The sequence below is a fragment of the Pseudomonas sp. B392_1p genome (genome assembly GCF_052245235.1).
Classification (GTDB): domain Bacteria; phylum Pseudomonadota; class Gammaproteobacteria; order Pseudomonadales; family Pseudomonadaceae; genus Serpens; species Serpens gallinarum.
In genome coordinates this window covers 168,699-225,317 of record NZ_JBQPXM010000001.1, presented here as the reverse complement: position 1 = coordinate 225,317, position 56,619 = coordinate 168,699, and the positions used below count along the sequence as shown (strand labels likewise).

Annotated in this window: 47 protein-coding genes and 1 pseudogene (2 of these 48 running past the window's edge); 29 read left to right on the top strand and 19 right to left on the bottom strand. The window is 63.7% G+C overall.

What is annotated here, in order from left to right; genetic code table 11:
* On the top strand, positions 1-2,311 hold the 3' portion of the coding sequence (locus tag ACTV8E_RS01035) for a sarcosine oxidase subunit alpha (protein WP_443198186.1). The gene continues 707 nt to the left of window position 1, outside the view; the window shows 2,311 of its 3,018 coding nt (coding positions 708-3,018); the start codon falls outside the window, past its left edge; it ends in the stop codon at positions 2,309-2,311.
* Positions 2,312-2,368: 57 nt separating this feature from the next.
* Positions 2,369-3,001: a sarcosine oxidase subunit gamma gene (locus ACTV8E_RS01030; protein ID WP_443198185.1), complete on the top strand. Its 633-nt coding sequence runs from the start codon at positions 2,369-2,371 to the stop codon at positions 2,999-3,001.
* A gap of 83 nt (positions 3,002-3,084) precedes the next feature.
* Here the strand turns inward: ACTV8E_RS01030 and ACTV8E_RS01025 are convergent, their stop codons facing one another.
* Positions 3,085-3,306, bottom strand: a complete 222-nt coding sequence (locus ACTV8E_RS01025; protein ID WP_443198184.1) for a hypothetical protein — start codon at positions 3,304-3,306, stop codon at positions 3,085-3,087.
* Between the two features lie 47 nt (positions 3,307-3,353).
* Between ACTV8E_RS01025 and ACTV8E_RS01020 the strand changes: the two genes are divergently transcribed.
* Complete coding sequence (locus tag ACTV8E_RS01020; RefSeq protein ID WP_443198183.1) at positions 3,354-3,578, top strand: DUF2798 domain-containing protein; 225 nt, start codon at positions 3,354-3,356, stop codon at positions 3,576-3,578.
* 16 nt (positions 3,579-3,594) lie between these two features.
* Here ACTV8E_RS01020 and ACTV8E_RS01015 read toward each other — a convergent pair whose 3' ends face one another.
* Positions 3,595-4,242, bottom strand: a complete 648-nt coding sequence (locus ACTV8E_RS01015; RefSeq protein WP_443198182.1) for an HAD family hydrolase — start codon at positions 4,240-4,242, stop codon at positions 3,595-3,597.
* Positions 4,242-4,784 carry a gamma carbonic anhydrase family protein gene (locus ACTV8E_RS01010; protein WP_443198181.1) on the bottom strand — a complete coding sequence of 181 codons (543 nt, stop codon included), beginning with the start codon at positions 4,782-4,784 and terminating at the stop codon, positions 4,242-4,244. The genes ACTV8E_RS01015 and ACTV8E_RS01010 overlap by 1 nt, the downstream gene beginning before the upstream one ends.
* A gap of 108 nt (positions 4,785-4,892) precedes the next feature.
* Between ACTV8E_RS01010 and prlC the strand changes: the two genes are divergently transcribed.
* Genes prlC through ACTV8E_RS00995 form a run of 3 tightly spaced genes read left to right on the top strand, consistent with a single transcriptional unit; the run spans position 4,893 to position 7,997 of the window.
* Complete coding sequence (prlC, locus tag ACTV8E_RS01005) at positions 4,893-6,941, top strand: oligopeptidase A (protein WP_443198180.1); 2,049 nt, start codon at positions 4,893-4,895, stop codon at positions 6,939-6,941.
* Entirely contained in the window at positions 6,938-7,201 is a 264-nt protein-coding gene (locus tag ACTV8E_RS01000; RefSeq protein ID WP_251835556.1) for a YheV family putative zinc ribbon protein, read from the top strand. The genes prlC and ACTV8E_RS01000 overlap by 4 nt, the downstream gene beginning before the upstream one ends.
* Before the next feature lie 22 nt (positions 7,202-7,223).
* Positions 7,224-7,997, top strand: coding sequence for a DUF3658 domain-containing protein (locus ACTV8E_RS00995; protein ID WP_443198179.1), 774 nt, complete (start codon positions 7,224-7,226; stop codon positions 7,995-7,997).
* Positions 7,998-8,005: 8 nt separating this feature from the next.
* On the opposite strand, the gene ACTV8E_RS00990 is transcribed toward ACTV8E_RS00995, so the two are convergent.
* The gene (locus tag ACTV8E_RS00990) at positions 8,006-8,800 is read right to left on the bottom strand and encodes an AraC family transcriptional regulator (protein ID WP_443198178.1); all 795 of its coding nucleotides are present in this window, start codon (positions 8,798-8,800) and stop codon (positions 8,006-8,008) included.
* Between the two features lie 81 nt (positions 8,801-8,881).
* On the opposite strand from ACTV8E_RS00990, the gene ACTV8E_RS00985 reads away from it, so the two are divergent.
* From ACTV8E_RS00985 to ACTV8E_RS00970, 4 genes are all read left to right on the top strand, one after another.
* Positions 8,882-9,874 (top strand): bile acid:sodium symporter family protein, encoded by a 993-nt coding sequence (locus ACTV8E_RS00985; RefSeq protein ID WP_273538402.1) that lies wholly within the window; start codon positions 8,882-8,884, stop codon positions 9,872-9,874.
* 456 nt (positions 9,875-10,330) lie between these two features.
* Positions 10,331-12,067, top strand: coding sequence for a YbaL family putative K(+) efflux transporter (ybaL, locus tag ACTV8E_RS00980; protein ID WP_273538404.1), 1,737 nt, complete (start codon positions 10,331-10,333; stop codon positions 12,065-12,067).
* 375 nt (positions 12,068-12,442) lie between these two features.
* Positions 12,443-15,232, top strand: a complete 2,790-nt coding sequence (locus ACTV8E_RS00975; protein WP_443198177.1) for an autotransporter domain-containing protein — start codon at positions 12,443-12,445, stop codon at positions 15,230-15,232.
* Positions 15,232-16,098 (top strand): alpha/beta hydrolase, encoded by an 867-nt coding sequence (locus ACTV8E_RS00970; protein ID WP_273538408.1) that lies wholly within the window; start codon positions 15,232-15,234, stop codon positions 16,096-16,098. The genes ACTV8E_RS00975 and ACTV8E_RS00970 overlap by 1 nt, the downstream gene beginning before the upstream one ends.
* A 35-nt stretch (positions 16,099-16,133) precedes the next feature.
* On the opposite strand, the gene ACTV8E_RS00965 is transcribed toward ACTV8E_RS00970, so the two are convergent.
* Entirely contained in the window at positions 16,134-17,036 is a 903-nt protein-coding gene (locus tag ACTV8E_RS00965; RefSeq protein WP_273538409.1) for a LysR family transcriptional regulator, read from the bottom strand.
* A 101-nt stretch (positions 17,037-17,137) separates the two neighbouring features.
* On the opposite strand from ACTV8E_RS00965, the gene ACTV8E_RS00960 reads away from it, so the two are divergent.
* On the top strand, positions 17,138-18,352 hold the full coding sequence (locus ACTV8E_RS00960; protein WP_443198176.1) for an MFS transporter: 1,215 nt from the start codon (positions 17,138-17,140) through the stop codon (positions 18,350-18,352).
* A gap of 76 nt (positions 18,353-18,428) precedes the next feature.
* Here ACTV8E_RS00960 and trpA read toward each other — a convergent pair whose 3' ends face one another.
* Together trpA and trpB are read right to left on the bottom strand one after the other, a co-directional pair.
* Positions 18,429-19,238, bottom strand: a complete 810-nt coding sequence (trpA, locus tag ACTV8E_RS00955) for a tryptophan synthase subunit alpha (protein ID WP_273538411.1) — start codon at positions 19,236-19,238, stop codon at positions 18,429-18,431.
* Positions 19,235-20,461, bottom strand: coding sequence for a tryptophan synthase subunit beta (trpB, locus tag ACTV8E_RS00950; RefSeq protein WP_251835548.1), 1,227 nt, complete (start codon positions 20,459-20,461; stop codon positions 19,235-19,237). The genes trpA and trpB overlap by 4 nt, the downstream gene beginning before the upstream one ends.
* A 107-nt stretch (positions 20,462-20,568) precedes the next feature.
* Between trpB and ACTV8E_RS00945 the strand changes: the two genes are divergently transcribed.
* Complete coding sequence (locus ACTV8E_RS00945) at positions 20,569-21,453, top strand: LysR family transcriptional regulator (RefSeq protein ID WP_443198175.1); 885 nt, start codon at positions 20,569-20,571, stop codon at positions 21,451-21,453.
* Positions 21,454-21,459: 6 nt separating this feature from the next.
* Here the strand turns inward: ACTV8E_RS00945 and galE are convergent, their stop codons facing one another.
* The gene (gene galE, locus ACTV8E_RS00940; protein WP_443198174.1) at positions 21,460-22,605 is read right to left on the bottom strand and encodes a UDP-glucose 4-epimerase GalE; all 1,146 of its coding nucleotides are present in this window, start codon (positions 22,603-22,605) and stop codon (positions 21,460-21,462) included.
* Between the two features lie 329 nt (positions 22,606-22,934).
* Here galE and ACTV8E_RS00935 point away from each other — a divergent pair, with 329 nt between their 5' ends.
* The 7 genes and pseudogenes from ACTV8E_RS00935 to ACTV8E_RS00905 all read left to right on the top strand — a co-directional run bounded on the left by ACTV8E_RS00935 (position 22,935) and on the right by ACTV8E_RS00905 (position 30,546).
* Positions 22,935-24,116 carry a glycosyltransferase family 1 protein gene (locus ACTV8E_RS00935; protein WP_443198173.1) on the top strand — a complete coding sequence of 394 codons (1,182 nt, stop codon included), beginning with the start codon at positions 22,935-22,937 and terminating at the stop codon, positions 24,114-24,116.
* Positions 24,104-25,324 (top strand): UDP-galactopyranose mutase, encoded by a 1,221-nt coding sequence (glf, locus tag ACTV8E_RS00930; RefSeq protein WP_443198172.1) that lies wholly within the window; start codon positions 24,104-24,106, stop codon positions 25,322-25,324. The genes ACTV8E_RS00935 and glf overlap by 13 nt, the downstream gene beginning before the upstream one ends.
* Positions 25,325-25,335: 11 nt before the next feature.
* The gene (locus tag ACTV8E_RS00925) at positions 25,336-26,484 is read left to right on the top strand and encodes a family 1 glycosylhydrolase (protein WP_251835543.1); all 1,149 of its coding nucleotides are present in this window, start codon (positions 25,336-25,338) and stop codon (positions 26,482-26,484) included.
* Positions 26,481-28,274, top strand: a complete 1,794-nt coding sequence (locus tag ACTV8E_RS00920) for an ABC transporter ATP-binding protein (RefSeq protein WP_443198171.1) — start codon at positions 26,481-26,483, stop codon at positions 28,272-28,274. The genes ACTV8E_RS00925 and ACTV8E_RS00920 overlap by 4 nt, the downstream gene beginning before the upstream one ends.
* Positions 28,275-28,434: 160 nt before the next feature.
* Complete coding sequence (locus ACTV8E_RS00915; RefSeq protein WP_251835541.1) at positions 28,435-28,650, top strand: dodecin; 216 nt, start codon at positions 28,435-28,437, stop codon at positions 28,648-28,650.
* 30 nt (positions 28,651-28,680) lie between these two features.
* Positions 28,681-28,905 (top strand): annotated as a pseudogene (locus tag ACTV8E_RS00910) (DUF1161 domain-containing protein); the annotation flags it as partial.
* 348 nt (positions 28,906-29,253) lie between these two features.
* Entirely contained in the window at positions 29,254-30,546 is a 1,293-nt protein-coding gene (locus ACTV8E_RS00905; RefSeq protein ID WP_443198170.1) for an acyltransferase family protein, read from the top strand.
* Positions 30,547-30,586: 40 nt separating this feature from the next.
* Here the strand turns inward: ACTV8E_RS00905 and ACTV8E_RS00900 are convergent, their stop codons facing one another.
* The 3 genes from ACTV8E_RS00900 to ACTV8E_RS00890 all read right to left on the bottom strand — a co-directional run bounded on the left by ACTV8E_RS00900 (position 30,587) and on the right by ACTV8E_RS00890 (position 32,573).
* Entirely contained in the window at positions 30,587-31,582 is a 996-nt protein-coding gene (locus tag ACTV8E_RS00900; protein ID WP_251835539.1) for an LLM class flavin-dependent oxidoreductase, read from the bottom strand.
* Between the two features lie 127 nt (positions 31,583-31,709).
* Positions 31,710-32,120 carry a PA0061/PA0062 family lipoprotein gene (locus ACTV8E_RS00895; RefSeq protein WP_251835538.1) on the bottom strand — a complete coding sequence of 137 codons (411 nt, stop codon included), beginning with the start codon at positions 32,118-32,120 and terminating at the stop codon, positions 31,710-31,712.
* 33 nt (positions 32,121-32,153) lie between these two features.
* Positions 32,154-32,573, bottom strand: coding sequence for a PA0061/PA0062 family lipoprotein (locus tag ACTV8E_RS00890; protein WP_251835537.1), 420 nt, complete (start codon positions 32,571-32,573; stop codon positions 32,154-32,156).
* Positions 32,574-32,640: 67 nt separating this feature from the next.
* On the opposite strand from ACTV8E_RS00890, the gene ACTV8E_RS00885 reads away from it, so the two are divergent.
* Positions 32,641-33,720, top strand: a complete 1,080-nt coding sequence (locus tag ACTV8E_RS00885; RefSeq protein ID WP_443198169.1) for an aminopeptidase — start codon at positions 32,641-32,643, stop codon at positions 33,718-33,720.
* A gap of 100 nt (positions 33,721-33,820) precedes the next feature.
* On the opposite strand, the gene recD is transcribed toward ACTV8E_RS00885, so the two are convergent.
* The 7 genes from recD to purE form a co-directional block, all read right to left on the bottom strand.
* Complete coding sequence (gene recD, locus ACTV8E_RS00880) at positions 33,821-35,896, bottom strand: exodeoxyribonuclease V subunit alpha (protein WP_443198168.1); 2,076 nt, start codon at positions 35,894-35,896, stop codon at positions 33,821-33,823.
* Positions 35,893-39,525 (bottom strand): exodeoxyribonuclease V subunit beta, encoded by a 3,633-nt coding sequence (gene recB / locus ACTV8E_RS00875; protein ID WP_443198167.1) that lies wholly within the window; start codon positions 39,523-39,525, stop codon positions 35,893-35,895. Before recB ends, recD begins: the two co-directional genes overlap by 4 nt.
* Complete coding sequence (gene recC / locus ACTV8E_RS00870; protein WP_443198166.1) at positions 39,522-42,983, bottom strand: exodeoxyribonuclease V subunit gamma; 3,462 nt, start codon at positions 42,981-42,983, stop codon at positions 39,522-39,524. Before recC ends, recB begins: the two co-directional genes overlap by 4 nt.
* Positions 42,984-43,123: 140 nt before the next feature.
* Positions 43,124-43,654, bottom strand: a complete 531-nt coding sequence (locus tag ACTV8E_RS00865) for a DUF3299 domain-containing protein (RefSeq protein WP_443198165.1) — start codon at positions 43,652-43,654, stop codon at positions 43,124-43,126.
* A gap of 90 nt (positions 43,655-43,744) precedes the next feature.
* Positions 43,745-43,993 (bottom strand): GlsB/YeaQ/YmgE family stress response membrane protein, encoded by a 249-nt coding sequence (locus ACTV8E_RS00860; protein WP_251835531.1) that lies wholly within the window; start codon positions 43,991-43,993, stop codon positions 43,745-43,747.
* A gap of 165 nt (positions 43,994-44,158) precedes the next feature.
* Entirely contained in the window at positions 44,159-45,244 is a 1,086-nt protein-coding gene (locus tag ACTV8E_RS00855) for a 5-(carboxyamino)imidazole ribonucleotide synthase (protein WP_443198164.1), read from the bottom strand.
* 32 nt (positions 45,245-45,276) lie between these two features.
* Entirely contained in the window at positions 45,277-45,768 is a 492-nt protein-coding gene (purE, locus tag ACTV8E_RS00850; protein ID WP_251835529.1) for a 5-(carboxyamino)imidazole ribonucleotide mutase, read from the bottom strand.
* Positions 45,769-46,313: 545 nt separating this feature from the next.
* On the opposite strand from purE, the gene ACTV8E_RS00845 reads away from it, so the two are divergent.
* From ACTV8E_RS00845 to ACTV8E_RS00820, 6 genes are all read left to right on the top strand, one after another.
* Entirely contained in the window at positions 46,314-47,222 is a 909-nt protein-coding gene (locus ACTV8E_RS00845; RefSeq protein WP_251835528.1) for a glutamate/aspartate ABC transporter substrate-binding protein, read from the top strand.
* 103 nt (positions 47,223-47,325) lie between these two features.
* Positions 47,326-48,072, top strand: a complete 747-nt coding sequence (locus ACTV8E_RS00840; protein ID WP_443198163.1) for an amino acid ABC transporter permease — start codon at positions 47,326-47,328, stop codon at positions 48,070-48,072.
* Positions 48,072-48,737 (top strand): amino acid ABC transporter permease, encoded by a 666-nt coding sequence (locus tag ACTV8E_RS00835; RefSeq protein ID WP_443198162.1) that lies wholly within the window; start codon positions 48,072-48,074, stop codon positions 48,735-48,737. Before ACTV8E_RS00840 ends, ACTV8E_RS00835 begins: the two co-directional genes overlap by 1 nt.
* Positions 48,734-49,468, top strand: a complete 735-nt coding sequence (locus tag ACTV8E_RS00830; protein WP_443198161.1) for an amino acid ABC transporter ATP-binding protein — start codon at positions 48,734-48,736, stop codon at positions 49,466-49,468. Before ACTV8E_RS00835 ends, ACTV8E_RS00830 begins: the two co-directional genes overlap by 4 nt.
* Positions 49,468-51,417, top strand: a complete 1,950-nt coding sequence (locus ACTV8E_RS00825) for a sensor histidine kinase (RefSeq protein ID WP_443198160.1) — start codon at positions 49,468-49,470, stop codon at positions 51,415-51,417. The genes ACTV8E_RS00830 and ACTV8E_RS00825 overlap by 1 nt, the downstream gene beginning before the upstream one ends.
* A complete protein-coding gene (locus ACTV8E_RS00820) occupies positions 51,410-52,732 on the top strand; it encodes a sigma-54-dependent transcriptional regulator (protein ID WP_443198159.1) in 1,323 nt (440 codons plus the stop codon). The genes ACTV8E_RS00825 and ACTV8E_RS00820 overlap by 8 nt, the downstream gene beginning before the upstream one ends.
* 355 nt (positions 52,733-53,087) lie before the next feature.
* Here ACTV8E_RS00820 and ACTV8E_RS00815 read toward each other — a convergent pair whose 3' ends face one another.
* Complete coding sequence (locus tag ACTV8E_RS00815) at positions 53,088-53,990, bottom strand: LysR substrate-binding domain-containing protein (protein ID WP_443198158.1); 903 nt, start codon at positions 53,988-53,990, stop codon at positions 53,088-53,090.
* 194 nt (positions 53,991-54,184) lie between these two features.
* Between ACTV8E_RS00815 and ACTV8E_RS00810 the strand changes: the two genes are divergently transcribed.
* The 3 genes from ACTV8E_RS00810 to ACTV8E_RS00800 form a co-directional block, all read left to right on the top strand.
* Positions 54,185-55,606 (top strand): aspartate ammonia-lyase, encoded by a 1,422-nt coding sequence (locus ACTV8E_RS00810; RefSeq protein ID WP_443198157.1) that lies wholly within the window; start codon positions 54,185-54,187, stop codon positions 55,604-55,606.
* A gap of 17 nt (positions 55,607-55,623) precedes the next feature.
* Positions 55,624-55,764 carry a hypothetical protein gene (locus tag ACTV8E_RS00805; RefSeq protein WP_251835521.1) on the top strand — a complete coding sequence of 47 codons (141 nt, stop codon included), beginning with the start codon at positions 55,624-55,626 and terminating at the stop codon, positions 55,762-55,764.
* A gap of 116 nt (positions 55,765-55,880) precedes the next feature.
* On the top strand, positions 55,881-56,619 hold the 5' portion of the coding sequence (locus tag ACTV8E_RS00800) for an asparaginase (protein ID WP_443198156.1). It continues 257 nt past the right edge of the window; only the first 739 of its 996 coding nucleotides appear in the window; its start codon is at positions 55,881-55,883; the stop codon falls past the right edge of the window.

The window sequence follows — 56,619 nt, the reverse complement described above, 5'->3', positions numbered from 1 at the left end:
TGACGTGCTGCTGTTGCCGCGCGCCACGGTCAACGGTTACCACGACCATAACTTCCTGACCATTCACGAGCGCCGCACCGACCACCTCGGCGACCGCGCACCGATCGGCCAGGTGCGTCAGCGCATGAACCGGGTTCGCGCCAAGCACGTGGTACTGGCGACCGGCGCGCACGAGCGTCCACTGGTGTACGGCAACAACGACGTGCCGGGCAACATGCTGGCCGGCGCGGTGTCGACGTACCTTCGTCGTTACGCCGTGGCACCGGGCAGGAAGCTTGTCCTGAGCACCAATAACGATCACGCCTACCGCGCCGCACTGGACTGGCTCGATGCCGGCCTGCACGTGGTGGCCATCGCCGACGCCCGCAGCAACCCTCGCGGTGCGCAGGTGGAAGAAGCTCGCGCCAAAGGTATCCGCATCCTCACCGGCGCTGCCGTGATCGAGGCCCGTGGCAGCAAACGCGTGACCGCCGCGTGCGTGGCCGCGATCGACGTCAAGGCTCACGCCGTCACCAGCCCTGGCGAGTGGCTCGAGTGCGACCTGATCGCCAGTTCCGGCGGTTACAGCCCGGTGGTTCACCTGGCGTCGCACCTGGGCGGCAAGCCGATCTGGCGTGAAGACATCCTCGGTTTCGTACCGGGCGAAGCACCGCAGAAACGCATCTGCGTCGGCGGCATCAACGGCGTGTATGGCCTCGGCGACACCCTGGCCGATGGTGTTGAAGGCGGTGCCCGCGCCGCCAGCGAGGCCGGTTTCGGTGCGGTCGAAGCAAAATTGCCCACAGCTCTGAGCCATCCGCAAGAGCCGACCCTGGCGCTGTTCCAGGTGCCCCATGAAAAGAACGCTGCGCGTGCGCCCAAGCAATTCGTCGACTTCCAGAACGATGTCACCGCCGGCGGCATCGAACTGGCGACCCGCGAGGGCTTCGAGTCAGTGGAGCACGTCAAGCGCTACACCGCGCTGGGCTTCGGCACCGATCAGGGCAAGCTCGGCAACGTCAACGGCCTGGCTATCGCGGCCCGGGCGCTGAACGTGACCATCGCGCAGATGGGCACCACCATGTTCCGTCCGAACTACACGCCGGTGCCGTTCGGCGCCGTGGCCGGCCGCCATTGCGGGCACCTCTTCGAACCTGTGCGTATCACCGCGCTGCACCACTGGCACGTGAAGAATGGCGCCGAGTTTGAAGATGTCGGCCAGTGGAAGCGCCCGCGGTACTTCCCGAAAAACGGTGAAGACCTGCACACCGCGGTCAAGCGCGAATGCAACGCCGTGCGCGACAGCGTCGGCCTGCTGGACGCGTCGACCCTGGGCAAGATCGACATCCAGGGCCCGGACGCGCGCGAATTCCTCAACCGCGTCTACACCAATGCCTGGACCAGGCTCGACGTGGGCAAGGCCCGCTACGGCCTGATGTGCAAGGAAGACGGTATGGTGTTCGACGACGGTGTGACGGCCTGCCTGGCCGACAACCATTTCCTGATGACCACCACCACCGGCGGCGCTGCACGCGTGCTGCAATGGCTGGATATGTACCTCCAGACCGAATGGCCGGACCTGAAGGTGTACCTCACGTCCGTGACGGACCACTGGGCAACCCTGACGCTGTCAGGGCCGAACAGCCGCGCACTGCTCGGTCGGATCACCGACATCGATCTGAGCAACGAAGCCTTTTCGTTCATGACCTGGAAAGAAGGCCGGGTGGGTGGCGTGCCGGCGCGAGTGTTCCGCATTTCGTATACCGGCGAACTGTCCTACGAGATAAACGTGCAGGCCGACTACGCCATGGGCGTGCTGGAAAAAATCGTCGAGGCCGGCGAACCGTACAACCTTACCCCCTACGGCACTGAGACCATGCATGTGCTGCGGGCCGAGAAGGGCTTCATCATCGTCGGCCAGGACACCGACGGCTCGATGACCCCGGACGACCTGAACATGGGCTGGTGCGTGGGTCGTAGCAAACCGTTCCCGTGGATCGGCTGGCGGGGCATGAACCGCAAGAACTGCCTGAGTGATCAGCGCAAACAGCTGGTCGGCCTCAAGCCGATCGACCCGACCCAATGGCTGCCGGAGGGCGCGCAATTAGTGTTCGACGCCCAGCAAGCGATCCCGATGAGCATGGTGGGGCACGTGACCTCCAGCTATCTGCACAACTCCCTCGGCTATTCGTTTGCCCTGGGTGTGGTGACGGGTGGCTTGAAGCGTATCGGTGAGCGGGTGTTCGCACCGCTGGCTGACGGCAGCGTGATCGAGGCGGAAATCGTTTCGTCGGTGTTCTTCGATCCGCAGGGGGATCGCCAGAACGTGTAACTCGATCCCCCACGCTCCGCGTAGGCATGATCAATCAAATCAGCAACAGGTGCCTGTATGACCGCAGCCAATGTCTACCCGCAACGCCCAACCACCGGGGCCAAAGCCGAATCGGCGCTGCACCATGCCGACCTCGCCAGCCGGGTGGGCCAGGGTCGTCAAAACGCCGGCGTGACCGTGCGTGAGAAAAAACTCCTCGGCCACCTGATCCTGCGTGGCAATGGCTACGATGCCGCCTTCGCCGCTGGCGTGCGTGAGGCAACCGGCATGGAGTTGCCGGGCGCGCTGAGCGTCGTTGTCGACGGCGAAACCAGCCTGCAATGGCTGGGGCCGGATGAGTGGCTGCTGATTGTCCCGAGCGGCGAAGAATTCGCCGCCGAGAAAAAACTTCGTGACGCGCTGGGCGCCCTGCACATCGCAGTCGTCAATGTCAGCGGTGGTCAGCAGCTCCTCGAACTCAGCGGCCCGAACGTGCGCCAGGTGCTGATGAAATCCACCAGCTACGACGTGCACCCCCATAACTTCCCGGTGGGCAAAGCGGTCGGCACCGTATTCGCCAAGTCGCAACTGGTGATTCGCCACACGGCCGAAGACACCTGGGAACTGCTGATTCGGCGCAGCTTCGCGGATTACTGGTGGCTGTGGTTGCAGGATGCGTCCGCCGAGTACGGGCTGAGCGTTCAGGCCTGATGGTGATCATTCTCACGCTTGCGTGGGAACGATCACGGAAAACACGCTATTGGCCGGCCGCTCTGAGCGACGAGCGATTCGACTCACGGCTCTGCCGCGTCACTCAAACGGCTCAGCTCGCGACGCACCATGTTGGCATAGGTCGGTGGGCTCAAGCCGTACAGCTCGCTGGCCACCCAGGCCAACCAGCGGCCCTGCCACTGTTCCCGCGCCGCCAACAGGCGCTGTGCCTCGGCTTTGGCCCGCGCCTGGTGCTCGCGGTGGAAGTCGGCGCGGCCACTGCCGCCCTGATCCTGTTTCGCCATCTGTGATCCACCCCTCTACAATGGCCGCCCTTTCCAGGAGGCCATTTATGTTTCTGCCCACTCGTTTCGCCCCCGTGCTGTTCGGCGCCCTGCTGTCGGCAATCATGACCTGCGTGGTATCCGCCGTCGTGCTGGTGCTCAATCAAGGCTGGAGCATCGACGTCCTGCGCGCCTGGCCCAAATCGGCGCTCACCACCTGGCTGGTGGCCTTCCCCACCGTTCTGCTGGTCGCTCCACTGGTGCGCCGCCTGGTGATGAAAGTCACTAAATAAGCGCCGTTTGCTGGTTTTAACGCTCGAACGCCCGGTGCAGCTCAGACAGGGTCGGGTAATGCCAGTTCGGCGTTTCGGCCGCCAGCTCTTGCGCACTACCAAAGCCATAGCCCACCGCCACGCAATCCAGGCCGTTGCGCTTGGCGCCAATCAGGTCGTGCTTGCGGTCGCCGATCATCAGCGCCTGGCTCGGATCGAGTTGTTCGCGGTCGATCAGGTGGGCGATCAGCTCGACCTTGTCGGTGCGCGTCCCGTCCAGCTCGCTGCCATAGATCACCTTGAAATGGCGGTCGAAGCCGAAGTGGCGGGCGATCTCGACGGCGAACACCGTCGGCTTGCTGGTGGCGATGTACAGCGTGCGGCCTTGATCGCGGAGCATGCCGAGCAAGGCCTCGATGCCGTCGAACGGGCGGTTTTCATACAGCCCGGTGACCTTGAAGCGCTCGCGGTAATGGTTGACCGCCTGCCAGGCGGTGGCCTCGTCCAGGCCATAACTGCTCATGAAGCACTGCAGCAGCGGCGGGCCGATGAAATGTTCCAGCGCGGCCAGGTCCGGCTCGTGGATATCCAACTGAGCGAGGGCGTACTGCACCGAACGGGTGATGCCTTCACGCGGGTCGGTGAGGGTGCCGTCGAGGTCAAAAAGAATCGTATCGTGATGCATCAGCGGTCGTACCCTTCGGCGATGTGCTGATCCTTGAGCTTCACGTAGTTGCCTGCGGTGTAGCTGAAATAAGCCTTTTCCTGCTCGGTCAGCGCGCGCACCTGTTTTACCGGGCTGCCGACGTACAGATGGCCACGCTCCAGACGCTTGCCCGGCGGCACCAGGCTGCCGGCGCCGATCATCACCTGGTCTTCCACCACGGCGCCGTCCATGATGATACTGCCCATGCCGACCAGGATGCGGTTGCCCAGCGTACAGCCATGCAGGCAGACCTTGTGGCCGACGGTCACCTCGTCACCGACGATCAGCGGGAAACCCTCGGGGTTGTACGGCCCGGGATGGGTGATGTGCAGCACGCAGCCGTCCTGAATGCTCGAGCGCGCGCCGATGCGGATCCGGTGCATGTCGGCGCGAATTACCGCCTGAGCCCACACCGAGCTGTCGGCACCCAACTGGATATCGCCAATCAGCACGGCGGTGTTATCGACAAACACACGCTCGCCGAGCTGCGGCGTGGTGTTCTGGTAGGTACGAATCGCCACGATAGAGTCCTCTTGGGCTGCGGTCGGCGCGGATTGTAATTAAGATGGAAGGCATGTGGACAATGCCTACCATGGTCCCACGCCCTTTTTGCCTACAGGTGATGCCCCGTGACTGCCAGCAATCCTCTTCTTCAAGAATTCGACCTGCCGCCCTATTCGCTGATTCGCCCCGAACACGTCGCACCGGCCATCGACCAGATCCTCGCCGACAGCCGTGCGGCGGTGGCCGAGCTGCTCAAGACCCAAAAGACTGCGCCGAGCTGGGACGGTCTGGTGCTGACCCTCGATGAACTGGGCGCGCGCCTGGGCCGGGCCTGGAGCCCGGTCAGCCACCTCAACGCCGTGTGCAACAGCCCCGAGCTGCGCGCCGCCTATGAGGCCTGCCTGCCCAAGCTGTCCGAGTACTCCACCGAGCTGGGGCAGAATCCCGAGTTGTTCGCCGCCTACCAGGCGCTGGCCGCAAGCCCCGCTGCGGCGGGCTTCGACGTGGCGCAAAAAACCATCCTCGAACACAGCCTGCGGGACTTCCGCCTGTCTGGCATCGATCTGCCGCCGGCCGAGCAGCAGCGCTACGGCGAGATCCAGATGCGCCTTTCCGAGCTGACCAGCCGTTTTTCCAACCAGTTGCTGGATGCCACCCAAGCCTGGACCAAGCACGTTACCGCCGACGCGCAACTGGCCGGCCTGCCCGACTCGGCCAAGGCGCAGATGGCTCAGGCCGCCCAGGCGAAGAACCTCGACGGCTGGCTGATCACCCTGGAATTCCCCAGCTATTACGCGGTAATGACCTACGCCGATGACCGCGCACTGCGCGAGAAGGTGTACACCGCCTACGCAACCCGCGCCTCGGATCAGGGCCCGAATGCCGGCCAGCACGACAACGGCCCGCTGATGGCCGAGATTCTCGACCTGCGCCAGGAGCTGGCCAAGCTGCTCGGCTTCGCCAATTTCGCCGACCTGTCGCTGGCCACCAAGATGGCCGACACCAGCGAACAGGTACTGAGCTTCCTGCGTGACCTGGCCGTGCGCAGCAAGCCGTTTGCCCAGCGCGACCTCAACGAACTCAAGGCCTTCGCCGCCGAACAGGGCGTAAGCGATCTGCAGAGCTGGGACGCCGGCTACTTCGCCGAAAAACTGCGCCAGGCGCGTTACGACCTGTCCCAGGAAGCGGTGCGTGCCTGGTTCCCAATCGACAAGGTGCTGTCCGGGCTGTTCGCCATCGTGCAACAGCTGTACGGCATCGAAATCCGCGAATTGACCGAATTCGACCGCTGGCACCCCGACGTGCGCCTGTTCGAGATTCGCGAGAACGGCGAGCACGTCGGGCGCTTCTTCTTCGACCTCTATGCTCGCGCCAACAAGCGCGGCGGTGCCTGGATGGACGGCGCCCGTGACAAGCGCCGCAGCGCCGACGGCACGCTGATCAGTCCGGTGGCCAACCTGGTGTGCAACTTCACGCCTGCCGAAGCCGGCAAGCCGGCGCTGCTCACCCATGACGAGGTGACCACGCTGTTCCACGAATTCGGCCATGGCCTGCATCACCTGCTGACCCGGGTCGAGCATGCCGGCGCCTCGGGCATCAACGGCGTGGCCTGGGACGCCGTCGAGCTGCCCAGCCAGTTCATGGAAAACTGGTGCTGGGAGCCGGACGGTCTGGCGCTGATCTCCGGCCACTACCAGACCGGCGAGCCGCTGCCTCAGGAACTGCTCGACAAAATGCTGGCCGCGAAGAATTTCCAGTCCGGCATGATGATGGTGCGTCAGCTGGAGTTCTCGATCTTCGACTTCGAACTGCACGCCACCCACGGCGACGGTCGCAGCGTGCTCGACGTGCTGAACGCGGTGCGCGAGGAAGTGTCGGTGATGCGCCCGCCACTATGGAACCGCTTCGCCAACAGCTTCGCGCACATCTTCGCCGGTGGTTACGCGGCCGGTTACTACAGCTACAAATGGGCCGAGGTGCTGTCCGCCGACGCCTTCTCGCTGTTCGAGGAGCAGGGCGTGCTCAACCCGGAGACCGGCCGCGCGTTCCGCGAGGCGATTCTGGCTCAGGGCGGCGCCCAGGAGCCGATGGACCTGTTCGTTGCTTTCCGCGGCCGCGAGCCGAGCATTGACGCGCTGTTGCGTCACAGCGGTCTGACCGAGGAAATCGCATGAACGATGTGAAGAAACGCTTCATTGCTGGCGCGGTATGCCCGGCCTGCGAAGCCCAGGACACCATCAAGATGTGGGACGTCGAGGGCGTCCCGCACCGCGAATGCGTGGCCTGCGGTTTTGCCGATACGCTCAACGCCCAGGGCATTTCCGTGCCCAAAGAGCTCGGCACGAGGGTGACCCCGCATGCTCCTAAACCGGCGGCGGCCAAGAGCCACACGGTGCAGTTCTTCCCCAACCCGAAGCTGAAGAAGCCTGACTGACCCGGGTTTAGACAGGCCTGTCATGTGGCATCTGGTATGCGGAGATCTGGCGGTCGAGGGCGTGACCCACGCGCTCGGCGCGGACATCGCGGCGCAGTCGCTACGGGTGCTGCACGATGATCTCGCCGTCGGGCCGCTGAGCGATATCGACCAACCGCCCTGTGCCCAGCGGATTGCCTACTGGCAGGCGCTCTGGCCGGTATCGCTCCAACCGATGCCGGATTTTGCCGGTGAGCTGGTCTGCGAAGCGCACTGGCTAAGCGGGTTGGCGCACGGCAGCCGAGCCGTGACGGTCTGGCACGGTGACAGCTGCTCCGAGCAGTTGCTGCTGGCGCGGCTGGCCCAGGCCCTGGCGGGTTCGCCGGTCGAATTGTGGGAGGTGGCCTGTGGCAATCCACAGTTGCCGCCGCGTCGGACGGTCTCCCTGCGCCGCCCGGACCAACTGGTCGACCTCTATCAACACCACCACCGGCTCGACGCGTCCCGCCGCCAGCAATTGGCCGCGCAGTGGCAAGTCCTCGTGAACGACAACGCACCGATCCGCCTGTGGCGCGCCGGGCGTTTTCAATCGGTTGCCCCTGCCTATATCGACGAGCCGCTGCTGGCCGCCTGTTCCGCTGAGTGGCAGCCGTTGGCGCGCGCCATGGCCGAGGTCATGGCCCGCTGCGACGGCTTTTTTCCTACTGATGTGTTTCTTTACTGGCGTGCCCGGGCACTGGCAGCCCAGGGTCGGCTGATGCTGGACGGCAGCGATCAGGACGGTTATGCCGAGCGGCTGGTGCGTTTGCCTCACTGACGGTAGGCTCAGGTTTCGCGAAAAAACTCCCCTGGCGTGCAGTCGAACAGCTGGCGAAACGCGGCGATGAATGCCGAGGTTGAGTCGTAACCGCAGGCCAGTGCCACGTCGGTGACCCGTTCACCGCGTTCCAGCGGCGCCAACGCACCGAGCAAGCGCAGACGCTGGCGCCAGGCGCGAAAACTCAGCCCGGTCTCGCGCAAGAACAGACGGCTCAGGGTCTTTTCCGACACCCCTAGCTGCAGGCCCCAGTCGCCCAGGGTGGTCTGCTGTTCCGGGTGGGCCTGCAGATTGCGACAGATCTGTCGCAGGCGCTTGTCCTGGGGCAGCGGCAGAGCCAGGTCGACTTCCGCGGCGCTGGTCAATTGGTCGAGCAGCACCTGCGCCAGCCGCCCCGCTGCACCCTCTTCGTCATAATCCTCCGGCAGCAGACTGAAGGTACGAATCAGTTCCCGCAGTAGCGGGCTGACCTCTAGTACCCGGCATCTCGGCGGTGCCCATGTGGTCACATTGCATTCCAGATACAGGCTGCGCATTTCCGTTTGCGGCGTGCTGAACACCCGGTGCGGCATGCCCGCGGGCACCCATACCGCCCGCTGCGGCGGCGCTATGAAGCGTCCCGCGCGGGTCTGCACTTCCAGCACACCCTGAGTCGCGTAGGAGAGCTGCACCCACGGATGGCTGTGCTGGTAGGTGAGCGCCCGGTTGGGTAGCGATTCCACTTGGCCGTACAGCGGACGCGGCAGTCTGCGCAATTCGGAAAGGCTGCGGCGCACGGCGTGGTCGTGTCCTTTAGTCGACATTAGCGGGCTCATTGGCGTTAGTCGGTAACGGACGAACAGGGTAGTGTCCGCCGTCACTCGCCCGCAACTACGAGAACAATCATGGCGCTGTCCCGTTTCATTCCCGATGCCTACACCCAGATTCTGATTGGCGTAGTGCTACTCGCCACCTTTCTGCCCGCCAGCGGCCAGGGCGCCGTGGCCTTCGAGTGGATCACCAACCTGGCCATTGCCCTGCTGTTTTTCCTGCACGGTGCCAAGCTATCGCGAGAGGCGATCATTTCCGGCGCCACCCACTGGCGCCTGCACCTGCTGATCTTCGGGTGCACCTTCATACTGTTCCCCATGCTGGGCCTCGCGCTCAAACCGCTGCTGTTCCCCCTGCTGGGCAACGAGCTGTATCTGGGCATGCTTTATCTGTGCGCACTGCCGGCTACCGTGCAGTCGGCCATTGCCTTCACGTCGCTGGCACGGGGCAATATTCCCGCGGCAATCTGCAGCGCCGCCGCGTCCAGCCTTCTGGGCATCTTCCTCACGCCCTTGCTGGTCATGCTGTTGATGGATGTGGAAGGTCAGGGCGGCTCAACGCTGGATGCCATTGGCAAGATCGTCCTGCAACTGCTGGTGCCATTCATCGCCGGGCAACTCATGCGCCCGCTAATTGGCAACTGGGTCAACCGCAACAAGGACTGGCTGCGCTTCGTCGATCAGGGCTCGATCCTGTTGGTGGTCTACACCGCCTTCAGCGCGGCGGTCATCGGCGGCATCTGGGAGCTGATCCCAATGCCGCGTCTACTGATTCTCTGCGTGGTTTGCACACTGTTCCTGGCACTGGTGCTGGTGATCGTCGAGTTCATCGGTCGCCGAATGGGCTTGAATCAGGAAGACCGCATTACCTTACTGTTCGGTGCCTCGAAAAAAAGCATGGCCACCGGCGTACCCATGGCACAGGTGCTGTTTGCCGGCGGCGCCATTGGCACGCTGATCCTGCCGCTGATGATCTTTCACCAGATTCAGTTGATGGTGTGCGCAGTTCTTGCCCAGCACTATGCCAAGCGCCCGGATACCGCAGCCGATACGGCCGAGGTGACCTAAGAGAAACACCCCCGATCAGAAGCGGGCCCTTCACTGGGCACCGCGCTGATGCGGGGCTTCTTGCTGGGGCTGTGAGCTCACAGCGAAGATCTCCCGCCGCAGTCACGTCTAGCGCTCCATCTTTGGACGCGACATAACGATCGAAGGTTGTCTTAAAGCGCCATAAAATTTCGCCTTTACGACACTTGTGCCCTTGAATACCCTAGACAGCCGTTACCTCGGGAATTCTTTTTTTGCGGTGACCTGCATCCGCATTTTTTTGTCCAATGTGCTGACCCTGTCGTAGGTCTTTCCTTCGCGCCTGGGCAACTGCCTAGGACATTGGGTGCGCTGTCTGTCTGTTTGTGCGCCTCAATAATGCCTGCTCCGGCCTACTCGGAGTCTTTACTTTTCTTCAGTTAGTCACGTCATGTTGACCGGCTTTCGGCCGCCCGTGGCCCTCACACAGGAACCTTGATGGAACATAACATCTCGCTTATCACCACCCTGGCCGGGGGCTTCGGCCTGGCCCTGATCTTCGGCTTCATCGCCGAGAAGCTGAAGCTCCCGGCACTGATTGGTTACCTGTTCGCCGGTATTTTGCTCGGTCCGTCCACGCCGGGTTTTGTCGCCGACATCGAGCTGGCCTCACAGCTTTCCGAAATAGGCGTCATGCTGCTGATGTTCGGCGTCGGCCTGCATTTCTCCCTCGATGACTTGCTGGCGGTGAAGAAAATCGCCTTGCCTGGCGCGGTGGTGCAGATGAGTCTGGCCACGCTGCTTGGCATGGCTGTCGCCCACTGGTGGGGCTGGAGCATAGGTGCGGGGCTGATCTTCGGCCTGTCGCTGTCGTGCGCCAGTACCGTGGTGCTGCTCAAGGCACTGGAGTCCCGCGGCATCCTCGATTCGATGAACGGACGGATTGCCGTGGGCTGGCTAGTCGTCGAGGACCTGGCCACCGTTCTGGTGTTAGTCATGCTGCCTCCCCTGGCCGGCGTGCTGGGCGGCACCGTGGTGGACAATGGCGGTGAATCGATCTGGTACAGCCTGGGCAAAACCCTGCTGCTGGTGTCCGGCTTTGTCGCCGTGATGCTGATTGCCGGTCGGCGCATCCTGCCGTGGATGCTGCTGCAAGTCGCCAAGACCGGCTCGCGCGAACTGTTCACCCTGGCGGTGATTGCCGCTGCTATCGGCATCGCCTATGGCGCCGCCGCGCTGTTTTCGGTGTCCTTCGCCCTTGGCGCCTTCTTTGCCGGCATGGTGATGCGCGAGTCTGACCTCAGCCACCGTGCTGCCAGCGAATCCCTGCCGCTGCGCGATGCTTTCGCCGTACTGTTCTTCGTCTCGGTCGGCATGCTCTTCGATCCTCAGGTGCTGCTCGACGAACCGCTGCATGTACTGGCCGTGGTCGCCATTATTGTCTTCGGCAAGACCCTGGCAGCCGCCGCGCTGGTGCTGGCTTTCCGTTATCCGCTCAATACGGCGCTGACCGTCGCCGCCAGCCTGGCGCAAATTGGCGAGTTCTCCTTCATCCTGGCCGGTCTCGGCCTGTCGCTGGGCCTGATGCCAGCAGAAGGCGTGAGCCTGGTACTGGCCGGAGCACTGATTTCCATTGCCCTGAACCCGGTGATGTTCGGCTTGGTCAAGCCGCTCAAGGCCTGGGCGCTGCGTCGTTCGTCCTTCGCTCGCAAGCTGGAACACCGCGAAGACCCACTGGCAGTGTTGCCGATGAGTACCGAGCGCAAATACCTGGAAGGTCAGGTGGTCGTCGTCGGCCACGGCCGCGTCGGCCGGCGCATCTGTGGCTCTTTGGCGCGCCGGCACATCCCCTTCGTGGTGGTCGAGCAGAACCGCGAATACGTGGAGAAAATCCGCAGCGAAGGCGTGCCTGCGGTGAGCGGCGACTCCACGGACCCGGCCACCCTGATCCAGGCCCATATCAGCACAGCGGCGATGCTGGTGATCGCCACTCCGGACCCGATGAATGTGCAACGCATGGTGGAAATCGCCCGCACGCTCAACCCGGACATCGAGGTGGTGATCCGCACCCACAGCCCGGACGCGGCGGAGATCTTCCGCAAGGACAACCTGGGCATGGTGTTCTTCGATGAGGAGGAGCTGGCGCGCAGCATGAAGGCGCACATCCTGTCCAAATTCGCGCCAGAGGAAGAAACAGCACCGGTCGCCCATGGGCATGGGTCGACTGCGGCCTGACGAGTCACCTAAGGCGGTTTCAGCCTAGCCGCCCTGAGGTATGCGAAACCGGGACTTGTCCGGGTTTTGTTGTTTTAGAACCCGGGATTTAGCGAAGCAGGTTGGCTAAGGAACGGATGCATAAGCCATCTTCCTCTTTGGCTGCCTTATGAAGAATCACCCATCGGACGCGAAAGGTGATGTGTTAGAGCCACCTTTCCTTACCCCAAGGGCTAGGCGCAGCTAGTCCAGACTCATCGCAGCCGCATGCGTGAGCACATCTTGTGATAAGAAATATGGCTGTTAAACTGCAAAAAATATAATGGCATATCGACACCATGCACAGACGCCGCATGGTCATCAATGTTCTTTTTCACATGGACCAAGGAAGTAAACGTGACTCCCTCCAGCTTTCGCAAAACTCTGCTCGCCATTGCTGTAACCAGCACTACCCTATCCGCACATGCTGGGTTGGCTCTGAATGGCAGCACTGCAGATTATAAAGACGGTTATATCGCCCACGACTACCGGGACTTTTCCGGTACCACCACGATCACAGGTTCCTTTCAGAGCACTGAAGCAGATCGCGACGGTATTGAATTCGAGGGCGTTGAATTCCATGGCGATCTGATTCTTGACGCTACCGTTGATGTGGTCGACGAAGCGTTCGAATTGGGAGCGTATCACCCGGATGCAGATGCGCTAGCCGCTGGAGAAGTCTATAGACGCAGCAGCGTTAATGGCGGTGTGATCAACAAGGGCAGCCTGTCAGTAAAAGGCGATGCGGTTGTCATGATGATTGAAGACACCACCATTACGGGTGATGTAATCAATGAAGGCGTCCTAAAAGCGATAAGCGGTGGAAATATTCGTTACATTGGGACTGATGTGGATGGCGATGGCATCGATGAATACACAAGCCCTGTCTATGACGATGCACATGGCTTGGATATAATCTCAAGCACTATTGGCAAAGAATTAAAGAATACAGGAACCATAATCGCGGACGGCACCACTGCAGGGGGAATTCGGGTACAGCATTCTGATTTGGGTGATAAGCTCACCAACACCAGCACTGGCCAAATAACGATATCCGGCGACATGGCTGGAGGGATTGAAATTATACGGAGCCAGATTCCGAGAGGCTTGGAAAACTTTGGCGAGATAAGCGTCTCTGGTGAAGACGCTGTGGGGATATATGTTCACGACTCGAACATTGGCGGCGTGCTCAATGACGGTAAAATTCACGTCAATGGTGAATATGCCACAGGAGTGGATTTCGATATGGGCTCATTGCTATCTGAGCTCGATAATGATGGAGAAATCATCGCTACTGGTGAACAATCGACCGCTGTATTAATTGACGGCGTCAACTTCTTTGCTGGTTATAACGATAATCGCCAGATACGAAATGGCGGCATTATTCAAGGCGATAAGACCGCCATTGAAATAGAGGAATTCGCTATCGCCGGTGATCAGGCAGGCACACTGACTATTGATAACCGCGGAGATATATTAGGTGGTAGTGAAGCCATCGATGCCGAAACTGCTATGGGCAAGGTCAATTTGCAGTGGGACGGTCGCAATGGCAGCAGCACCATTTCCGGTGACCTCATTGATCTGAGCCAGATCAATATTGTCGGTAATGTCGTGTACAACGGCACCTCTGATTGGACTGAAGATGCCGATATCCGCATGCGCGACAATGGCACCGTATTTGTCGGCAATGCCGGCACTGTTGGCCAACTGGCGCTGGGCCAAGCCCATACAGATATTGAAGGTAACCTGAGCGTAGCCACCGGCTCCTCTCTGGGCATGACCCTGACGACCGTTACCGACCCGAACAAACCGGTGCTGTTCGTGACAGGAAGTGCTGAGTTTGGCAAAGGTTCGCAGATCAAGCTGGCTTCTAAAGGCAGCGATTTCAGCGCCGAAGGCAGTCAGTACACCTTGGTCGAAGCTGGGGAGCTGATTGATAACGGCCTCAGCGTGACCAGTAGTTCCACACTGCTCAACGTCGATACCTTCGCTACCGAAGGCAACCAGGTCATCGCCACCGTGACTGGCAAGGGCGCGTCTGAAATCGAGGACGTCATTACTGCTCCAGGCAACAGCTCGGACAAGGGAACGGCCAACGCCGCTCAGGCAGCTGCGGCCTTCGCCCCAGCCCTGAGCGTACTGCCCGCAAACGATCCGATTTGGCAAGTGCTCACTGGCGGCACCCCCGCCCAGCAAGCCCAGGTCATCCAGCAACTGGCCCCGGAAATCAGCGGCGGCGCCACCCAGGCGGCCGTGTCCGGCCAATCCCTGATCAGCAACGTCGCGGCCGGTCGTACCGGCGGCGCGCGCGGCATGTCCTCGGGCGATGCCTTCCAGCAAACCGGTGTCTGGGTGCAGGCGCTGCACAGCGATGCCACTCAGGATCTGCGTGACGGCGTGGCCGGTTATGACGCCCGCACCAACGGCATCGCCGTGGGTGCCGATGGCAAGCTAAACGACCAGCTAACCCTGGGTCTGGCCTACAGCTTCCTGAACACCGATGTCGATGCCGACAGCGGCAACAAGACCAAGGTGGACGGCCATGCCTTCACCCTGTACGGCGGCTTCACCGAAGGCAACATCTTCGTCGACGGCAGCCTGACCTACGGCTTGAACGACAACGAAGGCAAGCGCCGCATCGCCGGCACCATGGCCAAGGCCGACTACGACAGCACCCTGCTGGGTGTGAACACAGTGGTGGGCTACAGCTATAACCTGCAGGGCACCGTCGTGGTCGAGCCGCAACTGACTGCACGCTACAGCCTGGTGGACATTGACAGCATCAACGAGAGCGGTTCGTCCGCGGCGCTGAACACCGACTCGCAGCGTTATGAAGTGGGTGAAGTAGGTGCGGGTGTGCGTCTGGCCGGCAACCTGCCGATGGGCCAAGGCAGCCTGTCGCCGCAGATCAAGTTGATGGCCTATCACGACCTGATCGCCGACCAAGCCGAAAGTACCTCCAGCTTCGTGCTGGGCGGTACGCCGTTCGTTACCACCGGCGCCAAGCCGGAGCGCAACAGCTATGAGATCGGCCTGGCCGCCGACTACCGTCTGGGCGCGTTGACCCTGGGCGTTGGTTACGACTACTTCGGCAAGTCCGATTACAGCTCCGACACCTTCACCGCGAAAGTGCGTTACGACTTCTGATGAAGCCACAGAACCTCGGCCCGCACGTGCGGGCCGGCGTTCGCCGGTTCGGCATGGCGCTGGTGTTGGGCGCCTTGCTGGCCGGTTGTCAGTCGCCGCACGTGGCCTTGCAAGAGCTGGCCAATACTCATCAGCAGCGTCTTGAAATCCTCGATACCTCCCCTTTTTCCCTCTTGCTTGGCGTGCCCCTTGTAGCACCGACGAGCACGCGCCTGCGTATTTATCTGGAAGGCGACGGTCGTGCCTGGGCCACGCCGAGCCAGCCGAGCCTGGACCCCAGTCCGCGAAATTTATTGGTGGCGCGCCTGGCCTTTGCGGACCCGCAACCGAGCCTGTATCTGGCACGTCCCTGCCAGTTCGTCAGCGCGCCGGGTTGCCAACCGTTGCTGTGGACCGACCGGCGTTTTTCCGCTGAAGTGCTCGACAGCCTCGATGCGGCCCTCACGCGTATCAAATCCATCTATGGCAATCAGACGTTCGAGCTGATCGGCTATTCCGGTGGCGGCGCGCTGGCCCTGCTGCTAGCGGAGCGGCGCGACGACGTGGCCCAGGTACAAACCCTGGCCGGAAATCTGACACCGCGCCATTGGGTGAAGCTGCAAAAGCTCAGTGAACTGAAGGGCTCCTTGGAGCCTTTGGATTACCGACAGCGGCTGGTGAAACTGCCGCAGCGCCATTTCACCGGCAGCGCTGATCGCATCGTTCCTACTAGCCTGCTGCGGTTTTATCAGGCTGAGCTGGGTCCGGCCCAGTGCCTGGACAGTATTGAGCTGCCGGGTGTGAGTCATAACGAAGGCTGGGAACGCGCCTGGGAAACCTGGCGTGCGCAAGCGCTCAAGTGTGTTGAGCAGCCGCAGGTCAAATAACACTCGTTTCACCCCCGCTATAAAACGTTCCTTTCCTATGGATACACCATCTCACGCGGCAGATGCTCGCTGAGGTAATCCAGGAAACACGTGATGCGCGAGGCCAGCGCGGTGTTGCGGTAATACACGGCATGCACGGGCTGGCTGACCTGCACCGTTTGCTCGGTCAGCACCTGGACCAATCGACCCTGTTCACGGTCGGCACTGCTCATGAAATCCGACAGACACACCAGGCCTTCGCCCGTCAGCGCCAACTGGCGCAGCGTCTCGCCGCTGGAGGCGCGCACGCTGGGGGTAATCGGCCAGTCCTCGCCGAGGGCATGGCGCAGAGGCCAGCGGTTCAACGCTTCCGGTTGGGTGAAGCCGAGCAGGCTGTGCTCGGCCAGGTCGGCCACCGTATGCGGAGTGCCGCGCCTGTTCAGATAGTCCGGGCTGGCCAGCACGCGCAGACGGCTGCTGCACAGCGGGCGGGCATGCAAGGTGGAGTCGGTCAGTGCGCCGATCCGGATGGCGACATCGGTGCGTTCCTCGAGAAGGTCGATGAACTGCTCGCTACTGTGCAGTTCCAGCGTGATGTCCGGATAGCGCTGGCGAAAACCGGCCACCAGCGGCACCACCACATGCAGCATGAAGGGCGAAGCGGTGTTGACGCGCAGGCGTCCGGACGGCTTCTGCCGGCGCAACGCCATCTGTTCCTCGGCATCCTCGACGCTGTCGAGAATGCGCCGGGCCTGGGCCAGGAACGCCTCGCCCTCTTCGGTGAGCTCCAGACGGCGGGTGGTGCGGCGCAGAAGCGTCACCGCGAGTTTTTCCTCCAGCCGGCTCAGGGCGCGGCTGACGCCCGACGGGGTTTGCTCCAGCCGCTCGGCCGCCGCGCTGATCGAGCCGCTGTCGACCACTTGGGTCAGCGCCAGCATTTCATCCAGGGTGATTTTCATTGTTGACTCACAGGCAAGTATTAATGGCCTGATAGTAGCTTTTTCCGCATGAGTACGGCCCGGATACTGCGCGCTTTGCAATCCCATTCCGGAGCTTTTGAATGCCCCTTGCCCTTCTCGCGCTGACTCTCAGTGCATTCGCCATCGGCACCACCGAGTTCGTCATTGTCGGCCTGCTGCCCACCATTGCCCATGATCTGGCCGTTGACCTGCCCTCGGCGGGCTTGCTGGTCAGTCTGTATGCGTTGGGTGTGGCCATCGGCGCGCCGTTGTTGACCGCCCTGACCGGCAAGTTGCCCCGCAAGCAGCTGCTGCTGGGCCTGATGGTGGTGTTCACCCTGGGTAACCTGCTGGCCTGGCAAGCGCCGGGCTATGAGTCGCTGATCGTGGCGCGCATCGTCACCGGTCTGGCCCATGGTGTGTTTTTCTCCATCGGCTCGACGCTGGCCACCGGCCTGGTCGCCAAGGAGAAAGCAGCCAGCGCCATTGCCATCATGTTCAGCGGGCTCACCGTGGCGCTGGTGACCGGCGTGCCCATGGGCACCTGGATCGGTCAGCAGTTCGGCTGGCGCGAAACCTTCCTGGCGGTCTCCGCCCTGGGGATCATCGCCTTCATCGGCAGTCTGCTGTTTGTCCCACGGGCGATCTCGCACACCCCACCTGCGGCTGTGCTGCAACAGCTGACGGTGCTCACGCAGCCGCGGCTGTTGCTGGTCTACGCCATCACCGCGCTGGGCTATGGCGGCACTTTCACCGCCTTCACCTTTCTCGCGCCGCTTCTGCAGGACATCAGTGGCTTCAGTGCCGGTGCGGTCAGCCTGGTGCTGCTGGTGTATGGCGTGTCGGTGGCAGTGGGCAATATCTGGGGCGGCAAGCTGGCTGACCGGCACGGCCCGGTGGTTGCCTTGAAACTGATCTTCCTGATGCTCGCCGCAGTGCTGCTGGCGCTAAGCGTCACGGCCAGCAATCCCTGGCTGACGCTGCTCATTGTACTGCTGTGGGGCGCAGTGGCGTTCGGCAACGTGCCCGGCCTGCAGTTGTATGTGGTGCGCCTGGCGGAACGCTACGTGCCGCAGGCAGTGGACGTGGCGTCGGGCTTGAACATCGCGGCCTTCAATCTGGGTATTGCCGGCGGTGCCTGGGCCGGCGGCCTGATCGTGGCCAACCTTGGCCTGATCCATACCCCCTGGATTGGCGCGCTGATCGTGGTGCTGGCTTTATTGCTGACGGCCTGGAGCGGTCGTCTGGATCGTCGCGATCCCGACGTGGCGCAGGCACGTCCAGCGGGCACGGAGCTGGCTGCCGATCCCTCGTGATAAAGCAGCCGTAAGGACGCCACAAAAAAACCGCTGCCTCTCACGGCAGCGGTTTTTTAACGTCTGCGGCTAAGCGTCAGCCGCGCGCGTTATGCACGCCGTCGGCGATTTCGCGGCACAGCGCCAGCACGTCGTTGACGGCCTGTTCCTTCGACTCCGCCTTGGCAATGCGATCGACCAGTGCCGAGCCCACCACCGCGCCGTCGGCGCGCTTGGCCACTTCGGCGGCGTGCTCGGGGGTGCGGATGCCGAAGCCGATGCACACCGGCAGGTCGGTGTGGCGGCGCAGGCGGGTGACAGCTTCTTCCACCTGATCCATGCTCGCCGAACCGGCGCCGGTGACGCCGGCCACCGAGACGTAGTAGACAAAGCCCGAACTGTTCTCGAGCACCACCGGCAGGCGCGCATCGTCGGTGGTCGGGGTGGTCAGGCGGATGAAGTCGATGCCGGCGGCCTGGGCCGGGTCGCACAGGTCGGCGTTGTGCTCCGGCGGCAGGTCAACGACGATCAGGCCGTCCACGCCGGCTTCTTTGGCATCGGCGACGAAGCGCGCTACGCCATAGTGGTGGATCGGGTTGAAATAACCCATCAGCACGACCGGCGTGGTCTGGTTGCCTTCGCGAAATTCCCGAACCATTTGCAGGGTCCTGGCCAGGTTCTGGCCATTGCCCAGGGCGCGGAGGTTGGCCAGCTGGATCGCCGGGCCGTCCGCCATCGGGTCGGTGAACGGCATGCCCAGCTCAATCACATCCACACCGGCCTCGGGCAGACCCTTGAGGATCTGCAGCCCGGTGGCGTAGTCCGGATCGCCGGCGGTGAGGAAGGTCACCAGAGCGGCGCGGTTCTGTTGCTTGAGTTCGGCAAAACGGGTCTGCAGGCGGCTCATGGGCGAGTCTCCTCGGCGGCTTGTTCATCCAGATTGAGGTAGTGCATGACGGTCTGCATGTCCTTGTCGCCGCGCCCGGAGAGGTTGACCACCATCAGGTGGTCCTTGGGCAGCTGCGGCGCGCGCTTGAACATTTCCGCCAGGGCGTGGGACGACTCCAGGGCCGGGATGATGCCTTCCAGGCGGCAGCACTGGTGGAATGCGCTCAGGGCTTCGTCGTCGCTGATCGGCACGTACTCGACGCGGCCGATGTCATGCAACCAGGCGTGCTCGGGGCCGACGCCGGGATAGTCGAGGCCGGCGGAGATCGAGTGGGCGTCGACGATCTGGCCATCGGCATCCTGCAGCAGGAAGGTGCGGTTGCCGTGCAGCACGCCGGGAGTGCCGCCGTTCATGCTGGCGGCGTGCTTGCCGGTGTCGATGCCGTGGCCGGAGGCCTCGACGCCAATGATCTGCACGCTTTCGTCATCGAGGAACGGGTGGAACAGGCCGATGGCGTTGGAGCCGCCACCGATGCAGGCAATAAGGCTGTCGGGCAGGCGGCCTTCCTTCTCCTGCAGTTGTTCGCGGGTTTCCTTGCCGATCACTGCCTGGAAGTCGCGCACCATGGCCGGATACGGGTGCGGGCCGGCGGCAGTGCCGATCAGGTAGAACGTGTCATGGACGTTGGTCACCCAGTCGCGCAGGGCTTCGTTCATGGCGTCCTTGAGGGTGCCGGTGCCGGCGGTGACCGGAATCACCTCGGCGCCCAGCAGGCGCATGCGAAACACGTTGGCCTGCTGGCGGTCGATGTCGGTGGTACCCATGTACACCACGCACTTCAGGCCGAAGCGCGCCGCCACGGTGGCGGTGGCCACGCCGTGCATGCCGGCGCCGGTCTCGGCGATGATGCGCTGCTTGCCCATGCGCTTGGCCAGCAGGATCTGGCCGATGCAGTTGTTGATCTTGTGCGCGCCGGTGTGGTTCAGCTCTTCACGCTTGAGGAAGATCTTTGCGCCGCCGCAGAACTCGGTCAGCCGCTCGGCGAAGTACAGCGGGCTCGGACGGCCGATGTAGTCGCGCTGAAAATAGGCCAGCTCTTCGATGAAAGCCGGATCGTTCTTGGCCTTTTCATATTCGGCGGCCAGGTCGTGAATCAACGGCATCAGGGTTTCGGCGACGTACTGGCCGCCGAACTGGCCAAACAGCCCCTTGGCGTCGGGACCGCTGCGGTATGAAGTCATGGTGGGCTCCTGCTGGGCAGAGTGATTTCTGAATGGCCAAACCTTAACCAATCCGCGGTGGTTAAAAAAGCGATAAGATCGCTCCAACCTGTCAGGAAAACTCACCAATGAACATCGAGCTTCCACCACTCAATGCGCTGCGAGCATTTGAGGTTGCCGCGCGCAACGGCAGTATTCGCCAGGCTGCTGACGAGCTTAATGTCACCCATGGCGCGGTCAGTCGGCAGATCCGGGTTTTGGAAGAGCATCTGGGCCTGGCGGTGTTCCACAAGGAAGGGCGCGGCGTAAAACTCACGGATGCCGGCAGTCGCCTGAGCGAGGTGGCCAGTGACGCCTTCGCACGCGTGGGAGCTGTGTGCGCGGAACTGCAACGGCAGAACGCCGAGGCGCCCTTTGTGCTGGGGTGTCCCGGCAGCCTGCTGGCGCGTTGGTTTATTCCGCGTCTGGATCGCTTGCAACGCGAGCTGCCCGACCTGCATTTGCAAGTGTCCGCCAGCGAAGGCGAGCTTGATCCGAACAAGCCGGGCCTGGACGCCACCCTGTGGTACCACGAACCACCGTGGCCGGCGGATATGCAGGTGTACGAGCTGAGTGCCGAACGCATCGGGCCGGTGTTCAGTCCGCACTTGCCCCACGCCGAGCGCCTGCTCAGTGCCCCGGCCAGCGCGCTGCTAGACGAGACGCTACTGCATACCGTCTCGCGCCCTCAGGCGTGGCCCAGCTGGGCGGAAAACATGGCGCTGCCGGTCCAGGCGCTCCGTCTGGGGCAGGGTTTTGAGCACCTGTACTTCCTGCTGGAAGCGGCGTTGGCCGGTCTGGGCGTGGCCATTGCCCCGCAGCAACTGGTGGCTGACGATCTCGCCGCCGGGCGTTTACTGGCCCCCTGGGGCTTTGTGAAAACCACGGCCAAGCTGGCACTGTGGGTGCCTCGGCGACGCCTGGATCGGCGCGCCGAACGACTGGCGGAGTGGCTGCAGCGCGAGCTGGTGTAGGCGGCACTAGGACCTAGAGTGCGTGGCTGCGCTGGAAAAGCTTCGACCCGAGGGCGAGCCTCCCACAGAAGGCATGCCGGGCACGGTTTTCACCGGCAACTGCGCACCCATGGCTGCGACCAGGGCCGGCTTTATTGGAGCCACCCCATAGCCCTGCGGGTTGCAGCGCTGCCAGCGCCAGGCATCGGTGAGCATGCAGCGCAAGTCACGGGTGGCCTGCCAGCCCAGCTCTTGCACGGCCTTGCCTGGATCGGCCCAGCATTGCGCAATATCACCCGCCCGGCGCGGCAAGATCGCGTAGGGCAGCGCGATTTCACTGACCTGCTCGAAGGCCTCGAGCATTTCCAGCACTGAATACCCCCGGCCGGTGCCCAGGTTCCAGATATGCGGGCCTTGCCGTTCGGTCAGAGCCTGCAAGGCCTTGAGGTGACCGTCCACCAGATCCAGTACATGGATGTAATCACGCACGCCTGTGCCATCCGGGGTCGGATAGTCGTTGCCATAGATATTCAGGCGCTCGAGCCGGCCAACCGCCACCTGCAGCATGTAAGGCAGCAGGTTGTTGGGTACGCCATGGGGATCTTCGCCAATCAGTGCCGACTCATGGGCGCCGATGGGATTGAAATAGCGTAGCAAGCCGATCGACCAGCGTGGGTCTGACTGGGCCAGCCCCATCAGCACGTTTTCCGTCATCAGCTTGGATTGGCCGTAGGGATTAGTGGGCGTGCCGGTGGGGCATTGCTCGCTGATCGGCAAGCGGTCCGGCTCGCCGTACACCGTGGCGGAGGAGCTGAAGATCAGACGAAAGACCTCCGCCTTGGCCATCGCCTGGCACAAGGCAATGCTGCCGCCAACGTTGGTCTCGAAGTAGCGCAACGGTTCGCGCACGCTTTCGCCGACCGCCTTGAGCCCGGCAAAATGCATCACGGCCTGGATCGGGTAGGACTTGAACAGTTTGTCGAGCAGATTGCGATTGCGAACATCGCCGCGAATGAAGCGTGGCGCGCGCCCGGCCAGGCGCGCGACGCGCTGCAGGGCCACCGGCGAGCTGTTGCACAGATTGTCCAGTACCAACACGTCATGCCCGGCCTGCAGCAATTGCAGCACCGCATGGGACCCGATGTAACCCACTCCACCCGTTACCAGAATCATCGCCAGCCTCCTTTTTGTGGTCACACGAATGGCTCGCCAGGCATGCCGAAGCACGCCAGCGTTACAAACAGGTCAACCGAAAAAGGGCTACATGACTGCTGCCGACGTCCCTGAAGGGGTGCTCGGCCAACGAGCCGCTTCAACAATTCCGACGGTGGGGCAAGCGTTCAAGTTCCGTTACCGGGATAAACGCTCCGGCTCGACATCGGATCGGTGGCGGGGAACCCCGAAGCGCAAAGCTCATTCATAACTTTACTGGGCATTTTGCAAGGCCTTTACGAGCCACCTTCCACTGCACTCGCTCGCACACTCCTAGGAGGCTTTCCATTATGAGTTGGGCCGGACCTTCGCAACCCCACATTCAGCCATCCACAGCGATTTCTCAGTACAGCGTTGAAACCTGTGAGACACGAAAACCGACCCTGTTGTGCCTGTCTCATTTGCGCTGGGGATTTGTCTATCAACGCCCCCAGCACCTCATGTCGCGTTTCGCCCAGGACTATCGCCTGCTGTTCTGGGAGGAGCCGGTTCCCTGCGAAGAAGCCGAGCCCTGGCTCGAAGAACACCCCGGCAACGTGACGGTGCTGGTGCCTCGCCTGCCTCACCGCTTTCAAGGCAATACGCCCATGACTGTTGAAGCGCAGCGGGGCTTGCTGGATGACTACTTGGCCCGGCACGAAGCGAGAGACCTGCTGCTCTGGTACTACACCCCCATGAGCCTGGCGTTCTCCGCGCACCTTCCGGCACGACTGGTGGTCTACGACTGCATGGACGAGCTGTCCGCCTTTCGCGGTGCGCCACCCGAGCTGCTGATATGCGAGCGGGCACTGCTCAAGCGTGCCGATGTGGTGTTCACCGGTGGCTACAGCATCTGGGAGGCCAAGCGGCGCCTGCATGACAACGCGCACCCGATGCCCAGCAGCGTGGACATCGCTCACTTCGCCGCCGCCCGACAGCCGCTGCAGCAGCCTGCCGATCAAGTGCAGCTATCCAGCCCACGGCTAGGTTTTTTTGGCGTGATTGACGAGCGTTTCGACCTCGAGCTGATCGATCAGGTCGCGGTAATGCGCCCCCATTGGCAGATCGTGCTGATTGGGCCCGTGGTAAAAATCGACCCGGCCAGCCTGCCCCGGCGGGACAACCTCCATTATTTGGGTGGCAAGCGCTACGACGAGCTGCCCGCCTATCTGGCCGGCTGGGACGTTGCCCTGATGCCTTTTGCGTTGAACGAGGCGACACGCTTCATCAGTCCGACCAAGACCCCTGAATACCTGGCCGGCGGCTGCCCTGTGGTGTCGACGTCGATCACCGATGTGGTGCGCCATTACGGCAACAGTGAGCTGGTGCTGATCGCCGATGGCGCCGCCGCCTTTGTTGAAGCCATCGAAGAAGCCCTGCTGCTGAGTGCCGACCGGCCCGCCCTGCAGGCCGCCGCCGATCGCATTCTGGGCGATATGTCGTGGGACAAGACCTGGTCTGCCATGCGGGAGAAAATCCAATGCGCGATGTGAAGGTGGACAGCTCGCCGGACACAGGTCTCAACGCAGGCGGAGGTAGTACCAGAAAACAACGGGACGGCTTCGACTACCTGATCGTCGGTGCCGGTTTTGCCGGCAGCGTACTCGCCGAACGCTTGGCCGCGGGGCTGAACAAGCGCGTGCTGGTCGTCGACCGGCGCGCGCATATCGGTGGCAATGCCTACGATGAATACAACGAGGCCGGTGTGTTGATCCACCGTTATGGGCCGCACATTTTCCACACCAATGCGCAGCGCATCGTCGATTACCTGTCGCGCTTCACGCAATGGCGCCCCTACGAGCACCGGGTGCTTGGCCAGGTCGATGGCGCACTGGTGCCGATCCCGATCAACCGCACCACGTTAAACATGCTGTATCACCTGAATCTGACCACCGATGACGAGGCCGCCGAATTGCTGGCCCGGCGCGTCGAACCCGTGGCGGATATTCGCACCAGCGAGGATGTGGTGATCAATCAGATCGGCCGCGAACTCTATGAAAAGTTCTTTCGCGGCTATACCCGCAAGCAATGGGGGCTCGATCCCTCGCAGCTGGACCGCTCGGTGACCGCGCGGGTGCCGACGCGCACCAGTACCGATGACCGGTATTTCACCGACACCTTCCAGATGATGCCCTTGCACGGCTACACACGCATGTTCGAGAAAATGCTCGCGCACCCGAACATTCACCTTCTGCTCAATACCCCGTACCGGGAAATCCATGACGAGGTGCGCTACGACCACCTGATCTTCTGCGGCCCCATCGATGAGTATTTCGACTATCGCTACGGCAAGCTGCCCTATCGCTCGTTGAAGTTCGTCCACGAAACCCTGGACCGTGAATGGTTGCAGCCGGTGGCAGTGGTCAATTACCCGGACGAGAAGGTCCCCTACACGCGAATCACCGAATACAAGCACCTCACCGGGCAGCAACACGCCAAAACCAGCATCACGTATGAATACCCCAGCGCCGAAGGCGATCCGTACTACCCGATTCCCCGTGCGGAAAACGCCGAGTTGTACAAGCGCTATCAGGCATTGGCTGACGCCACGCCGGGGGTGACCTTTCTCGGTCGGCTGGGCACCTACAAGTACTACAACATGGATCAGGTCATCGGCCAGGCCTTGGCGTTGTACAAGCGCATTGAGGAAGCCACCCCCACGCCACTCTCAACCGAACAGCGCCTAGCGAGGGCGCCTTGAGCGGAGTTTCGATGTACGTACCGTGTCTGTTCAAAAGTTTTTTCATGGGCGGTTTCGAATGCTCGACCCATCGGCGCGACGACGGCCGGCGCCTTGATCTGCTGCAGTCCACCGGCCATGACCGCTGGGCCGCGGAGGACTACGCCACGTTGCGCCGTCTGGGCCTGCAAACGGTACGCGACGGCGTGCGCTGGCACCTGGTCGAACAGCAGGCCGGCCACTATGACTGGAGCAGCTTTCTGCCCATGCTGCGCGCCGCCCAGCAACAGGACGTGCAGGTCATCTGGGACCTGGGGCATTACGGTTGGCCGGACGATATCGATATCTGGCAACCCGCCTTCGTCGAGCGTTTCGCCCGCTTTGCCGCCGCAGTGGCCCAACAGGTGCGCGACGAGAGTGATCAGGTGCCTTTTTATGTGCCGATCAACGAGATTTCCTTCTGGTCGTGGGCCGGTGGCGAGGTGGGGTATTTCAATCCCTGCGCACTGGATCGCAGCCTCGAACTCAAGCATCAACTGGTGCGGGCCAGCATCGCTGCCATCGAGGCGATCCGCGCGATTGATGCGCGGGCGCGCTTTGTGCTGGTGGACCCGCTCATTCATGTCGTTCCCCGGGATAAACGCGCGGCCAGTCAGGCGGATGCCGAGGCGTATCGACTTTCCCAGTTCCAGGCCTGGGACATGCTGGCAGGCCGGCAATGGCCCGGACTGGGCGGCAAGCCCGAGTACCTGGACATCATCGGCGTGAACTTTTATTCCAATAACCAGTGGTACATGGGCGGCGGCACGCTCTGGCGCGGCGAGCCAGGCTATCGACCCTTGGTCGGCATGCTCAGCGAGATTTACCAGCGCTATCAGCGACCTCTTTGTATCGCCGAAACAGGCGACGAAATCGGGCGCCGGGCCGCCTGGTTCCGCTACGTCTGCGAACAGGTCGAGTTGGCCCTGCAGCGCACCATTCCCATCGAAGGCATCTGTTACTACCCCATCCTGGATTACCCCGGCTGGGTGGATGATCGCCATTGCTCGGCGGGCTTGCTGGGCTTTGCCGACGCCCAGGGCCAGCGACCGCTTTATGCGCCGCTGGGCGAGGAACTCAAGGCCCAGCAGGCGTACTTCGCCGAGCACCTGCTCGCGAGCCGCCAGGCGTTGACCTCATGAACGCCAACGCCCCAGCGGCCAGGCGGGACTCACCGCTGCCCTCCACACCGCTGGCCTTTCTGTGGCGCTATGTGCAGCAGCGCCCCTGGCATTTCGGCGGCATGTTCGCCCTCATCCTCGGCGCCGCCGGCTGCGCGGTGGCGGTGCAGTACGGCATGAAGCTTTTGGTCGATGCGATGACCGTCAACGACCGCAGCCAGGCACACGTCTGGTTTCCACTGACGCTTTTCATCAGCCTGATTGTCGTGGAAAACCTGCTATGGCGCGTCGGCGGTTGGCTGGGCTGCCGCACGGTGATCGCCAGTTGCGTGGATTTGCGCGTGGACCTGTTTCGCCATCTGACCGGCCACCCCATGCGCTATTTCACCAAACATTTCGCCGGCGCACTGGGCAATCGCATCTCCGCAACCGGCGGTGCGGCCGGCTCCATCTATGCGGGGCTGGCCTGGAAAATCATGCCGCCGTGTGTGGATTTTATTGGCGCGGTCATCGTGCTGCTCACCGTGGATACGGGCATGGCCCTGGCCCTGGTGGTTTTTGTGGCCCTTGTGGCTGCGCTGATCACCGGCTTCGGTATTCGCGGGCGCGCCAAGCATCAGCGTTACGCTGCACAATCGGCGCGGGTCGGCGGTGAGCTGGTGGATGTGGTGTCCAACGTGTGGACCATCAAGGCCTTCTCGGCACGCGATCGGGAAGCGCGACGCATGGCCGAGGAAATCGGTGTGGAAGCCGTTGCCCAGCGGCGCAGCTGGATGTACCTGGAAAAAGCCCGGGTGATTCATGACATCTGCCTGGCCGTGATGGCCGGCGGTATGCTGATTTGGGCGGTCGAGCTGTGGCTGCTCGGCAGCGTCACAGCCGGCGACGTGGTACTGGTCAGCGCACTGACGTTCCGCATCCTGCACGGCTCGCGAGACCTGGCACTGGCCTTGGTGGATGCCACACAACAAATGGCAGCCATTGCCGATACCTTAGCGATCATTGTCCAGCCCCATGGCCAAGACGACCCCAAGCCAGCCCTGAGCCTGGCACAGGGGGACATTGAGTTTCGCAATGTGCGCTTCGCCTACCCAGGCGGACGCATCGTCTTCGAAGATTTCAACCTGCATATACCCGCCGGACAGAAAGTCGGCGTCGTCGGCCGCTCCGGTGCCGGCAAGTCCACCCTGCTCGCGTTGATCCAGCGCCTGGATGATGTGCAGGGCGGCGCCGTGCTGATCGATGGCCAGGATATCAGCGAAGTCAGCCAGGACAGCGTGCGCGACCGCCTGGCCGTCGTACCGCAGGAGGCGGCACTGTTCAATCGCAGCATTCGTGAAAATATCCGCTACGGTCGACCCTCGGCCACCGATGCGGAAGTGGTCGAAGCGGCGCGCAATGCCTTTTGCGATGCCTTTATCCGCGAATTGCCCCAGGGCTACGACACCCTGGTCGGCGAGCGCGGCGTGATGCTCTCCGGCGGGCAACGCCAGCGTCTGGGCATCGCCCGTGCGTTTCTCAAGGACGCACCGATCCTGATTCTGGATGAGGCTACCTCGGCGCTGGATACGCGTTCCGAGGGTGAAATTCAGACCGCATTGGCCAAACTAATGATGGGTCGTACGGTGGTCTCCGTGGCGCATCGGCTGTCCACCCTGTCCAGTTTCGATCGCATTGTGGTGCTCAAGAACGGCCAGATCGTCGAAGACGGCTCGCCCAGCGAGCTGCGCAGCCTGGGCGGGCTGTTCGCTGCCGTGTGGAACATGCAGGTGGGAGGGTTCATCAACGAGGATGCCAAGAACAGCGAGTGAAGGTTTCGAACCGGCGAACCAGGCGCGCTCGGCTAGCCTTCAGATAGCAAAGTCGGACGAGTGACCGTGGCAGTTCGCCGCCTGTTTCCTATGCTCTTCTGGCTCTAAACCTCTGAAGCTGCGCTTGCGCGGCGACGAACCACAGCAAGGAGCCTCGCTCATGTCGGACCATCACACCTACAAACAGATCGAGCTGGTCGGGTCATCCTCAACCAGCATTGAAGACGCAATCAACAACGCGCTGGGCGAAGCGAGCAAAAGCCTGCAATTGATGGAATGGTTTGAGGTGGTCGGCACACGGGGTCACATCGTCAACGGGGCGGTGGGCCATTTTCAGGTCACCCTCAAGGTGGGCTTTCGAATCGCCAACAGTTGATCACTCCACCACCAGACAAGGAATCACATCATGTATCGACTGTTACTAACCGCGGGGTTGTCCCTGCTGGCGTCAGCGGCACCCGGGGCTGTTGGCACACCCTGTGAAGAGGTCAAGGCGCAAATCGCAGCGAAGCTGGAAGCCAAGGGGGTGCGCGAATATCAGCTGGAAATAGCCAACCCAGGCGGTGCGGCAGGCTGGCAGGCGGTTGGCCGTTGCGAAGGCGGTACCAAGGAAATTCTGTATCGCCGGGGCTTGCCGGATGAGCCGCAACCGCTGCCTGAGGAGGACGCCCTGCCCGAGGACGGCCTCATGCCCGAAAACACACCGCCCGACATCCCGGCGTCCCAGCAGTCGCCCCAGCCTATCGTGCCGCTGCCCGAGGGCGATCCGAAAACGGATACCGTACCGCCGGCCGAGGAAACTATGGATTAACGATACCGCAGCGTTGAACACGCCCTGGACCCTCTCTGCGCGCAAGAGTCGTCTCCATCTTTCAGCGTGCCGGTACAGCGTGCCGTCGCCCGTTGCTCCGCGAGTTCCAACTGCGTGTGGCATTCCAACTCGCCTTCGATTTGTCGCTGCATTCAGGAGCTTTGAGGGATGAATGCTTTCCGGCCCTATGCCGAAAATCATTATCGCGAGGATCTACCCGGCCTGCGGGCCTGCGCTGTCATCCTGATTGTTTTCTATCAGATCTGGATCGATAAGGAACCAGGCGGCATCGATGCGATTTTCGTGCTGTCCGGCTTTCTGATGGGCAGCGTGCTGCTGCGTCAGTATGCCCAGGAAGAAAGCCTACGGCCGTTCCATTTCTGGGCGGGCATCATCAAGCGTGTCGCTCCTCCTACCTATCTGGTACTCATGACAACCTTCTTGCTGGGGCCTTTCATCCTGTCCCCGCCGGAGTGGCGAGCCGCTCTTGATGACCTGTTGCTGAGCGCCGTGTATCTGGAAAATGTGCAGCTTATACGCAACGGCATTGAGCCTTGGCACCGTTCTCTCCATAACCCCTTCGAGCACTTCTGGGCAGTTTCCATGCACATGCAGTTTTATCTGCTGCTGCCGCTGCTCATGGGGCCCGTCATGTTCCTGAGCAGAATATTCCATGTGCGCTGGCCGATGATGCTGTGGGTGATCCTGATCATCCTGGGCTCCCTCACTTACTCGATTTCAGCCACCCATAGCCACCCGGCATCGGCCTATTTCCATACGGCGGCCCGCCTGTGGGAATTCTTCACAGGCGTGTTGCTCGCCTTGCTGGTTCCGCTACTTCATCTCGGCCAGCTCGGCGTCAGAATAGCGACAGTCGCTGGACTATCGTTATTGGTGAGCACAGGCCTTGTCATATCGCCTCAGGCGCCGTTTCCTGGCATTGCGGCACTCCTACCCGTCGTGGCCACAGCCCTATTGATCATGGCAGGCGGGCAACGGTGCGCGACAGTGCCCCTCAGCCGGTGGCTGGCCAATCAGCATATGGCGTATCTGGGCAATGCTGCTCTGGCGATTTATCTATGGCATTGGCCACTGCTGATCTGTGCTCAGCGATTCTTCGGCACAGCCTCGCCGAGCCTGGCTCAAGGTTTGCTGGTCATTGTTGCAACACTGGCGCTGGGCATTCTGACTGTGGAAATCGTCGAATCCCCGTTTCGCCGTATTCCCAAGGCCAAGCCCTGGGTAGCCTTCATCGTCGGGATTCTGTGTTTTGCGCCGGTGTTTGCCGCCTGGGTGGGCGGCAAACACCATGTGCTGTCCAATGAACAGGCAGCAAGAGATGACGCCAAGTCATTCGCCGCACCGTACTATTCCGGCCCCTCGCTGCATCCGCAAAACAACGCTCAGTCCAGCCTGTCCGAGCATTCTTATCCAAAAGAAAGCCTGCGCCAGGACAAGTGATCACAGCCACAGTGATGGCGTGTGCGTTCGGCTGACACTGTTAGCGCAAACCAGCCAGGATGCTGAACGCACGCAGGCGGTCGGCGTTGTCGTACAGGTCGCAGGTAAAGATCAGCTCATCGGCCTGAGTCTGCTCCAGCAACACGTCCAGGTTGGCGCGAATCTTTTCGGGCCCACCAATCACCGCCATGCCAAAGAAATTGCCCACGGCTTCCTGCTCATGGGGCAGCCACAGACCCTGCATGCTTTTGACCGGCGGACGCAAGCGCATGCTATGCCCGCGAATCAGCGCCAGCACCCGCTGGTAAGCGCTGGTCGCCAGGTATTCGGCTTCTTCGTCGGTCGGTGCGGTAACCAGGGGCACGCCGAGCATGACATAGGGCTTGTCGAGCACCTTCGAGGGCTGGAAGTTGTCTCGATAGACGCGAATGGCGTCGTGCATGAAACGCGGCGCGAAGTGCGAGGCGAAGGCATAAGGAAGCCCCTTGGCCGCCGCCAGCTGGGCACTGAACAGGCTGGAGCCCAACAGCCAGATCGGTACCTGACTGTCGACCCCCGGCATGGCGATCACTCGCTGGCCGGGCTGGCGCGGACCGAGCAACAGCTCCAGCTCTTCCACGTCGTCGGGGAAGTCGTCGGCGCTGCCCATGCGGTCACGACGTAGGGCGTGGGCGGTGAATTGATCAGCGCCCGGTGCCCGCCCCAGACCCAGATCGATGCGCCCGGGATACAGCGCCTCCAGGGTGCCGAACTGCTCGGCTATCACCAGCGGCGCATGGTTGGGGAGCATGACCCCGCCGGCGCCGAGGCGAATGCGCGTGGTCTGGCCGGCCAGGTGACCGATCAATACCGCCGTTGCGGAGCTGGCGATACCGTCCATGTTGTGGTGCTCGGCCACCCAGAAACGCTCGAAGCCCAGCTCATCCGCATGCCGAGCCAGCGCCACGGCGTTGTGCAGCGCATCAGCCGCGGTGCCATCGTCACGGATCGGTGCCAGGTCGAGGATGGAAAAACGGGCGTCGGCTAATCGACTCATGGACGGACTCCAGACAAAAAAGCGGGAGGGTCACTATGCCGCGCTGAGTGACAAAGGCAAGGGGCGATGCGCAAGCGCCCGGCGGGCTAAAGCCGAAACCGCCGTTGCGCAGGCTGTGCGATGCGCTCTAGATCGGCCCGCAACGCAGCACTTCACCGCGCGCCAACACCTGATTGTGGCCATCGTACAACCAGGCCTGAGCCTTGAGCGCCAGAGGCCGTGCGTGCAGCCGATAACGCTGGCCGGCGGCAAACGCGTCGTAGCGCATGCGCAGCTCGCAGGTGACATAGCGTGGCTCGCCGAAGGCATCGGTGCCCAGCTGGCTTTCGTACTGATAGCGCATCCGCAGTTCATGGGCGCCCGGCGTGAGTTGGAAGTAACGACCGTCGCTGACACGCTGATCATCCAGGCGCTGCGCGCTGAGATGGTGGCCCGGCAAGGCATCCAGCTCGACCCACGCCTGCTGTGGATCAGGGGTGGGCAGGCTGCTGCTGGTGCAACCGGCGATGAGCACGGACAGTGCCAGTAACGCGCGCATGACCTTCTCCCGAGTGGGTTGTTTAAGAATAGGTCAGATGCTCAGACACCCCCGCTCAAGACCCCGGGCGAGCAACTGGTCATACGGGTCGTACAGCCTGATCCAGGGCCGAAAACCGTGCTTGCCGGCTTGCAACCGATAGCGCTGGCCGGGCGCAAAATCGTTGTAGGCGAGGGTCAGGCGGCAATCGCGACGATGGGGTTGTTCCACAGCGCCGATATTGGTCGGCTTGACCTCGAAGTGGTACCGCACCGCCAGCTCATGGGCGCCGGGTTCGATCTGGAAGTAGCGCCGATCACGCAACTGCTCGCCGTCGACCTCAACCGCCAGCAAGCGATTATTGGCTTGGGTCTGCAGGTCGATCCAGGCCCGATCCGGATGGGGGCTGGGCAGCCAGAGCGAGCAACCGCCTAGGCTGCTGCACAGGCACACACACCACAGGGCAATGCGCATAAGCGAACTCCGGTCGGAACGGGGGTGCCAAGGGGCATGATCGGGCGCAATACGCTAGGGTCGCTGCATGACACGCTCCTCACTTCCCTTACTCGACCGTTGGGCCTGGCGCTGGGTTCCGCTGCTGCTGGGCGGCTGGCTGAGCGGCTGCGCTCAGGTCGGCTATTACCTGCACCTGGCCGAAGGACAAATGCAGCTGATGCATCGGCGCGAGCCGGTCACCGCCATCCTGGCCGACTCGAGCCGCGATGCCCGCCTGCGTCAGCGACTGGCCCTCGCCCAACAGGCGCGGGCGTTCGCGACCACACAGCTGCACCTGCCCGATAACCGCAGCTATCTGGATTACGTTCAACTGGATCGACCCTATGTGGTGTGGAACGTCTTCGCCACCGAGGCGTTTTCCGTCGAGCCGCGCCTGCATTGCATGCCCCTGGTGGGCTGCGTGGCCTATCGCGGTTATTACCAGCAGGGCCGGGCACGGGGCGCCGCGGCGTTACTGCAGTTGCAGGGCCTGGACACGCAGATCGCTGGCATCGAAGCCTACTCCACCCTGGGCTGGTTCGCCGACCCGCTGCTCAGCAGCATGCTGCACTGGGATGACCCGCACCTGGTCGGGCTGATTTTTCATGAGCTGGCCCATCAGCAGTTTTACTTGCCGGGCGACACGGCGTTCAACGAATCCTTCGCCAGCTTCGTCGAGCGGGAAGGCCTGCGCCAATGGCGCGCCCGCCTCGGCTGGCCGCCGCCCGACCCCGCACTGCAACGCCAGCGCGAGGCATTCGTCGCCCTGATGCTGCACACCCGCGAACGGCTGCGCGCGCTGTATGCCCAGCCCTGGCCTGACGAGCAGATGCGCCCGCGCAAACAGGCCGAGTTCGACCGCCTGCGCCGCGAGTACCGGCGGCTGCGGGACACGCACTGGAACGGGGACGGCCGCTTCGACGCCTGGATCAACGGCCCGCTGAACAACGCCAGCCTGTTGCCCTTCGGCCTCTACGACCAGTGGCTGCCGGCGTTTGCTGCGTTGTTTCAGCAGGCCGGCGAGAATTGGCCGGTGTTTTATGCGCGGGTGCGGGAACTGGGGAAATTGCCGGCGCCTGAACGGCGGCAGGCGTTGGAAGAGCTGCAGACGTTCGGCAAACCGTAGGCTGGCCGTCTCGTAGGGTGGGTCACGCTCTATCGACCCACCGAGCGGAGTCCGGATGTACCCTCCCGCCCTTGACCGGCATCGTCCCCATCCGTTGTGATTACCCCTGCCCCTGCAACTCCAGCATCAATCCACTGAGGCGTTTGACCTTGCGCTGCACGGCCGCTTCGAACACGCCGCCGCGCGGTTCCACCAAAGTGAAATAATCGCGGGCGCGGGTGATGGCGGTGTACAGCAGCTCCTTGGTCAGTACCGGGTTGAGGGTGTCGGGCAAGACCAGCGCGGTATGGGTGAACTCCGAGCCCTGGGATTTGTGCACCGTCATGGCAAACACGGTTTCCACCGCCGTCAGGCGGCTGGGCAGCACGAAGCGCACCTGGCCCGAGCCGTCGTTGCGGGGAAACGCCACGCGCAGCAGCGGGCCGTTGTCGCCGGGCAGCAGCAGGGCGATACCGATGTCGCCGTTCATCAACCCCAGACCGTAGTCGTTGCGGGTAATCAGCACCGGGCGGCCTTCGTACCATTCGTGGCTGGCATCGATCAGCCCCTGGCGCTGCAGTTCGGTCTCGACCCGCTCGTTCAACCCGGCCACGCCCCAGTCGCCTTTGCGCAGCGCACAGAGCAGCCGGAAACCATCGAACGCGGCCAGCACATTCTTGGCCCAGTCCTGCCAGTCGGGCGCCTCCAACGGCGTCATGTCCAGCGGCCGCCCCCCTTGCAGCACCATGAGGTAATGCCGATAACCCGGCGCTGTGTCACGCCCGTCGCTGAGCAGCCGCGCCAAGTGGCGGTCCTGTTCGCCACGCAGGCGCAGGTTGAACACATCGTTGGACGGCGCCGACAACAGGGCGCGCGCCTCGCCCGCCTGCTGCTGATTGACCAGGCGCGCCAGGCGACCGATGCCACTGTCGGCGCCAAAACGCCGCGAGTGGCGCAGCATCACCGTCTGCTGAGCCAACGGCCGCGTGCCGGCGCTGCCCCGCAGTAGGCCCGGCTCGTCCAGCGGCTGGCCGCCGAGCTGCTCCAGCCAGGCGCGGGTGGCCGGGTCATAAAAGCCCGCTTCGGCATCCCGGCACAGGTCGCCAAGTACCGCGCCGGCTTCCACCGAGGCCAGTTGATCCTTGTCGCCGAGCAGGATCAACCGGGCATGGGCTGGCAGGGCTTCGAGCAGCCGGGCCATCATTTCCAGGTCGATCATCGACGCCTCGTCCACCACCAACACGTCGAGGGCCAGCGGATGGCCGGCGTGGTGACGGAAATGGCGGGTGTCCGGGCGGCTGCCGAGCAGGCGGTGCAGGGTGACCACCTCGGTAGGAATCGCCTCGCGTACGTCGCTGGAAACCGTCAGCCCCGCCACCTGGGCGCCGATGGATTCGGTCAGCCGCGCCGCCGCCTTGCCGGTGGGCGCGGCCAGTCGAATGCGCAGCGCCTGACCGGCAGCCACCGCCGGGGCCTGCAGCAGGGCCAGCAGACGCACCACGGTGGTGGTCTTGCCGGTTCCCGGGCCGCCGGTGATCAGGCTGAAGCTGCCCCGCGCCGCCAGTGCGCAGGCGAGTTTCTGCCAGTCGAGGCGCGCTGCGTCGTCACGGGGAAACAGCGCATCGAGCCGTGCCGGCAGGTCAGCGGGCACCGTCAGCGGCTGGGCCAGACGCTGGCGCAGGATGCGCGCCACGCTTTGTTCGTAATTCCAGTAACGGCGCAGGTACAGGCGCCCGCCAGCCAGCAGCAGGGGCCGCGCGGCTTGGGCGGGATCGTTTGCCGCGCCGGGGGCGCGATGCTCCACCAGGGCGCTACCGATCAGCGCCTGCTGCCAGCGCGCTACGTCGAGGTCGGCGAGCAGTTGCGAGGGCAAACGCGCCTCGCCGGCCAGCTCGCCTTCGGGCGGCAACGACAGGGCAAAGTCCGGTTCTTCCAACGTGGCGGCCAGGTCCAGGCACACGTGTCCCTGGCCGAGCTGGTGACTGGCCAGCGCGGCGGCCAGCAGCAGCAACGGTGAGGCGTCCGGCTCCTGTTCCAGCAAAAAGGCCGCGAAGGCGCGGTCCAGCGCGCGCAACCAGCCACGGCGCACCCATAAATCGAGCTGAACGAGCAGGGCCTCACACTCGAGCAGCGGGTTGGCCGGCACTGGCCCCGCATCATCGCGCAGACGCTGGGCGAGCTGTTCGAGGGTGGTCATAGGGCAGTCTCCGCGTGGCCGGCAAACAGGCGATCCAGTGACTCGATCAGCGCCTGGGGCGGGCAATCGACATGCACGCCGCGCTGACCGCCGCGCAGGAACAGGTAGAGCGCGCCGCCCATGTGCTGTGCATAGTCGTAATCAGGCAGGCGCGCCTTGAGCTGGCGGTGCAAAGCCAGCAGGTAGAGCACGTATTGCAGGTCGTAACGCTTGTCCAGCACGGCCTGGGTCATGGCCTCGGCGCTGTAGGCCTCGTCGTCGCCGCCCAGCCAGTTGGACTTGTAGTCGGCCACGTAATAGCGGCCCTGGTACTCAAACACCAGGTCGATAAAGCCTTTGAACAAGCCGTTGAGCAGACTCGGTGCCAGGGCCGGGCGCGGCGCGCCGTTCAGCGTATGGCGGCGCACCAGGGCGTCCAGACGCTGCACGTTGACCTGCCGGCTGGAGAACCAGAACTCCATTTCCACCTGGTACTGCTGCAGATCCGCCAGGCGCACGCGGTGTTCGCCGAGGTTCAGCTCGGCCTGCAGGTAGCCCTCCAACCAAGCGTCCAGCGGCTCGATCCAACGCTGCCAGCCGCGCAGCTGGCAGCGCTTGGCGAGCATCTCGCGGCGCGCCTGGGGATGGTCCAGGCTCTGCGCGAAGCCTTCGCGCCCGGCCCATTCGAGAATGCCGTGCAGGAAGGTGCCCGGCTGAGGCCCGCGCGGAAAGCGGTGCAGGTCGAGGCTGCCGGGCAGCACGCTGAATTCCTGGCGCTCAGCGTCATCATCGTGAATCTTCTGCGCCGCCGGGCTGTCGGGCGCTTCGGCGTGCAGGGGCGCGGCCTCATCCATGCCAGCCAACGCGAGGGCGCTGTAGGAGGCGATCCACCAGTGTTCGGTGGCGCGGCGACGCGGGATGGCGGCGCGCAGGGTGACGGTTTCAGCCTGCACCGGCTGGAAACGCTGCTCGCTGGCCTCGGGCGCGTCGCACAAGGTCAGCGCCGGGCAGGCGTCCGCCAGCGTTTGCAACGCCGCGCCCAACACCAGCGGCTGGCCGCCGCCGAGCACATAGCCGAGGGCCGAGCGGTGCAGGCAGGAGGTCTTGGCGTTGCCTTTTTTCAGGTCGGCGATCCCCAGCCAGCAGGCATGCCGCGCACGGGTCAGCGCCACGTAGAGCAGGCGCAGGTCTTCGCCGAGGCGCTCGAAGTCGGCGCGCTCGACGGCGGCCTCATCCGGTTGCAGGTCCAGCTGCAGATGGCCCTGTGCATCGTGGTACCGCAGCGGCGGCTTCTTCGGGTCGACCGCGCGGTGCGAACAGATGAACGGCAGGAACACCAGCGGGTATTCCAGGCCCTTGGATTTGTGGATGGTCACCACCTTGACCAGGTCGGCATCGCTTTCTAGACGCAAAATCTGTTCGTCGGCGTCCTGGCCGTGGCCACTCAGGTGCTCGGCCAGGTGACGGATCAGCGCCTGCTCGCCATCCAGTTCGCCGGAGGCTTGCTGCAGCAACTCGGCCAGGTGCAGCAGGTCGGTCAGCACCCGTTCGCCGTCGTCGCGGGCGATCAGGGTTTGCGGCAGCTCGAAGTCCTGCAGCAGGCGGCGCAGCATCGGCAATACACCCTGCCAGCGCCATTGCTGGCGGTAGCCGCGAAACTGCAGCACGCGCTGTTCCCAGGCCAGCTCGTTGTCGCAGAGGTCTTCCAGCTCGGCCAGCGGCCGGTCCAGGGTCGCGCTGGCCAGGGCGGCGCGCAGCAGGCGCTCGTCGTCCGGCTCGGCGCAGGCCTTGAGCCAGGCCAGCAAATCGTGGGCGGCCTGGGTGTCGTAGACCGAGTTCTTGTCCGACAGGTACACGCTGCGCACGCCGCGCCGCGCCAGGTGCTGGCGGATCGCCCGCGCTTCGCGGCCGTCGCGCACCAGCACGGCGATATCCGCCGGGCACAGCGGTGTGAGCGGTTCATCAGGTTTGGCAAAGCCGGCACGACCCTGCTGGCCCAGGTTGAGCAGGCGGGTAATTTCGCTGGCGCTGCGCGCGGCCAGTTCGCGGCGGTAGGCATCGCCGCCCAGCGGTTCTTCGCTGCGTTGTTGCCAGAGGGTCAGTGGCGACTGCTCGGCGCCGTCCACCAGCAGGCGTTCGCGGCGGCCCTTGGCGTCGACCTTCACGAACGGCAGCGGATTGTCGTCGCCCCCACGAAACAGGAACGCACCCTTGGCGTGCGCCTCGGCAAAGCCGAACAGCTGGTTGACCGCCGTGACCAGCCCCTGGCTGGAACGGAAGTTGGTACCCAGGCTGTGATGGCAGCCGGCGGTGGCCTCACGGGCCTGCAGGTAGGTGTAGATGTCCGCGCCACGAAACGCGTAGATCGCCTGTTTGGGATCGCCGATCAGCAGGATGGCGTTGCCATCCTGGGCCTCGCCAATGCGGTAGATGCGCTGGAAGATGCGGTACTGCAGCGGGTCGGTGTCCTGGAATTCGTCGATCAGCGCCACCGGGAACTGGCTGCGGATCACCTCCGCCAGCCGTTCGCCGTTGATGCCGGCCAGGGCGGCGTCCAGACGCACCAGCATGTCGTCAAAACCCATCTGCGCGCGTTGCTGCTTTTCCCGCTCGAAGCGCTGCTCGACCCAGGCCAGCGCGTGGCGCAGCAGCGGCACATCGGGATCGGGCAGCGCGGCCAGCGCCGCCTGCAGCTGGACCATGGCCTGCAGGCAGGGATGTTCGAAGGGGCTTCCGGAGGTCCAGACCTCGGCCAGGCCGTCCGGAGTCAGCCGGGTAAAGCCGGTGCCCAGCACCAAATTTTCTAAGGAAACATCAGCCGCCCAGTCGCGCAACAGGTCGCACCAGGGGTTGTACCAGCGCGCCTGCAGGCGCCGGCCATTCACCTCTTTGCGAGCACAGGCACCGTCCAGCAGGGTGCGCAGCTCTTCGGCCCAGGCGCCCCACGGTGCCTTAAGTTCGGCCAGCTTCCGGGCGCGTTCCTGTAGCGTCTGCTCGATCAGCGTCTCGGGATCGGCGCCGGGTTCGCCCAGGCTCTGACCCAGCAGCGGGCGCAGGCGACCCAGCAGGTGCTGCGGGCTTTGCCAGCGCTCATGCACCCATTGCAAGGCGGCGCCGTCCAGCGGGTAGAAATGTTCGCGCCAGTAATCGCGCACCACCTCGGCGAGCAGGTCGCTCTGGTCGGTTTCCAGGGTCTGGGTGAACAGGCTGCCGCTGTCGAAGGCATGTTCGCGCAGCATGCGCTGGCACCAGCTGTGGATGGTCGACACCGCCGCCTCGTCCATCCATTGCGCGGCCACGTCCAGACGCCGCGCACAGACGGGCCAGTCGGCCTCGGCATACTCGCCGCGCAGCTCATCGAGCAAGGCGTCCGGCGTGGCCAGCTCGCCGCGAAAGTGCCGCGCCGCTTCCGCCAGGCGCGCGCGGATGCGCTCGCGCAGTTCCTGGGTGGCGGCGTCGGTAAAGGTCACCACGAGGATTTCCGGCGGCAGCAGCGGGCGGCCGAAACCGCGTTCGGCGCCGCCATGGCCGAGCACCAGGCGCACATAGAGCGCGGAAATGGTGAAGGTCTTACCTGTGCCAGCACTGGCCTCGATCAACTGACTGCCGCGCAGCGGCAAGTTCAGGGCCAGGGATTGGGTTGCACTCATAGCGACTCCTCCAGAGCCTGCCAGGGAGCCTTCACCAGCGGGCCGTAGAGGCGCTGCCACAGCTGATGCTCCGGGTCCGTTGCCACCAGGCTGGCGTAGTCGGCAAAGTGCCGGCGCAGATCGAGGCTTTCGCCGCGCTCGCCGGGGCTGGCGTGTCCACCTTCGTAGGCGCTGCGCGCCTGTTCCTCGGCTTTTTCCGGTTTGCTGGCGGCAAGCAACGCGCAGGCCGTCTTGGCCGCCAGCGGCAGCGGGTGTTGCAGGTTGGCCTGCCAGGCGTCGAGCAGCGCGCGCAGGTCGGCCTCTGCCTGCTCCCTGGGCAGCGGCACCAGCTGCACGCCGCCGTCGCTGGCCAGTAGCGCACTGTGCAAAGGCACGCCCATGGCGCTGGCGATCAGGTGCGCGACCCAGGGGCGCATCAGGTGATGCCACTTGTACTCGCCGCTTTTGGTAGTCAGCGCGTTGGCTTGCAGGCGCAGGCTGAGCAGGCTGCCGTCGGCACGTTGGCGCAGCGGCGCCAGCCAGCCTTCCACTAGCAATGATTCATGGCTGAAGCGCAGAGCCAGCGGAGACTCCTGTTCCAGCGGCCACAGCGCGTGCAGGGCACGATAGCGCTGCAGCAGGTCCGGCAGGGGCGCCAGCAGGGCCTTGCGCTGCAGGTCGCCAAAACCGGCCAGGGGCAGCAGGCCGCTGCGCTGCAATTGCGCGGCGCGCTCATCCAGCCGCGCGTGCGCTTCGTCAGGATCGGTTTCTGTCAGCGCGGCGCGCAGCAGGCTGTCGCTCAGGCCGAAGCGCTGCAGGCCGTCGAGGTCGAAGCTTTCGGCATCGGCCAGCGGCGCCTGCAGCTCCTCGAAATACACCTTGAGGCGCAGGCGATGGAACTGGCGCAGCGGGTAGCGCAGGAAGTCCTGCAGGATTTCCAGGCTCACCGTGCCGCCGTGCTCATAGTCCGGCAGTGCCGCCGGTTCCGAGGCCGTCGCCGCGCGCTGTTGGTGCAGCGCCAGCCATTCGCCGGCGTAGCTGAACAGCCCGGAGTCCGCGGTGAAGTACTTGGCATTGAAGGGCTGCAGCGGGTGCTCGCAGGTCAGCGCGTTGAGCAGCGCCGCCTCGTCGTGCTCCGCGCCGGCCAGTCGCCAGCCGCTGGCCAGGTGGTCGCGCAGCTGGCCGACCAACACCGACGGCGGCCGCTCGCTGTTGTCGCGCACGCTGCGCCCAACCCAGCTGATGTACAGCTGCTCGCGCGCCGAGAGCAGCGCTTCGAGTAGCAGGTAGCGATCATCCTCACGGCGCGAGCGGTCACCGGGGCGGTAGTCGTTGCCCATCAGGTCGAAATCCAGCGGCGGCTGGGCGCGCGGGTAGTCGCCGTCGTTCATGCCCAGCAGGCACACCAGGCGGAAGGGAATCGCGCGCATCGGCATCAGCGTGCAGAAGTTCACCGCGCCGCTCAAAAAACGCTGACCCAGGCTGGGCTGATCGAGGCTGCCCAGCCAGGCTTCGCGCACCACGCTGAGCGGCAGCGCCTCGGCAAGCGCCGCGTTACGGCACTGCTCCAGCCAGTCCTCCAGGCTCTGCAGCAACTGGCCGTGTAGCAGTTGGTCGTGGTCGCTGGCCGGCAGGAAGAACACCTCCAGCAAGGCGCGCAGCCGCTCGCCCCACTGCACCGGCGTGGCCGGGCGGGCCAGTTCGGCGTAAGCCAGACGCAGGCGCTCGAGCAGTTCCACCAGCGGGCCGAGCAGTGCGGCGTCCAGGCCGCCGATTTCGTCGTAGGGCTGGATCTCGCCCAGTGGCGCACCTTCGCCCACCGCGTAGCCGAGCAGCATGCGGCGCAGGCCGAACAGCCAGCTGTTGTGTTCCAGGCCCGGCGGCAGGCCGAGCTGTTCGCGCTGCGCGGCGTCCAGCCCCCAGCGCACGCCGGCGCCCTCGATCCAGCGGTGCAGCAGCGGCAGGTCGGCCTCGGCAATGGCGAAGCGCTCGCGCAGCGCCGGTACGTCGAGCAGGTCGAGAATTTCGCTGACCGCAAATCGGCTGTCCGGCAGTTCCAGCAGGTGCTCCAGCGCGATCAGCAGCGGCTCGCGACCGCGCCGGCCCTGGTCGGCGAGGGTGAAGGGGATAAAGCGCGCATCGTCACGTTCAAGCTGACCGAACACCGCCTGGATGTGCGGGGTGTAGCTGTCGATGTCCGGCACCATGACGATCACGTCGCGCGGACGCAGGCTCGGGTCGGCGCTGAAGCGCGCCAGCAGCTGATCATGGAGGATTTCCACCTCGCGCTGGGCGCTGTGAGCCATCTGAAAGCGCAGCGAGCGGTCCTGGGCCGGATCGACCGCCGGCCAGTGTTCGCGGGTTTCCGCCAGCGGGCGCAATTCGAGAATGTCGTCCTGCAGCTGGCCGAGCAGGCGGGTCGGCTGCTCCTCGCTGAACAGGTCGATGCGCTCGGCCGGGAACAGCGCGCGGTAATCGTCCGGGTTGTCGTAGCTGTCGAGCAGGTTGATGTAGTCGCGGCCCTGCTTGCCCCAGGCGGCCAGCAGAGGCTGGGCGTGCTGGTGCAGCAGTTCCGGCGGCAACTCGGCGGGCATCCGCGCACGGCGTTGCTGGCGGCGGTACTGATGGCGCAGCAGGTCCTTATCGGCGACGATGTCGGCCCAGTGATGGCGGCAGGGGTTATGCACGCACAGCAGCACCTGGCTGAACCGCGCCAGCGCGCCGAGGGCTTCCAGCGCCTGCGCCGGCAGCGATGAAATACCGAACACAATCACCCGACGCGGCAGGCCGGGCGGCGCCTGATCGAGTTCCTGCAGGCGGGCAATGAACTGGCGGTGCACACCGGCACGGCTCTGCGCCAGCCCTTCGGCGCCCACGTCGGTCAGCAGCGCGCGCCACAGTTCAGCCTGCCAACGCTGCTCCTCGCCCAGCGGCGCGACGCTGCCGTTGGCCAGACGCAATTGGTCACGGCCGGCGGCCCAATCCTCCAGCCAGTCGGCGCGGTACACCTGGTACTGGTCGAACAGGTCGGCCAGGCGCTCGGTCAACTGATACAGCTTGCGCAATTCGCGGTCCTGGGCCAGAAAGCGCGCCAGCGGGGCGAAGGCCTCGCCGCTCAGCAACTGCGGCAACAGACGCATCAATCGCCAGGTCAGCGGCCCCTTGTCGACCAGCGAAACGCGGGGAATCTGCTCTCGACCCAGCACACTGCGGTAGGCCTTCCAGAGAAAACTGGCCGGCAACTGCACATCAATGGCCGCGGCAATCCCGCAGCCACCGCCGCCACTCTCGTCAGGCTGCTCGGCCAACGCCTGCTTGAGCCACTGCGCCACGCCGTTGCTGTGTACCAGCACCACCTCGTTTTCCAGCGGACGAAGCGGATAACGGCGCATCCACACCACCGCCAGGTCGCGCAGTTCGTCCAGGCGATTGCCGTGGACGATCATGAAACCGGGGATCAGGGGCTGTTGTGCGGTCATGTGAGTTCCTTCATCCGAATGGCGCCCATGGTAGTGGCTTAGCCCAACGCGGCACACACTGGACGGACGGACAGGTAAAGTTTTCGCACAGAACGACCTGGGTGCAGCGGGTTAAGAGGCTTCGCCGCGAGGGGAAAAAGCTACAGCTCGTCTTCCTCGATCACCTTGACCGCCGCGGCCTGCAAGGCATAAGCAGCATCGGCCAGGTCATTGCTGCCGTTTTCAATGCGCAGGCGGCCATCGACCCACAACGGCGCGTAGATGTCATCGATGGGCATGCCCTGGGGATAACGCACCAGCACGATCTGATTCGGCGGGGGCGGCGGCACGTGGATGCAGGCGCCCGGGTAGGGCACCAGAAAGAACTCGATGTATCGCCCCTGGGCATCAGTTTCCAGCGGCACCGGGTAGCCGCCCAGGCGGATCTCGCGGTTGTCCAGTTCAGCCACGGTCTTGGCCGAGTACATCACCTCTGGCAATCCGGCTGCCTGCTTGAGGCCGCCCTGGTCGCTGAAACCACCGGCTTCGGGCGTGTTGTGCTCGATCTCGGGCATCGCCTCGAGAGCGGCCAGGTCTTCGGGCAGCAGTAACTCCAGCCAATCCAATTCAGCAGGGGCTGCCTGGGCGCACAAGGGAAGGATAAACAACAGCGAAAACAGCACAGGGCGCATGGACGGCTCAGCTCATGGGTAGCAAGGGTCGAATGAAGGATGTTACCCCGCAGGAGCCAGGCCGCTGGCTCCCGCGCGGAGGAAGTACCTTCAGCGATTACGCGTTACCAGTCCATAGATGACCAGCAGAATGATCGCGCCAATCACCGCACCAATAAAGCCTGCTGCCTCTCCAGCCTCGTAGATACCCACCGCCTGGCCGCCGTAGGTCGCCAACAAGGCACCACCGATGCCGAGCAGAATGGTCATTATCCAACCCATGCTATCGCTGCCGGGTTTGAGAAAGCGTGCAATCAGGCCGACGATCAATCCGATGATGATGGTTCCGATGATGCCCATGGCATTCCTCCAGTCCGAGAGAGTCGTGGCACGCGCCACGCTGTATCCGACCGTCGCGTTATTAGGCAGTTCGGCAGGACCGCAAAGCGGAGCAGCGCAGGATGGGGCACAGAGGGGGTGAAAGGCAGCGATACCCATCAGGCGCTGATGGGTATCGGCAGGGCATCACGCGTTGGCGATCAGCGCCTCGACCTCGGCAATGCGAGCCTTGAGAGTGGTCGCGTCCCGGCAGCGCAGGGTGGCGTGGCCGACCTTGCGGCCCGGCTTGAAAGCCTTGCCGTAGTCGTGCAGGTGGCAGTTTTCGATGGCAATCACCTGCTCGGTCGCCGGCACGCTACCGATGAAGTTGAGCATGGCGCTTTCGCCCACCTTGGCGGTCGAGCCCAGCGGCAGGCCGGCGACGGCGCGCAAATGGTTCTCGAACTGGCTGCACTCGGCGCCTTCGATGGTCCAGTGCCCGGAGTTGTGCACGCGCGGGGCAATTTCGTTAGCCTTCAGGCCGCCCTCGATTTCGAAGAACTCGAAGGCCAGTACGCCGACGTAATCGAGTTTTTCCAGCACGCGACCCAGGTAATCCTCGGCCAGCGCCTGCAGCGGGTGGGCGCTGCTGGCGACGGACAGGTTGAGCACACCGCCGACGTGAGTGTTGTGGGACAGGGGGTAGAAGCGCGTTTCGCCGTCGCGCCCGCGCACGGCCACCAGCGAGACTTCACCGCTGAACGGCACGAAGCCTTCGAGGATGCACGGCACGTTGCCCAGTTCAGCGAAGGCGCCTTGCACGTCCTCAGGCTGGCGCAGCACCTTCTGGCCCTTGCCGTCGTAACCCAGGGTGCGGGTCTTCATCACTGCCGGCAGGCCGATGGCGGCCACGGCGGCGTCAAGGTCGGCCTGGGACTGGATGTCGGCGAACGCGGGCGTGGGGATGCCCAGCTCCTTGAACATTGATTTCTCGAACCAGCGGTCACGGGCGATACGCAGCGAGTCGGCGGCTGGGTACACCGGCACAAACTGCGACAGAAACGCGACGGTTTCCGCCGGCACGTTCTCGAACTCGAAGGTCACCAGATCGACGCTTTCGGCCATCTGGCGCAGCGCCTCGGGGTCGTCGTAGCCTGCCAGCAGGTGGGTGCCCAGCGCGCTGGCACAGGCATCCGGCGCGGGGTCGAGGAAGGTGAAGTCCATCCCCAGCGGAGTGCCCGCCAGCGCCAACATGCGGCCCAGCTGACCGCCACCGATTACACCGATCTTCATGGTTTTGTCCTGTCGTTCAAGAGGCACGGCCATCAGGCGTCGCGCGGGTCCGGGTTGTCCAGCACGGTACGCGTCTGCTCGTCGCGAAACTGCTTGAGCGCCGCGTGATACTGCGGATGTTGATGACCGAGAATACTGGCCGCCAGCAGCGCCGCGTTGACCGCGCCGGCCTTGCCGATGGCCAGGGTGGCAACCGGTACGCCGGCCGGCATCTGCACGATGGACAGCAGCGAATCGACACCGGAGAGCATTGAGGATTGCACCGGCACGCCAAGCACCGGCAGATGGGTCTTGGCCGCGCACATGCCTGGCAGGTGGGCGGCGCCGCCTGCACCGGCGATGATCACCTGGAGGCCGCGCTCTTCCGCCTGTTCGGCGTACTGGAACAGCAGATCCGGCGTGCGGTGCGCCGACACCACCTTCACCTCGAAGGGGATGCCGAGCTTTTCCAGCATCTCCGTCGTGTGGCTGAGGGTGCTCCAATCGGATTTGGAACCCATGATCACGCCAACCAGTGCGCTCATCGTTGTGCCTCTTCGTTGTGCGCCGCGCGGCGCTACAAAAACCAACAAGCCACGCGCAAGGGGCGTGGCTTGTCATGTTGGGGCAAACCGGCGGGCAGGCCGGTTTGAAGGCGCGGCATTATACCGGAAAGCCACGCGTGTAGCGTATCTGGCGTGACAGACGTGACGCTGTCAACGCGGCTGAATTCGCAGACCCCCACGCTAGACGAAACGACCGGGTCTCGGCCGTTGTGCGCTCGCCACGCCGTCACGCCGACTGGAACGCTGGCCAGTCGCCGTCGAAACATCGTTCGGTTTCCCGAACGCACCGGCGGCGCATGTTCGTCAATGCGAACGCCGTTCGCTTTCCGAACATCCCTGAAATCAAAAAACCTAATGTTTTTCAATTAGTTAACTGGTAACTACGGCTTTCAGCTACCTGGCACGCATCCTGCCTCGTAGGTAAGGTGAGTTTGGGGAAGAGACCTGCCTCCCTTTGAGGGTGACCAGCAGCTCATCCGAACCGCTGCGTCACGACAAGCACAACAACAATAAGGAATCGAATCATGCGTTTCGTTACCCATGTACTGAGTGCAGCCGTTGCGACGGCCCTTCTCGCCACGCCGGCGCTGGCCACTGAGCTGACCGGCACGCTGAAGAAGATCAAGGATTCGGGCACCATCACCCTGGCCCACCGCGACTCCTCCATCCCGTTCTCCTATCTGGGACTCGATCCCAAGCAGCCGATCGGCTACTCCCATGACCTGCAGCTCAAGGTAGTCGACGCGCTCAAGCAGGAGCTGGGCATGCCCGACCTCAAGGTGCGCTACAACCTGGTCACCTCACAGACCCGTATCCCGCTGATGCAGAACGGCACCGTGGACCTGGAGTGCGGCTCCACCACCAATAACCTGGAGCGCCAGCGTCAGGTGGACTTCTCCGTGGGTATCTTTGAAGTGGGCACGCGCCTGCTGGCGAAGAAAACCTCCGGCATCAATGATTTCGCCGATCTCAAGGGCAAGAACGTGGTGACCACCGCGGGCACCACCTCCGAACGCTTGATCAAGTCAATGAATGCCGAGCAGCAGATGGGCATGAACGTCATTTCCGCCAAGGACCACGGCGAGTCCTTCCTGATGCTGGAATCCGGGCGCGCCGTGGCGTTCATGATGGACGACGCGCTGCTCTACGGCGAAATGGCCAAGGCCAAGAAACCGGACGACTGGGCCGTTGTCGGCACGCCGCAATCCTACGAGGTCTATGCCTGCATGGTGCGCAAGGGCGACACAGACTTTAAGCAGGTCGTGGACAAGGCGATCAGCGCCACCTTCGCGTCCGGCGAAATCAATGACATCTACAACCAGTGGTTCATGCAGCCCGTGCCGCCTAAGGGCCTGAACCTCAACTTCCCCATGAGCGCTGCGGTCGAGAGCCTCATCGCCAACCCCACCGACAAGTCGGTCGAAGAGCGCTGATCCGCCGCGGCCGCCCGTGCTGCGGGCGGCCCGCTCATAGCCTGTCCACCGAGGGCGTGCCACGCGCCCCCGGTCCGCGTTCGCCAGACCACGAGAAATCCGCATGAATTACAACTGGGACTGGGGTGTCTTCTTCAAGTCCACCGGCATCGGCAGCGAAATCTACCTGGACTGGTTTGTCACCGGCCTGGGCTGGACCATCGCCATTGCACTGGTCGGCTGGATCATTGCCCTGCTGCTGGGCTCGCTGCTGGGCGTGCTGCGCACCCTGCCAAACCGCTGGCTGGCCGGCATCGCCGCCACCTATGTGGAAATCTTCCGCAATGTGCCGCTGCTGGTGCAGCTGTTCCTCTGGTATTTCCTAATGCCAGATCTGCTGCCCGAGCCGCTGGAGATCTGGTTCAAACAGGATCTGCATCCCGCCACTTCCGCCTATTTGAGCGTGGTGGTGTGCCTCGGTCTGTTTACCGCCGCGCGCGTGTGCGAGCAGGTGCGCACCGGCATCGAGGCGCTGCCCCAGGGCCAGTTGGCTGCCGGCTACGCGCTGGGTTTCCGCCTGCCGCAGATCTACACCAACGTGCTGCTGCCGCAGGCCTACCGCATCATCATTCCGCCACTGACCTCGGAATTCCTCAACATCTTCAAGAACTCCTCGGTCGCCTCCCTGATCGGCCTGATGGAGCTGCTGGCACAGACCAAGCAGACCGCCGAGTTCAGCGCCAACCTGTTCGAGGCCTTTACCCTGGCGACGCTGATCTACTTCACCCTGAACATGAGTCTGATGCTGCTGATGCGCCTGATCGAGAAAAAGGTCGCGGTGCCCGGACTGATTTCCATGGAGGGCAAGTAATGGATTTCAGCGAGATTCCGGCCGCCTGGCCGATCCTCTGGGCGGGCATGGCCACCACCTTGCAACTGCTGGTGCTGGGTGTGCTCGGCGGTGTCATTCTTGGCACCGTGCTGGCGCTGATGCGGCTGTCGTCCAACCGCATGCTGGCAGGCATCGCCACCACCTACGTCAACTACTTCCGGTCCATTCCGCTGCTGCTGGTGATCACCTGGTTCTACTTCGCGGTGCCCTTCGTGCTGCGCGCCATTACCGGTGAGGACACCCCTGTGGGGGCCTTCGGATCCTGCCTGGTGGCCTTCATCATGTTCGAGGCGGCATACTTCTGCGAGATCGTGCGCGCCGGCATCCAGGCCATTCCCAAGGGCCAGCTGGGCGCCGCCCAGGCGCTGGGCATGAGCTACGGCCAGTGCATGCGGTTGATCATCCTGCCGCAGGCTTTCCGCAAGATGGCGCCGCTGCTGCTGCAGCAAAGCATCATCCTGTTCCAGGACACCTCACTGGTCTACACCGTCGGCCTGATGGACTTCCTCAATGCTGCCCGCTCGCGAGGCGACATCATGGGCCTATCCCATGAGTTCCTGCTCTTCGCCGGGCTGGTGTACTTCGTCATCAGTTTCGCCGCCACGCGCCTGGCGAAACGCCTGCAAACAAGGGTAGCCGTATGATTTCCATCCAGAACATCAACAAGTGGTACGGGGACTTCCAGGTGCTGACCGACTGCAGCACCCAGGTGAGCAAAGGCGAGGTGGTGGTGGTCTGCGGCCCGTCTGGCTCCGGCAAGTCCACCCTGATCAAGTGCGTCAACGCCCTGGAGCCATTCCAGGAGGGCGATATCCGGGTCAACGGAATTTCCCTGGGCGATCCCAAGACCAATCTGCCCCAGCTGCGTGCGCGGGTCGGCATGGTGTTCCAGCACTTCGAACTGTTTCCGCACCTGTCGATCACCGAAAACCTGACCATTGCGCAAATCAAGGTGCTCGGCCGCAGCAAGGCCGATGCCATGGACAAGGGTCTCAAGTTGCTCGACCGCGTCGGCCTGCTGGCCCATGCCGACAAGCACCCCGGCCAGCTGTCCGGCGGCCAGCAGCAGCGCGTAGCCATTGCCCGCGCGCTGGCCATGGACCCGGTGGTGATGCTGTTCGACGAGCCGACGTCGGCCCTCGACCCGGAGATGGTCAACGAAGTGCTGGATGTCATGGTGCAGCTGGCCCACGAGGGCATGACCATGATGTGCGTCACCCACGAGATGGGCTTTGCCCGCAAGGTCGCCGACCGGGTAATTTTCATGGACGCCGGGCAGATCGTCGAAGACTGTGCCAAGGACGCCTTCTTCGGCGAGGTCGGGGCTCGCTCGGATCGCGCCCAGCACTTCCTCTCCAAGATCCTGCAGCACTGATGCAGCGCCACGCGGACGGGCGCTTGCTCGTCCCCGGCGCGGCGGAACGGGCCCGGATCGCGACGGGCTCGGCACACGCCGACCCTCAGCGTGCGCGTTTCGCACGGCGGGCGATACGGGCGGTGTTCCGTCACTTGGTGCTGCTCACGCTGCCGCTACTGGTGTTCGGCGGCGGTTACGGCGGCTACCTGCTCAGTAAACACACCGGCATCCGCGCCCTGGCCGAGAACGGTGAGCGCCAACTGGAGCTGAACGCTCGCGCGGTGGAAAGCGAGATCACCAAGTACACCTACCTGCCCAGCCTGCTAGAGCTGGAAAGCGACGTCGAGCGCTTGCTGCTCGATCCCAGCCCGCAGCGTCGCCAGCGGGTCAATGACTACCTGGAAGGGCTCAACCGACGCAGCGGCAGTCTGGCCACCTACATACTGGATACCAGCGGCCGGGTACTGGCCACCAGCAACTGGCGTTCGGCCGACAGTTACCAGGGGGAAGACCTGTCCTTCCGCGCCTATTTTCAGGATGCGGTGCAGGGGCGCCCGGGGCGTTTCTATGGCATCGGCAGCACCACGGGCGAGCCGGGCTATTACCTGGCCCACAGCCTCGAACACAACGGTCGGATCATTGGCGTGGGGGTGGTCAAAGTACGCCTCGACACCTTGGAGGAACGCTGGCAGCGCGCCCAGTTGGAAGCCTATGTCAGCGATGAGAACGGCATAATTATCCTGGCCAGCAACCCGGCCCGCCGCCTCAAAGCCGTGCACCCGCTGGACGCCGCCACCAAGGAGCGCCTGGCGCGCAGCCTGCAATACCACTGGTGGGCGCTGGAAGAGCTGCAGGTATTGGAGCGCCGGGCTTTGGCCGATGGACTGAAGCGAATCAGCCTGGCCGGCGACGACGCGTCGCCCCAGCATTATCTGGCCCAGGGGCGCCTGCTCAACGACACGCCCTGGAGGCTGACCTTGCTCAGCCCACTCAAGGAATTGCGCCGCACCGCCATCAGCCATGGCGTGATGGTGGCGGTCGCGGTGGCGCTGCTGGCCCTGCTGCTGATCGCCTGGAATGAGCGACGCAAGGTGATCGCCACACGTCTGGCAGCCCGCGAGGCGCTGCAACAGGCCAACAACGAATTGGAGCGCAAGATCGCCGAACGCACCGCCGACCTGCGCGCCAGCAACGACCGGCTGAAAGCTGAGATCCGCGAGCGCCGCCAGGCCGAACAGACCCTGCGCCAGGCCCAGGATGAACTGGTACAGGCCGGCAAGCTGGCGGTGATTGGCCAGATGTCCACCAGCATTGCCCACGAGCTCAACCAGCCGCTGGCGGCGCTGCGCACCCTGTCCGGCAACACCGTGCGTTTTCTGCAACGGGGCGCGCTGGATACCGCCAGCACCAACCTGCAGGCGATCAACGAGCTGGTCGACCGCATGGGCAAGATCACTGCCAGCCTGCGGGCCTTTGCCCGCCGCTCCGATGACCGTGGCCAGGCCCGGCTTGGCAAGGCGGTGGACGCCGCCTTGCTGCTGCTCCACCCGCGCCTGCAACGCAGCCGCCTGCACCTTGAGCGCGACTACGACGATCTGCGCCTGGCCATCGATCAGACGCGCCTGGAGCAAATCCTCGTCAACCTGATCGGCAATGCCCTGGATGCCTTGCGCGACCAGGATGACCGTCGCCTGTGGCTGAGCGGGCGTCTGGAAGACGACCTGTTTCAGTTTGAAGTACGCGACAACGGTCCCGGCATGTCGGCCGAAGCTCGCGCACATTTATTCGAGCCGTTCTTCACCACCAAACCGGGCGAGCAGGGTTTGGGCCTGGGCTTGACGTTGTCCGCCAGCCTGGCCGCGGCGGCCGGTGGTAGCCTCGGTGTGCGCCATCCGGACGAGGGCGGTATCGCCTTCGTGCTCAGCCTGCGTCCCTTGATTGTCCACGAGATTGCTTGCGATGAATGATCCGCTCAGCGTCCTGATCGTCGAAGACGATCCCCACGTCCTGCTCGGCTGCCAGCAGGCCCTAGCCCTGGAAGACATTGCCAGCATCGGCGTGAATAGTGCCGAAGAGGCGCTGCAGCGTATCGGCGCCGATTTCCCCGGCATTGTCATCAGCGATATCCGCCTGCCCGGTCTGGACGGCCTGCAGCTTCTGGCCCAGCTCAAGCAGCGCGATCCCAGCCTGCCGGTGGTGCTGATCACAGGCCACGGCGACATCAGCATGGCCGTGGGCGCCATGCGCGATGGCGCCTACGACTTCATGGAAAAACCCTTTTCCCCGGAACGACTGGTGGACGTGGCCCGCCGCGCCCTGGAACAACGCAGCCTGGCCCGCGAAGTGTCCGTCCTGCGCCGCCAGTTGGCCGGCCGCCAGGCGCTGGAGCAGCGCATCATCGGCCGCTCGCCGGCCATGCAGCACCTACGCGAGCTGATCGCCAATGTCGCCGACACCGCCGCCAACGTCCTGATCGAAGGCGAAACCGGCACCGGCAAGGAGCTGGTTGCGCGCTGCCTGCACGATTTCAGTCGTCGCCAGGCGCACCCGTTTGTCGCCCTCAACTGCGGCGGCCTGCCGGAAAGCCTGTTCGAGAGCGAAATCTTCGGGCACGAAGCCCATGCCTTCACAGGCGCCGGCAAGCGGCGTATCGGCAAGATCGAACACGCCAATGGAGGCAGCCTGTTCCTCGACGAGATCGAGAGCATGCCGGCGAACCTGCAGATCAAACTGCTGCGCGTGCTGCAGGAGCACACGCTGGAGCGCCTGGGCTCGAACCAGCCGATCGAGGTGGACTGCCGGGTGATCGCCGCCACCAAGGCCGACCTCAATGAATGGGGCAGGCGTGGCCAGTTTCGCAGCGACCTGTATTACCGGCTCAACGTCGTCACGTTGGAAATACCGCCGCTGCGCGAGCGCCGCGAAGACATCCTGGTGCTGTTCGAGCATTTCCTACAGCTGTCGGCGCTGCGCTTTGATCGCATCAGCCCGGCGCTGGATCAGGCCACCATCGCCGCGTTGATGGCCCACGATTGGCCGGGCAACGTGCGCGAGTTGCGCAACGTCGCCGAGCGTTTCGCCCTCGGCCTGCCCGTCTTCAAGAAAAGCGGCCTGGCCACCGAGGACAACGGCCCCTGCTTCGCCGAAGCGGTAGAAGCCTTCGAGCGCAGCCTGCTAGGCGACGCCCTCGAGCGTCACGCCGGCAACCTCAGCCAGGCCGCGCTCGCGCTGGGCATGGCCAAGACCACGCTGTTCGACAAAGTCAGAAAGTACGGGCTGTAGGGGCCCCAGGATGTTGCGCCGTCGTCGTGCCCGCCTCGCAACCGGTAGGGGCGAATTCATTCGCCTGGCATCGAGCTTTCCGGCACCTGCGGGGTTGCGACGAACTACCCCGCGGATGCCCTTGTACTTGTCGCAGCGGATGCATCGCCTGGAGGTCATGCGCCAGGCGAATGAATTCGCCCCTACAAAATTGCGTCCTGCAACGCCGTGGCCCGGCACGCAACCTGGGGGAGGCCCGACCTCGGGCCGAAGCCTTTGGCCCAACGGCGGGTGCAACCGCCAGATGCGTACCGTGCGCGGCGGGCTTCACCGCCCGACGAACCGTGGGGGCGAATCACCCGACGGCCAATCCAATCTATTCGCTGGTTCCACCGTCCAGCTTGCGCCACAACAACCGGACTCCGGCTTTGCGCACCAGTGAGCAGCGGTACAAGCGAATTTCCAGCGGCAGTCGCCAGGTCTCGTCACCGCATTCCACCAGCTCGCCGCGTTGCAGCTCGGCGTCAATACTCAGGCGCGGCACCCAGGCCACGCCCAGGCCCTGCAGGGCCATGCTCTTCAGGCTGTCGGCCATCGCCGTTTCGTACACCGTGGTGTAGCGCAACTGGCGCTGGCGCAGCAGTGCGTTGACAGAGCGGCCCAAGAAGGCACCGGCGCTGTAGGCCAGTAGCGGCACGCTCTGCCCGCTGTTCAGGTCATACAGCGGCGCCCCCTGGGCATCCGCTGCGCAGACCGGCAGCATTTCGTTGTTGGCCAGATGCAGCGAGGGGAAGATCTCCGCGTCCATTTGCAATGCAGCGTCCGGGTCGTGGAACGCCAGCATCAGGTCACAGGTTCCTTCACGCAGAGCATGCACCGCCTCGCCCACGTTGGTCGCCACCAGGCGGGTGCTGGGGGTCAGCCCCAGCTCGCGCAGGCTGGCGATCCACTGTGGAAAAAAGCCCAGGGCCAGGGAGTGAGCGGCGGCGAATTGCAGCACCTCGCCTTTCGGGCCTTCCAGATGGTGCAAATGGCGCAGCACCTCACCGAGCTGCTCGACCAGGCTGCGCGCAGTGATCAGGAACAATTGCCCGGCCTCGGTCAGTTCCACCGGCGTTCGGGCGCGGTTGACCAGGGTCAGCCCCAGCGTTGTCTCCAGACTGCGTATGCGCCGGCTGAAGGCCGGCTGGGTCACAAAACGCTTCGCCGCCGCCTGAGAAAAACTGCGCGTAGTCGCCAGGGTGACGAAGTCTTCCAGCCATTTGGTTTCCAGATTCATGGGTTTTTGCGCTCCTTGTCCCACGTGCGACACCTTGACGCATCCACGTGCTGCGAATGCCAGAGAAAGTCACATGGACATTATGCCGTTTCGGCATGGGCCAGCGGTTAATGGCATTGGCCGCCGCAAGGCTACGACCCTTATTCTATGGGCACTGAGGCAAGTCAAGCCGTTTTCCGAGAATGTGTACCGTCATGTCCTACTCTGCATCATTTCGCGTAGAAAAAGACCTGTTGGGAACGCTGGAAGTCCCTGCCGATGCCTACTACGGCATCCAGACCCTGCGTGCGGTACATAATTTTCGCCTGTCCGGCGTGCCACTCGCTCATTACCCGAAGCTGGTCGTCGCCCTGGCTATGGTCAAGCAGGCCGCGGCCGACGCCAACCATGCGCTGGGCCATCTGCCGACCGTCAAGCATTCGGCAATCAGCGCCGCCTGCGCGCAGATCATCAATGGCCAGTTTCATGAGCAGTTCGTCGTGGATATGATCCAGGGCGGTGCCGGCACGTCGACCAACATGAACGCCAACGAAGTGATTGCCAACCTGGCACTGGAAGCCATGGGCAAACACAAGGGCGAGTACCAGTACCTGCACCCGAACAACGACGTGAACATGGCGCAGTCGACCAACGACGCCTACCCAACCGCCATTCGCCTGGGACTGCTGCTTGGCCACGATGCCCAACTGGCCAGCCTGGACAATCTGATCCAGACGTTCGCCGCCAAGGGCGAGGAATTCGCCGACGTGCTGAAGATGGGCCGCACCCAGCTGCAGGACGCCGTGCCGATGACCCTCGGTCAGGAGTTTCGCGCCTTCGCCACCACCCTGGGTGAAGACCTGCAGCACTACAAGTTGCTGGTCCCCACCCTGCTGACCGAGGTCAACCTGGGTGGCACGGCGATCGGCACCGGCATCAATGCCGATCCGCGTTATCAACAGATGGCCGTCGCCCGCCTGGCCCAGATCAGCGGCCAGCCGCTCACCCCGGCCGCCGACCTGATCGAAGCCACCTCGGACATGGGCGCCTTCGTGCTGTTCTCCGGGATGCTCAAGCGCACCGCGGTGAAACTGTCGAAGATCTGCAACGACCTACGCCTGCTGTCCAGCGGGCCGCGCACCGGGATCAACGAGATCAACCTGCCGCCGCGTCAGCCGGGCAGCTCGATCATGCCCGGCAAGGTTAACCCGGTCATTCCCGAGGCCGTCAACCAGGTGGCATTCGAGATCATCGGCAACGACCTGGCGCTGACCATGGCCGCCGAGGGCGGACAATTGCAGCTCAATGTCATGGAACCGCTGATCGTCTACAAGATCTTTGATTCGATCCGCTTGCTGACCCGGGCCATGGACATGCTGCGCGAACACTGCGTGGTGGGCATCACCGCCAATGTCGAGCGCTGCCAGATGTTGGTGGAACAGAGCATCGGCCTGATCACTGCGCTGAACCCCTACATCGGTTACGAAAACGCCACACGCATCGCCAAGCTGGCCTTGGACAGCGGTCGTGGTGTGCTGGAACTGGTTCGCGAGGAAGGCTTGCTCGATGAAGCCCTGCTCGCCGAAATCCTCAAACCTGTAAACATGATCGCGCCACGCCTGGCGCCGCTGAATTAATCAAAATGGAGATTCCCATGCTTCCCCCCTCGCGCGCGCGCAACGTCGTACCCATGACCAGCGCAGTCCAGCCGCCAGCACGCTTCATGCCCATGCGGGGCGCCTTCACCACCCACAAGGCCTACCGCCCGGCCCCGGTCGGCACGCCGCAGGCCTGATTCCAGACTGCGCGAGGAGCACACCTTTTAGCGAGCAGTCATTTTGCCTGCTCGCCCCTTGTAGATCGCTCATTGACGGGCCAGCATGCGTGCATTCACCTTGCCTGGATGCCGCCATGAACCCTGCCCGCGATTCCCTGCTGATCCTTTATACCGGCGGCACCATTGGCATGCAGATGAGCGCTGCGGGCCTTGCTCCGGCGTCCGGTTTCGAAGAGCGCCTGCGCGTCGAGCAGGCCGTGCATTCCGAATGCCGACTCCCAGACTGGCGGTTTCAAGAGCTGAGCCCGCCAATCGACAGCGCCAACATCACCCAGGCCCACTGGCTGGCCATGCGTGACGCCATCGTCAGCGCAGTCGAGCGCGACGGCTGTACGGGCGTGCTGGTCCTGCACGGCACCGACACCCTGGCCTATACCGCGGCTGCCTTGAGTTTTCTGCTCCTCGGCTTACCGGTGCCGGTGTTGCTGACCGGCTCGATGCTGCCGGCGGGCGTTGAGGGCAGTGACGCCTGGGGCAACCTGTTCGGCGCTCTTACACTGCTGGAACAGGGCATGACTCCGGGCGTGCAGGTGTTTTTTCATGGCCGCGTGCTGCATGGCGCGCGGGTCAACAAGCGCAACAGCCAAGCCTTCGACGCCTTTGCTGAGGCCCTGCGCGGAGTACCCGCGGCGCCCTGCATCAGCGTGCCGGCTGCGCTGGATTACCGGGTTGTGCGCCGCAACGTGAACCTCGCCGTGCTGCCGTTGTTCCCCGGTCTGCGCGCCGAACACCTGCAGGCGCTGCTGGGCAGTGGCGTGCAGGGTCTACTGCTGGAATGTTTTGGCAGCGGCACCGGACCGTCTGACAATCAAC

Excerpts from the sequence above, each read along its gene's own strand:
- ACTV8E_RS01030 (WP_443198185.1), top strand. The coding sequence starts at position 2,369 with ATGACCGCAGCCAATGTCTACCCGCAACGCCCAACCACCGGGGCCAAA.
- ACTV8E_RS01025 (WP_443198184.1), bottom strand. The coding sequence starts at position 3,306 with ATGGCGAAACAGGATCAGGGCGGCAGTGGCCGCGCCGACTTCCACCGC.
- ACTV8E_RS01020 (WP_443198183.1), top strand. The coding sequence starts at position 3,354 with ATGTTTCTGCCCACTCGTTTCGCCCCCGTGCTGTTCGGCGCCCTGCTG.
- ACTV8E_RS01015 (WP_443198182.1), bottom strand. The coding sequence starts at position 4,242 with ATGCATCACGATACGATTCTTTTTGACCTCGACGGCACCCTCACCGAC.
- ACTV8E_RS01000 (WP_251835556.1), top strand. The coding sequence starts at position 6,938 with ATGAACGATGTGAAGAAACGCTTCATTGCTGGCGCGGTATGCCCGGCC.
- ACTV8E_RS00995 (WP_443198179.1), top strand. The coding sequence starts at position 7,224 with ATGTGGCATCTGGTATGCGGAGATCTGGCGGTCGAGGGCGTGACCCAC.
- ACTV8E_RS00990 (WP_443198178.1), bottom strand. The coding sequence starts at position 8,800 with ATGTCGACTAAAGGACACGACCACGCCGTGCGCCGCAGCCTTTCCGAA.
- ACTV8E_RS00985 (WP_273538402.1), top strand. The coding sequence starts at position 8,882 with ATGGCGCTGTCCCGTTTCATTCCCGATGCCTACACCCAGATTCTGATT.
- ybaL (WP_273538404.1), top strand. The coding sequence starts at position 10,331 with ATGGAACATAACATCTCGCTTATCACCACCCTGGCCGGGGGCTTCGGC.
- ACTV8E_RS00970 (WP_273538408.1), top strand. The coding sequence starts at position 15,232 with ATGAAGCCACAGAACCTCGGCCCGCACGTGCGGGCCGGCGTTCGCCGG.
- ACTV8E_RS00965 (WP_273538409.1), bottom strand. The coding sequence starts at position 17,036 with ATGAAAATCACCCTGGATGAAATGCTGGCGCTGACCCAAGTGGTCGAC.
- ACTV8E_RS00960 (WP_443198176.1), top strand. The coding sequence starts at position 17,138 with ATGCCCCTTGCCCTTCTCGCGCTGACTCTCAGTGCATTCGCCATCGGC.
- trpA (WP_273538411.1), bottom strand. The coding sequence starts at position 19,238 with ATGAGCCGCCTGCAGACCCGTTTTGCCGAACTCAAGCAACAGAACCGC.
- trpB (WP_251835548.1), bottom strand. The coding sequence starts at position 20,461 with ATGACTTCATACCGCAGCGGTCCCGACGCCAAGGGGCTGTTTGGCCAG.
- ACTV8E_RS00945 (WP_443198175.1), top strand. The coding sequence starts at position 20,569 with ATGAACATCGAGCTTCCACCACTCAATGCGCTGCGAGCATTTGAGGTT.
- galE (WP_443198174.1), bottom strand. The coding sequence starts at position 22,605 with ATGATTCTGGTAACGGGTGGAGTGGGTTACATCGGGTCCCATGCGGTG.
- ACTV8E_RS00935 (WP_443198173.1), top strand. The coding sequence starts at position 22,935 with ATGAGTTGGGCCGGACCTTCGCAACCCCACATTCAGCCATCCACAGCG.
- glf (WP_443198172.1), top strand. The coding sequence starts at position 24,104 with ATGCGCGATGTGAAGGTGGACAGCTCGCCGGACACAGGTCTCAACGCA.
- ACTV8E_RS00925 (WP_251835543.1), top strand. The coding sequence starts at position 25,336 with ATGTACGTACCGTGTCTGTTCAAAAGTTTTTTCATGGGCGGTTTCGAA.
- ACTV8E_RS00920 (WP_443198171.1), top strand. The coding sequence starts at position 26,481 with ATGAACGCCAACGCCCCAGCGGCCAGGCGGGACTCACCGCTGCCCTCC.
- ACTV8E_RS00915 (WP_251835541.1), top strand. The coding sequence starts at position 28,435 with ATGTCGGACCATCACACCTACAAACAGATCGAGCTGGTCGGGTCATCC.
- ACTV8E_RS00905 (WP_443198170.1), top strand. The coding sequence starts at position 29,254 with ATGAATGCTTTCCGGCCCTATGCCGAAAATCATTATCGCGAGGATCTA.
- ACTV8E_RS00900 (WP_251835539.1), bottom strand. The coding sequence starts at position 31,582 with ATGAGTCGATTAGCCGACGCCCGTTTTTCCATCCTCGACCTGGCACCG.
- ACTV8E_RS00895 (WP_251835538.1), bottom strand. The coding sequence starts at position 32,120 with ATGCGCGCGTTACTGGCACTGTCCGTGCTCATCGCCGGTTGCACCAGC.
- ACTV8E_RS00890 (WP_251835537.1), bottom strand. The coding sequence starts at position 32,573 with ATGCGCATTGCCCTGTGGTGTGTGTGCCTGTGCAGCAGCCTAGGCGGT.
- ACTV8E_RS00885 (WP_443198169.1), top strand. The coding sequence starts at position 32,641 with ATGACACGCTCCTCACTTCCCTTACTCGACCGTTGGGCCTGGCGCTGG.
- recD (WP_443198168.1), bottom strand. The coding sequence starts at position 35,896 with ATGACCACCCTCGAACAGCTCGCCCAGCGTCTGCGCGATGATGCGGGG.
- recB (WP_443198167.1), bottom strand. The coding sequence starts at position 39,525 with ATGAGTGCAACCCAATCCCTGGCCCTGAACTTGCCGCTGCGCGGCAGT.
- recC (WP_443198166.1), bottom strand. The coding sequence starts at position 42,983 with ATGACCGCACAACAGCCCCTGATCCCCGGTTTCATGATCGTCCACGGC.
- ACTV8E_RS00865 (WP_443198165.1), bottom strand. The coding sequence starts at position 43,654 with ATGCGCCCTGTGCTGTTTTCGCTGTTGTTTATCCTTCCCTTGTGCGCC.
- ACTV8E_RS00860 (WP_251835531.1), bottom strand. The coding sequence starts at position 43,993 with ATGGGCATCATCGGAACCATCATCATCGGATTGATCGTCGGCCTGATT.
- ACTV8E_RS00855 (WP_443198164.1), bottom strand. The coding sequence starts at position 45,244 with ATGAAGATCGGTGTAATCGGTGGCGGTCAGCTGGGCCGCATGTTGGCG.
- purE (WP_251835529.1), bottom strand. The coding sequence starts at position 45,768 with ATGAGCGCACTGGTTGGCGTGATCATGGGTTCCAAATCCGATTGGAGC.
- ACTV8E_RS00845 (WP_251835528.1), top strand. The coding sequence starts at position 46,314 with ATGCGTTTCGTTACCCATGTACTGAGTGCAGCCGTTGCGACGGCCCTT.
- ACTV8E_RS00840 (WP_443198163.1), top strand. The coding sequence starts at position 47,326 with ATGAATTACAACTGGGACTGGGGTGTCTTCTTCAAGTCCACCGGCATC.
- ACTV8E_RS00835 (WP_443198162.1), top strand. The coding sequence starts at position 48,072 with ATGGATTTCAGCGAGATTCCGGCCGCCTGGCCGATCCTCTGGGCGGGC.
- ACTV8E_RS00830 (WP_443198161.1), top strand. The coding sequence starts at position 48,734 with ATGATTTCCATCCAGAACATCAACAAGTGGTACGGGGACTTCCAGGTG.
- ACTV8E_RS00825 (WP_443198160.1), top strand. The coding sequence starts at position 49,468 with ATGCAGCGCCACGCGGACGGGCGCTTGCTCGTCCCCGGCGCGGCGGAA.
- ACTV8E_RS00820 (WP_443198159.1), top strand. The coding sequence starts at position 51,410 with ATGAATGATCCGCTCAGCGTCCTGATCGTCGAAGACGATCCCCACGTC.
- ACTV8E_RS00815 (WP_443198158.1), bottom strand. The coding sequence starts at position 53,990 with ATGAATCTGGAAACCAAATGGCTGGAAGACTTCGTCACCCTGGCGACT.
- ACTV8E_RS00810 (WP_443198157.1), top strand. The coding sequence starts at position 54,185 with ATGTCCTACTCTGCATCATTTCGCGTAGAAAAAGACCTGTTGGGAACG.
- ACTV8E_RS00805 (WP_251835521.1), top strand. The coding sequence starts at position 55,624 with ATGCTTCCCCCCTCGCGCGCGCGCAACGTCGTACCCATGACCAGCGCA.